Origin of the sequence: Arthrobacter sp. MYb23 (genome assembly GCF_002979775.1) — a bacterium.
GTDB lineage: Bacteria > Actinomycetota > Actinomycetes > Actinomycetales > Micrococcaceae > Arthrobacter.
Genome location: NZ_PCPR01000014.1, coordinates 56,679 through 113,258, shown reverse-complemented (window position 1 = coordinate 113,258; position 56,580 = coordinate 56,679). Strand labels below are relative to the sequence as shown.

The following is a 56,580-nucleotide window of genomic DNA, read 5'->3' as shown; positions in this document are numbered from 1 at the left end:
CGGAGAAGTTCTTCACCTCAGCTGATCCAACGAGCTCTGCACCTGCTGACGTGGCAAGCCGAAAGCAGCGCTCCAACTCCGCATCGGTGGAGGCTCCTGTGCGGTAACCCAGCAAGTGCGCACGATCCATCATGCTGCCGGTGCCGAACGGAGACCAGGCATCGCGGACTCCGTCTGAGCCGAGGGCAACCTTGACCCCATGCCGTTCCAAGAGGTCCAGATCAGGTACGGGATCGGCTCCAAGGGCGCACGTAGCCATCCAGATTCCTGCCTCGGCCATTGCGTCCAAGGTAGAGCCAAGATCGGGTTGTGAGGCGTCGCAGAGAGCAAAACCGTGCCCGACGGTGACTCTGCCTTGCATGCCTTCGGCCAGGGTGCGTGCAGCGATGACACGCAGCTGCGCCAAGCCGTCCGCACCGACGTCGTGCAGGTGGATGTCCACATCCCTGCCGTGCTTGTTGGCCAGCGCAAAGACGGCATCCAGGTGTCCATGCAGGTCGCCGTCCACCGACGCCGGATCGATGCCACCCACGAGGTCTGCCCCCTCCGCCAGGGACGCCTCCATGAGGTCAAGTGTGCCGGGGTTGCTGAGCAGGCCGAACTGGGGGAATGCGACCACTTGGACCTCCAGGTACGGAGCCAAACGCTCAGCTGCTGCACGAACACCGTGGATGTTCCTGAGGCCTATTTGCGGCGCCACGTCCACGTGCGCCCGCATGGCCATGGTCCCGTTAAGGACGGCATGGCTCATCAAGGCATAGGCCCTGTCCTCGACGCTGTCCCGAAACGCGAGCTGTGCCCGGAGATCGTTCCCTATGAGGTCCGTCAGTGTTTGCGCTGGTACACGGGATAGCCAGCCAGAGCCCCAGGTGGTTTTGTCAGGGTGGATATGCGCGTCGACAAAACCCGGTGTGATCAGGAGGTCCTTCCCATAGGGCGGCTCGGCCCTATTGCGGATCGGTGTGGGTGGTGCAGTCATCAGGGTCCTTTCGCGGTCCTCGTTTAGGTATACCAAATATCTCGCACTCAGAGAAGCATTAGCAAAGAATCCAGCAATTCACGGACCGAAGTCCGGAGGGGATCAAGCATTCAGAAGTTTTGGGATACCAAAGCTGTACAAGAATCCATTGGCGACCTACTCTAATGAACAACATTCATTTATGTGACCCGGATCGCATCGAGGAGAACCCCATGACCATCACTGGAAGAAGCGCAATGGATGGCCCGGCAGCGGCCCCTACGCTCAAACGCGTTCTGGGTTTACCGTCGCTCATCACCTTTGGCCTGACTTCCATGGGCATCCTGTCCGTGGTGGCTGTCTATGGTGCGGGGACCGAGATCAGTGACGGGCATCTACCGGCCGCTTACGTCGCTGCCCTGGTGGCGATGCTGTTCACCGCGCATAGCTATGGCCAGATGGCCAGGCACGTCCCAGTTACCGGTGGCGCCTATGCTTACGCCTCCCGGGCGTTCGGCAGCCCAGTGGGATTCCTGGTGGGTTGGGCCATGATGCTGGACTATTTGTTCCTGCCGATGGTGAACTTCCTGCTCTTCGGCCTGTATCTCAATAGCCTGGTGCCCGTCATAGCGCCGCAGCTCGCCGTCCTGCTTTGCCTCTTGGTGGTGGGGCTCTTCAGCGTGATTGGCGTTGCATGGATCAAGAAGATGAACATCGTGGTGGTGGCGGCCTCGGTTCTGGTGATTCTGGTGTTCCTGGTCCTGGCTGTGGTTAACGCCCCGGACCTGTCCTTCGGCAGTATTGCCCGGCCTCTGACCTTGGGGGAGGGCGGGATCGCGCCGGTGATGGCCGCCGCGGCAATTGTGGCCTTTGCCTTCCTGGGATTTGACGGCGTCTCCACTCTCTCCGAAGAGACACGGAACCCTCAGCGCGATGTTCCGCGGGGCATCATCTTGTCCACGCTCTTTGCCGGTTTGGGCTACACCCTGTTTTCCGTGGCCGGCAGTCTCATCGCTCCCGAGTGGAGATCAATCGCCAACCTCGATGCCGCAGGAACCGAACTCATGCAGCGCGCCGGAGGCGATGTGCTCATGGTGGTGTTCGTGATTGTGAACCTTGGCGGGTTGGTCCTTTGCGGTACTGCTGCCCAGATGAGCGTCAGCCGCGTCATCTACGCCATGGGCAGGGACGGGATCCTGCCCGGTGCCCTGGCAAGGCTGCACCCGCGGTTCCGGACCCCATATTTCGCGGCAATGCTCGTCTCCGCAGTGTCCTTGATCGCCCTTGTCATCACGCTGGAACAGGCCGTGTACATGATCAATTTCGGAGCTTTGGTGGCCTTCGCCGTGGTGAACCTGGCAACCATCAAGGTGGTGTTTTTCGACCTGCGGAAGCGGGGAACGTCCGGGACCGTACGCAACCTGGTCATGCCGGTGCTGGGCTTTGCCTTCATCGCCTGGCTATGGACTTCACTGGCCTGGTTTACGTACCTGCTGGGCGCGGCGTGGCTTGCTGTAGGAGTTGTCATTTTCCTGTTGCGCAGGCGCAAGCCGGGAGGGCGGGTAGCTCTCACGTTCGACGACGGCCTGGTCGCCGAGGAGGATGCGCTCCCGCCGGGACCTCAGCCGCAGGAACGAGAAGGCGCTAGAACGCCGGGTAACTGACCAGCAGCGCCTGAAGTTCCGTCGTCGACATGTGGTTTGCCATGTCAACGCTGATGCCCATGGCGACGGCGGCCAGGGTAACCATGGCGACGCACGCCACGGACAGGAAGCGCCAATCTTTGCGGAAGACGCTGCCGAATGTTTCGGGCATTTCAAGGCTGGGGGAGATCATGTTGGGGGCGCTGTCCCAGGAGCCGTCGTCGAGCATGGCGATGATGCGATCGTTGCCTCGGTCATAGCGCATGGTGCTGATGTGGTTGCCGTGGCGGGCAAGCAGGATGTCGTGTCCCACGCGCTGGCGCGGCTGCAAAGTAAGCAAGAAAATGATCCCCTGAAGTCAGTAAGTGGAGGTGGCACGCGCCATTGGGGGCATCTCGATTTTATAACGATGACTTCGGGGATCCTGCCCAAAAGACGCCAAATGCCGGGTGAGACTCCCCACCCGGCAGCGTGATTCAGCTCGCTCTACGGCTGGTCGGTCTTGGCGATGTAGACGTCGCATGGCGCCGTGTGCGCAACAGTGTTGGCTACGCTCCCCAGCACGCGACCCAAGCCCTGCATGCGACGATTGCCCACCACGATCAGGCGCGCGTCCTGGATTTCTGCTTCCTTGACCAGCGCTTCACCCGGCTTGCCGCGGGCGGCCGAGTAGGTCACCTCAAGGCGGTCGTCCGTCAGGCGCTCGGCTACCGCGCGGGCCACGGCTTCAGCTTCGGCGGCATCGGAGACGATCCACTTGTCGGTGCCGATCTCAACAACCTCTGTCCGGTTGCTGTCGAAGGCACTCACCACGCGAAGGTTGGCTCCAAGTCCGATCGCCAACTGCTGGGCGGCCTTCGCTGCCCTCATTGCCGTCTCGCTGCCGTCTACTCCGACGATCACAACTCCGGTCATTGCGGTGCTCCTTCAGTGGTAGCTTCAATGGCTTCCGCCAGGACAGGGGCCAAGCGGCGGACGCCTTCGGCTATCGTATCCGGCGGAACGGCGCTGAACGCGAGGCGGAGCTTGTTGGAGGGTCCGTCGGCCGGCGAGAAGGCTGCGCCGGGGATGAAGACCACTCCCGCATCGATCGCCTTCCGGAGCAGTGGATACGTGTCTACGCCTTCAGGAAGGGTGACCCATACGAAGAAGCCGCCGTCCGGGCGTGTCCATGTGAGTCCGGCAGGCATGTATTCGTCGAGCGCGGACAGCAGTGCTTGGCATCGTTCCGCGTAGAGGGTCCGGTAGGTGTCGATCTGCCCCTGCCAGTCGTACTCGCGAAGATATGCCGATACGAGCATTTGGTTCAGCGGCGGCGGGCAAAGGGTCACGGCCTCAGAGGCCAAGTAGAAGCGACGCTGCAAATGGGCGGGAACCAGGGCCCAGCCGATCCGGAGTCCGGGAGCGAAGATCTTGGAGAACGATCCCAAGTAGATAACGTCATCCGGATTTGCGGCCCGCATGGGCGCGATCGGTTGGCCGTCGAAGCGGAGGAGTCCGTAGGGATTGTCTTCAAGGACAATGATATTCGCAGCGCGGCATATATCGACGATGCGCTGCCTGCGTTCCTCGGCCAGGGTGATGCCGGACGGGTTGTTGAAGTTGGGGATGGTGTAGAGGAACTTGATGTTCTTGCCCTCGGACTGGAGTGCCGCGATCCTGGACTCAAGCAGTTCCGGCACCAGGCCGTCGTCGTCCATTTCAATCGGTTCCACCTGGACCTGGTACGCCTCGAAGGTGTTCAGGGCACCCACGTAGGTGGGGTTCTCCGCCAGGACAACATCTCCAGGGTTGCAGAAGACCTTGGTGGCAACATCCTGTGCCGATTGCGATCCCGCAGTGATGACAACGTTTTCGGGGAGAGCGTCATTGATCCCCTCGGCCGCCATGATGGTACATATTTGCTGGCGGAGTTCTTCGGTGCCTTGGCCGCCGCCGTACTGCAGGGCGGTCATTCCCTCCTCTGCGATGATGCGGGCGGCGGTCTGCCCGAGCTTTTCCAGCGGCAGCGACTGCAAGTAGGGGTTGCCGCCGGCAAGGGAGACAAGTCCGGGTTGCATGGAGATGTCGAAGACATCCCGGACCGCGGACTGTTTGATGTTGGCGGCCCGCGCGGAGAGCAATTCCTCGTGCGGGTGAGCGGCCGTGGCGGCCCGCTCAATGGCGTCGATGGCTTCAGCGGGCAGCGTTGCGCCGGCATCCAATGTTTCGTGGGTCACAGTGACAGGATACTCCTCGAGGTTGCTAAAGAGGCAACATTTGTTTTCGATTCGCTCCATTTTCGCAGGCCACGCTTTACGCCGGGAGCGGGAAGGGCTGGAATGTAGCTATGACTGCGCACCGGGGATCCGTGACCAAGGCCCAACACTTCCATAAGCTTCACGACGCCGGGCCCACCCCGTTGGTTCTGGTGAACGTCTGGGACGCAGCCTCCGCCCGGGTAGTGGAGGAGGCAGGTGCCACTGCGATTGCCACCTCAAGCTCGGCCGTCTCCTGGAGCCTGGGGTTCAGGGATGGCGACCATGTGCCATGGGGCTTGGCGATGGCTGCATTGGGTCGCATCGCAGGGGCCACCCGGTTGCCGGTTACGGCGGACATCGAGACCGGCTACGGGCGCACGGATGAGGAACTGCGTGCCACCGTCCACGCGGTCCTGGACGAAGGAGCTGTGGGAATCAACATCGAGGACTCCGGAACGGAGCCGCTCACGGACCTGATGGAACAGTCGCAGCGGATTGCCTTGATCCGCGCCGCTGCCGACGAACGCGGTATACCGCTGTTCATCAACGCGCGCACAGACACCTACTTGTCCGGTCAGTTTCCGGAGACCGCATTTGAGGAGACCCTGCGGCGTGCCGAGGCCTACCTCACGGCAGGCGCGGACGGAGTCTTTGTGCCCGGCGTTGTGGACCTGCATGTCCTGCACGAGCTGTCCAACAGGATTCCCGCGCCGCTCAACGCCTTGGCGGGAGTCGGCGCGCCGTCGCCCCTGGAACTGCACGACGCCGGCGTGCGGCGCGTCAGCATCGGTGGCAACACGGCCAAAGCGGCGTATGCAAAGGTGGCCCGCGTGGCGAAGGAAATCCTCGGCGACGGCAATTGGGCCGGGCTCGCAGGTACTCGCAGCCACGATGAGATGGATTCGCTGTTCGCGCCGGGGCCCAAATACAGCCTGTGACCTGGCGCTGTCCGCGAGCGGGTTGACGCACGACGGCGGCACCCGGCTTTAATGTCGGACCTCGCCCATAGCGTGGATCACGGAAGACGAGGGGAGAATCCATGGCACGGCGCAGTGTGCAGTTCTGGCGGATCGAGCAGTTGAATGGTGACGGCCTCAATCGTCCATTTCCAGCGCGCCGTGTGGCCGAGGTGCTGAAGAAGGCCCAGGACGCCGGGACGGACAGGCACTTCACCAGTGGTGACGGCACGGTGTTGCTCGCGCAGGCCGTGGCGTCAGCGCCGCATCCTGTGCTGCTGTTGGACCGGGTTCGGGACACCAATCTGCCAAGTGTCGGAGACGCCCTTGGCCGGCGCAAGCCCCTTCCGTTGGCTCCCGGTGACCACCTGCTGGAGACAACCTACTTTGCCTTTCTGAAGCGCAATGTCATCGCGGTTCTGACCAGTGGCAATGGCCCCCGGGCGTCCAGGATGGGCGAGTACCTCGAGGGAATGCTGGGGCTCGAGCCAGTCCTGGTGCCGGTTGTCCGCGAGGATATCGAGGAAATCCTGACACGCCTGGAGGTGAGCCGATTCGAGTTCGCGCTTCCTGCCGAACGTCTCTCCGGGAAGCTCATGGAGGGCGAATGGGCTGACGTCCTGGACAGCGCTTCGCGCCTCATGAATGAGGGTACGTTCCGGATTTCCTTGAGCGTGGGCAGATCCGGCAAAGCCGAGGACAAACAGCGGATTCGGGACCGCATCCAACAACTGATCGATCTCTTCCGCAGGGCCGGATCCGTGGAACATTTCGACTACGTGGTGGCTGAAGGCAAGGACTCCCTGACGGGCGACCGCGAAGTGGTGGACCTTCTCAAGGAGCGGTTCATCTCGCACATCGAAGTGGACCCGGACGTCTTCAACGATCCTCAAAAGTCCACTGCAGAAGCAATAGCCATCCTCAACAAGCAAGCCAGGGACAACGAGGCCTTTTTCGCCAGGACCCTGCCGGACATCAAGGGCTCGGCTGATGCGGCCCTGGTGCCGGACATGGTCGCGGGTGGAATGGCCGCTGTTCGGGCAGCTCTCGCGGCCGCGGAGAGCTCTGAAACGGCCAGACAAGTAGCTGGAAAGGCAGGAAAAGCCGCCGGAAAGGCGGATCAATCAGCCGGGGAGACCCAAGGCGGTGCAGATCATGAGCTTGTACGAGGTTGACATCCAGCGAACCGGCCGCCGCCGGACACTGTGGCGTTGGTTTCTGTTGCATCCCAGTGCTGACTTCGCTTGGGCTGCCCTTGCCGTGCTGATCTGGCTGGGAATCGCGCTGCTGGCACGTCAACCGCTGATGCTGGAGGCCGTGGACCCGGGGGCGCGGCGCACCCTGTTCCAGACGCTCGCCACCCTGGCCGGGGCCACCGCGGGGCTGACCCTCACCAGTGTGTCCATGCTGATCAACGTGCTCGGAAAGAAGGCTGCACCAGGTCAGCGGGAACTTCCCTTGGAAAAACTGTCCGCCGCACACAGGCGCCAGATCGGCGAGGTATTCCTTTTTGCCATCCCGGGGCTGGGCTTGCTGGTGGTTGCCGCCTTGGTCACGGTGGTTCTGGAAGGGGACTCCGTCGCGGGCCTGTGGATCCCTGAAGTGCTGGTCTTCGTGCTGGCCTTCGCCTCCGTCCTGGCCTTGTTGCGGGTGGCGTGGGCTCTCCGCAGGGTGCTGGCGATCGCGACGGCGTGAGGTCCCGAACCCGCCGCCAGCCTGCCATTCCGTTGCCAGCCCGCTATTCCGTTGCCGGGCGACCACGGAATAGCGGTTTCACAACGGGTTTGCGGGGCCACCGCCCGCCCTCCGCGGCCCAACACACTCCGCTGGCGCGATCGGGTGCCCAGCCGCGGACCAGCAGCCCACCGCGGACCGGCAGCCCGCCATCAACGTACGCTCAGTGCCTCCGTCAGGGTCCGGCCATTCACGTAGATCTCGGCCCGGGAGGCGCCGCTGGCCTGCACGATGGTCTGCGTCAGCTGCGCCTGGATCCGCGGGATGTCGCACACGCCCCCGGGCCGCAGTGATCCGCTGAGGTTCACCACCACTGTTGCCCCGTTCATGTAGCCGGAGAGGTAGCGCAGCGAAGAATTGGCCAGTGCGTCATAGAGGGCTGCATCGCTGTCCACCGGCATTCCGGCGCCCAGGAGCCGGCCGAGCGCCACGGACAACGGATCGCCGGGTGCAGCAACTCCCCTGACAGGTACCAGGCTGTCGTTGCAGCCGAAGCGCACGCCGCGGGCGCCGCCGTCGTCGATTGCCACGTAGTACACCGCTGGTCCTGAGTTCTCCACATCCACGGGGATGACTGTGGGGGTGGGCGTTGGTTCAGGGGCGCTGGTGCCAGGGCGGGGTGAAGGCTCGACGACGGTTGCCGGCTGGGTCCGTGGTGCCTCGGACGAAGCGCTTGAGGGAGCGGTAGTTGGTGCTGCCGGCGAGGGTGGCGCGGCGGGGACGGCCACGGAAGGAACGCCGGTGTTTGAAGGGGGAGGCGTCGAAGAGGTGGGAGCCGATGCAACAGGGCCGGAAGCAGGGGGCGCGGTAGCCGTGGGCACAGTATTCGTGGGAGCGGCGCTGGGTGATGGTGCCCCGGTGTCCACGGAAACAGTCGGTAGGGGAGGCTCGCTGTCCGGACCGGCAGATCCGGAAGGGGCGGTAGTGCAGCCCGCCACCCACAGGCCGAAAATGAGGCAGGCAGCGGCGATCGTCGTCGTACTTTTTGCTCCCCGTCCGGCATGCATGACAGCCCCGCGCTCCTGTCCGTCCACCTGTACTTCCAACGGTAGGACGGGACGGCCCAACACAACATGCCGTTCCGGTGACGGTTCGGACAAGAGTTGATCACGCCCGCTCACGCCGACCTGCAGACAGCGGGGAATGAAGACAGCGGGCACGCGAATGCCCCCGCCCCGCAGAACGCGGAACGGGGGCATCAACAGCGAAAAGCTTAGGCTGCTGCTTCTTCGTCATCCTGAACGGCCGTCAGCGGCTCGAAGATGCCCTTGATCTGCTCAACAACCTCGGCGTCGTCCTTCGGGTGCAGTTCAGCGAAGCGGATCATGGAGCCGGGGACGGCCAGCTTGACGTCTTCAAGGACCTTTGCGCCGGCAATACCGGCGGCCTTACGGGCCTCATCCTGGGCCCACACGCCACCGAACTGGCCAAAAGCGGTTCCGACGACGGCGGTCGGCTTGCCGGAGAGGGCGCCGGCGCCGAACGGGCGGGACAGCCAGTCAATGGCGTTCTTCAAGGATGCGGGCATGGTGCCGTTGTGCTCGGGGGTGACGAGCAGGATGGTGTCGGCGTCGGCTGCTGCAGCGCGGAGGGCGGCAGCTTCGGCGGGGACCTGGCCTTCGACGTCGATGTCTTCGTTGTAGAAGGGGATGGTGCCCAGTGAGCCGTGGATCTGCACGTCAACGTTCTCGGGTGCGTTCAGCTGGATGGCTTCGGCGAGCTTCCTGTTGTGGGAATCGGCGCGCAGGCTGCCGACGAGGGTAAGAACTGTGCTCTTGGACATGGTGTCTCCTTGTGTCTGGCCGGGTGCCTTGCGGATCCGACCTGCGTTGTCTGGGCTTTGGGGCCTTCATCGATACTAAACGGACTATGGTCCGTTTTCTATTCCCGGGGTCTAGAATATTTCTGTGAGCTCGATCCCCCTTCGACCGGACGTGCCCCTGGGTGCGCCCCATGAGCGCAGTGACGCAGCGAGAAATCGTGAGCGACTCCTCAATGCTGCCCGGGATTTAGTGGCCGAGTTTGGCGCGGAAGCACTGACCATGGATGCGCTCGCGTGCAAGGCCAAGGTTGGCAAGGGGACAGTGTTCCGCCGCTTCGGGAGCCGCGCCGGGCTCATGATGACGCTGCTGAGCGACTCGGAGTCCGAATTTCAGGCTGGCTTCATGTTCGGCCCCCCGCCTCTTGGACCGGGCGCCACGCCAAAGGATCGCCTGGTGGCCTTCGGGGAAGGGCGGATCTACTTCGTCCTGGAAAATGGCGAACTGTTGAAGGCTGCCGGGGCCGCTACGCGCAACAGGTTCGATGTCCCCGCGACCAAACTGTCGCATCGACATATGGAGGTCCTGCTGCGGGAGGCGGGAATCGCGGATCCTTGGGTGATGGCGATGTCCTTGACGTATGCACTGGACCCTGAGCGAATAGTCGACGACGTCCGTGTCCGAGGTATTTCTCCCACCCGGCTAACGGATTCCTGGCGCGAGCTGATCACGCGGCTCTTGGATCCGGCTTAACCCGCATCCCGGCAAGCGAAACGGCCTTGGTTGCCCGCCCGCCCGCTCCGCTGTGAGCGCGTTAGTGCCGCCGGCGTCGTAAACATGTCGCAACCTGCACATAACAATCTGGCTGCAGGCGCGAAACTGGACACCGTGAAGCAAAACGTGAAGCAGTTATTGTGGTAGTTTCCTCTTGAATGTGACGCATGCCATACAGGGCTGGTGATCACTGAAGGGGTGCCGGGGGAGCCAACAACCCGCTGCGCCAATTCGTAGCTGACGCCGGCCACAGCCGGGAACCGCGGAAGGACGAGCATTGAGTTTTGCCACGATTCGGGGCAGCCGACCGACATGCTGAAATATCTGATGAAGCGGTCAGGTATCTACCTGATCATGATCTTCCTGACCACCAGTGCAGGCTACTTCCTGGCAGTCTCGTCGCTGAAGCCGGCCGTCCTCGAGCAGGAGAAAATCCCGCGGCCAACCCCCGAACAGGTAGCTGCCTCTTTCCGGGGGCTCGGACTGGATCCGGACAAAAACGCCTGGGAGCGTTACCTGGATTGGCTCTGGGGCATCGTCACCCGGTGGGACTGGGGCCGTAGCCCGAATGGCGCCTTCGTCAACGCCGAATTTGCTGACCGCGTGCTGGTTTCCACCCGGCTGTTCATCGCCTCGATCATCCTCACCCTGATCATCGGCGTGGCTCTGGGTGTCTACTCCGCAGCCCGCCAGTACAAGGTCCAGGACCGCGTCATCACGTCCTACAGCTACCTGGTCCACATCCTGCCCGCACCCATCGCGTATTTCCTGGTGCAGCTGGGAGCCATCGGCATCAACGAGGCCGTCGGACAGCGCATCTTCTTCGTGACGGGAATTTCGACGCCGGGAATTGAACCTGGCTGGCCGGCTTTCGTTGACCTTGTGGCCCACTACGCCGTGCCCACCTTCGCGATGACCATCTTCGGTTGGGCCGGTTACCAGATCGCCCAGCGGCAGTACCTCCTGGACAACGTGAATGCTGACTTCGTCCGCACCGCCCGGGCCAAGGGGCTCACCCGAAACCAGGCCATCAGGAAGCACGCCCTGCGGGTGTCCTTCATCCCGGTGGCGCAGAGCATTGCATTCACCATCCCCGCCATCTTCACGGGTGGGTTCTTCGCGGAGGCCATCTTCGCCTGGCCAGGCATTGGCCTCTGGAGCATCCAGGCCATCAGCCTTCAGGACGTCAATGTAGCCACTGCCACGCTGGCCTATGGTTCAGTGATCTTCGCGATCGGCGCCATCCTTGCCGACTTCGCCACCACACTGGTCGATCCACGAGTGAGGGTCCAGTAATGACCAACATCATTGATCCCATTGCGGAAATTGACGAAGCCCGGGTTGGTGACCAGGACGTCGTCATTGGGAAATCCCGCATCATCTTCCGTCGCTTCATGCGTAACCGGACCGCCGTCGCCGGTTTGTTCATTTTCCTCGCCTTGTTCCTCTTTTCGATCTTTGGCGGGTTCCTGACGTCGTGGGACAAGGACACCCTTGACCCGTTGAACATCGGTATGCCGCCGTCGCCGGACCACCTGCTGGGGACCACGCAGGCCGGCATCGACCTCATGGCGCTCATTGTGGACGGTACCCGGACTTCTATCCTCATCGGCTTGATCGTGGGCGGTATATCCGTGCTGATCTCCGCCGTGTATGGCTGCACCATGGCGTTCTTCGGCGGCAAGGTGGATGCCACCATGCTGTTCATCCTCGAAGCGCTCATCATGATGCCCGCCATCCTGGTGGTCGCCGTCGCAACCAGCGGAAGTGGTGGGCTCAAGGACCTCCCCAGCTGGCTCTTGCTGGTGGTCGTGCTCCTGTTCTTCAGCTGGATGGGAACCGCCCGGCTGGTGCGCTCGCTGTCCATGTCCCTCATGCAGCGCGATTACGTCAAAGCCGCCAAGTACATGGGAGTCCCTTCCCGTCGAATCGTCTGGCGCCACCTGGTTCCGAACATCGGCTCGCTGCTGGTGCTCGACTTCACCCGTGGCATCACCGGGGCAATCCTGGCCGAGGTCGCGTTCTCCTTCATTGGGATCGGCATCAAGCTTCCTGACGTCAGCCTCGGTGTCCTCATCGGCCAGGCCACCGGTCAGGTGTCCTCGTTCCCCTGGATGTTCTGGGTGCCACTGACTGTCATGTTCCTGCTGACGGGGTCACTGGCCATGATGAATGACGGCCTCCGTGACGCCTTTGACCCCAGCTCCAGCTCCATTGGACGGGCCAAGACCAAGACCGCAAAGGCTGCCAAATGAGCACCAACACTTCCCAGACACCCGCTGAGCGCCTCCGCGATGCCGGGCTCTACGCCCCCGGCGACGCCGTCTTGAGCGTCCGCGACCTCAACGTCCGCTTCAATTCCGAGAACGGCGTAGTCCACGCGGTTCGCGGAGTGGATTTCGACCTCATGCCGGGCAAAACCCTGGGCATCGTGGGCGAATCCGGTTCCGGTAAGTCCGTCACGTCCATGGCCATCATGGGGCTCCTGCCCGAAACCGCGGACATCACCGGTTCCGTGCGCTTCAAAGGCAAAGAGCTGCTGGGCCTCAGCGACAAAGCCATGTGCAAGCACCGCGGCAGTGACATCGCCATGGTGTTCCAGGACCCGCTTTCCTCTCTGACACCCGTCTACACGGTGGGCCACCAGATCATCGAGGCGCTCACGGTTCACAACCCCACCATGAGCAAGCAGGCCAAAGAAGCCCGCGCCATCGAACTTTTGCGCATGGTGGGCATCCCGAGCCCCAAGGACCGGCTGAAAGCCTTCCCGCACGAGTTTTCCGGCGGCATGCGCCAGCGCGTCATGATCGCCATCGCCATCGCCAACGATCCCCGGGTGCTCATCGCTGATGAACCCACGACGGCGTTGGACGTCACCATCCAGGCGCAGGTGCTGGAAGTCCTGCACACCGCGCAAGAGGAGACCGGCGCCGCCGTCGTCATGATCACGCACGACCTCGGTGTTGTCGCGGGCATGGCTGACGACATCATGGTGATGTACGCAGGCAAACCCGTGGAAACCGGCACGGTGGAGGACATCTACTACAACCCCCGGATGCCCTACACGCTGGGCCTGCTCGGCGCGGTTCCGCGTGTGGACACTGCCACCAGGCAGTCGTTGGTTCCCATTGAAGGGACACCACCCAACCTGGCCCTGCCGGTGACCGGGTGCTCCTTCGCCGCCCGCTGCCCCATGGTCAGCGACGCCTGCCTGCACGGTGAACCGGAACTTTTCCCGGTGCCCGGTGTTGAAAGTCAGACGCTGGGTCACAAAGCCGCTTGCATCAAGGCCAACGAGTTGACCGGCGATGCCGACGCGCACAAGATTTTCCACGCACCGCCCAAGCCGGTGTCAAAGTTCGACGGCGTGGCCCGCGCCGAGCGCGCAAAGGTCCTGGAACTCAAGGACGTGAAGAAGCACTTCCCGCTGCTCAAGGGTGCCTTGATCAAGCGACGGATCGGCACGGTCAAGGCCGTGGACGGACTGAGCTTCGATATCCGCGAAGGCGAGTGCGTCTCGATTGTGGGCGAGTCCGGCTGCGGCAAGACCACCACACTCCTGGAAATCATGGAATTCCACCCGGATCAGGTGGGCGAAGTCATCATCGGCGGCGTCAGCAACAAAGTGGCCACGGACCACAAGACCAAGATGGCCATGCGCAAGGAAATGCAGATGGTCTTCCAGGACCCCACAGGCGCCCTGGATCCGCGCTTCACGGTGTACGAAGTCCTGGCCGAACCCCTGGAAAACCTTGGCATGCCCAAGGCCGCCATCAAGAAACGCATCATGGAACTCATGAAGCTGGTGGGCTTGCAACCTGACCATGTGAACCGCTTCCCCAACCAGTTCTCCGGTGGCCAGCGCCAACGCATCGGTATTGCCCGGGCGCTCGCGGTCAATCCGAAGCTCGTGGTGCTGGACGAACCGGTCTCCGCGCTGGATGTATCCGTGCAGGCCGGTGTCATCAACCTACTGGACAAGCTCCGTGCCGAACTGGGCCTGAGCTACCTCATGGTGGCCCACGACCTCTCCGTCGTACGGCACATCTCCGACCGTGTGGCCGTGATGTACCTCGGCAAGATCGTGGAAACCGGCGACGTGGACGACGTCTTCGACAACCCGCGCCACCCCTACACCCGGGCCCTGCTGTCCGCGATCCCGGTGCCGGACCCCACCCTGGAACGCACCCGCGAACGCATCATCCTGCAGGGGGACCTTCCAAGCCCGCTTGATGCTCCCAAGGGATGCAATTTTGCCACCCGCTGTCCCGTGTTTGCCGCACTACCTGCCGCGAAGCAGGAGAAGTGCCTTAATCTGGAGCCGCCATTGGCTTCGGAGAAGGAAGGCACACAGGATTTCGCATGCTTCTTCCCCGATGGAGAGATAGATGCCGACATGCTGGTGGTGCATGCCTGACGACATATGACGCATTTGAAAAGAATCTCTGGTCTCAACTCGCAAATGAATTTCCAGTCGTAACCATGAAGGGCAAACCATGAAAAAGTACACGACGATCGGTGGCGTAGCGCTCGCAGCAACGCTGATGCTGACCGCTTGCGGCGGGGGAACGCCGTCGGGTCCGGCCTCTCAGAAGGCCGAAGAGAGCGGCGGCGATATCAGCAAGCTGATCAGCGTCAACGCCAAGGAAGCAAAGGATCTGGAGCAGGGCGGCACGGTCACCCTGGCTGTGGGCAGCATTGGGCCGGACTTCAACGGCTTCTCCAATGTGGGCAACAGCGCTGACAACTCAGCCCTCATGACCCCGGTCAACACCGCCTCCATCAACAGCGGTGGCATAGGCGGTTGCTGGAAGCTTGACTTCGACGGCAAAGCAGAGCCGAACAAAGACTTCTGCGAAGACGTAAAGAGCGAAGTCAAAGATGGCAAGCAGACCGTCACCATCAAGGTCAACGACAAAGCGACGTGGAACGATGGGACACCCATCGACGTCAAGACGTTCGAAAACACCTGGAACATGCTCAAGGGTGAAGACAAGTCCATCGACATCGTCACCGCTGGCGCATACGCTTTTGTGGACTCCGTCAAGGCTGGCGCCAACGACAAAGAAGTCATTGTCACCACCACCCAGCCGGTCTTTCCGTTGGAAGGCCTTTTCTTCGGCCTGATCCACCCGGCCATCAATACCCCCGAGATCTTCAATACGGGGTTTGCCGGCAACATGCACCCCGAATGGATGGCAGGTCCGTTCAAGGTAGAAAACTACGACACTACGGCCAAGACCGTCACCATGGTGCCCAACGACAAGTGGTGGGGCCAGAAGCCGGTCCTGGAGAAGGTCATCTGGCGCCAGATGGAGCCGAGTGCAACCATCGCAGCGTTCAAGAACGGTGAGATCGACGCCGCCAACGGCCGCACGCTGGGCCGTTACAAGCAGCTTGAGGGAACCACCAACTCCGAGGTACGCCGCGGTCAGCGCCTGTTTGCCGGTGGCCTGAACCTGAACGCCAAGCGCCCGGCCTTGACGGACGTCGCAGTACGCAAGGCGATCTTCACCGCCGTCGACCGCAAGGCCATCCGCGATGTACGCTTCAACGGCCTGAACTGGTCCGAGGAAAGCTCGGGCTCCATGATGCTCATGCCGTTCTCCGAGTACTACCAGGACAACTACCCCGTGAAGGACACCGGCGCTGAGGCTGCCAAGAAGGTTCTTACGGACGCCGGTTACACGGCCAACGACAAGGGCATCATGGCCAAGGACGGCGTCCCAGTCTCCTTCAAGATCACCAACTTCGGTGACGACCCCACCACGGCTGCAACCTCGCAGACCCTGCAGAACCAGCTCAAGGCTGCCGGTATGGATGTCACCATCGATCAGCGCGGTGACGCTGACTTCGGCAAGGTGATCGGCGGACGCGAGTTCGATGTGACCATCTCCGGTTACACCGTGGGTCCGGATGCTACCGACGCCGTGAAGCAGTACTACGACTCCGCTACGAACGAAAACGGCTTGGGCGACGCTGAACTCGACGCGGAAATCAAGCGTTTGGCAACCATCGCCGATGACACTGAGCGCAACAAGGCTGCCATGGAGGTTGAGAAGAAGCACATGGAGAAGTACTTCTCCATGGGTACCGTGTTGAACGGCCCGGAGATCCAGTTCGTACGAACGGGCCTGGCCAACTACGGTCCGTCCCTGTTCAAGAGCCTCTCCAACGTTCCGGACTGGACTACCCTCGGCTGGGAAAAGGGCGCCAAGAAGTAGCCCTCACGCTGTAGTTTCCCAAAGTGTAGTTTCCTGAAGGCCGGGAACGCCCTAAACCAAGTCATTGGTTCGGGGCGGTTCCCGGCCTTCGCCGTCCCAACCGTCTCTCACATCCCGCGTGCTTGGGCCGGACGCTCGCTCACCTCCCTCGTGCTTGGGCCGGACGCTCGCTCATGTCCCTCGTGCTTGGGCCGGACGCTCGCTCACCCGCTGATAGAGGGATGGCGTCAAAGGGCTATTACCTGCGAGAGGATCTGTAGCCTAGGCACATGACTTCCCAGCCGATCCGTACCGCCGTCGCAGGCTTTGGCCTGTCGGGCAGCGTCTTCCACGCGCCCTACATCGCCACCAACCCTGCTTATGAGCTCTCCGTCATCTCAACCTCGGACGCCGGAAGGCAAGCGAAAGCGAAAGAGCGCTACCCGGAAACGCGGATCGTCAACACCCCACAGGACATCCTGGCCCTCGCTGACGAATTGGACCTCGTGGTCCTGGGCACGCCGCCCGCCACTCATTTCCCGCTCGCGAAAGCTGCCCTGGAAGCCGGGCTCGACGTCGTCGTTGATAAACCGTTCACGGTGCGCAGCGCCGAGGGCGAGGAACTGATCCAGCTGGCGGCAAAACTAGGCCGTGTCCTCACCGTGTACCAAAACCGCCGCTGGGATGGTGACTCGCTCACCGTGAAGAAACTGCTCGACGCCGGGACGCTGGGGACCGTGACCCGGTTTGAGGTGGGCATGGAGCGCTGGGCGCCGGAGATTGCCAAGGCCTGGAAAGCCAGCGCCACGGCCGAAGACGGCGGCGGTGTCCTGTTCGACCTCGGTACCCACGTCCTTGATCTCACTCTTCAGTTCTTTGGGCCGGCCACTGTCACCTTCGCGGAGATCACGGCTCGTCGTCCTCAGGAAAGCGCCGACGACGACGTCTTTCTTGCGCTCCGGCACGAGTCGGGGGTGGTCAGCCATGTCACCATCAACCTCAACAGCCACCTCCCTGGCCCACGCTTCCGCGTCCTCGGCACAGCGGGTGGCTTCGTGAAGTTCGGCACCGACCCGCAGGAGCCCTATGTGCTGGGTGGCGGGCTTCCAACGGACTCGGAGTACGGCGTCGAAACTCCCCAAAACCATGGCGCGCTTGAGGCAAACGGGCAGCGCACCACCATCCCCACAGAGCGCGGTGCGTATCCCGAGTTCTACAGGATTCTCGCCGAAAAGCTCGACGACGGCGGCGTGGCCTCCGCGCTTCCGGCGCCAGTGGATCCGGCTGATTCCGTTGCGGTGCTGAAGCTGATTGAGCAGGCTAGGGCGCTGGCGTGACGTCCGCGCTGGCAACCAGCGAATAGATGGCCTTGAGGTCTTTATTGTCTTCAATTGGTTGGCAGCTTCCGGTCAGCTGGACCACATCAGCAGCGGCGTCCTGATGGACCACTGTGACGGCGGTGAACTGGGTCAGTGATCCCGCCTGCGGGTGGGTGTAACGTGCCTCGCGCACGTGCCAATCCCGGCCATTAATCGCCACTGGCTCTGTGGCGAGCAGGACTGCATCCGGCAAGGCGTCCAGGAACGAGTCCACGGATGCGGCGATATCCTGGAGTTGGTATCCCGGCAAGCGACGCGAAACCGAGATGATCACGTTGGCGGTGTACTTGCCCTCGGACGCGGGGGCCATCAAGGCGCCCACGGCATCGGGGACCACCTGCTGGGTCCAACCGGCTGGCGCATTGACGCGGATGACCGGGTAGGCGGGGAAAGCTTCGGACGGGAAAACCTGCTGCGATGTCATGGGAGCCTTTCCGGCGGTGGACTGTAGTGACGAAAGTCAGTTGTTCAGGAAGTCGACGAACCCGGTGACGGAATCCACCAGACCTTTGGGGCTGAGGGTGATCTGGCCACCCGCACCCAGGCCAAGTTCGGCGGTGAGCTTGGCGCCCGCGCCGAGGGTGAGCCCGTCTTCGTCCATGGAAGCCGTGAAGAAGTGACCCTCGCCGGCTCCGGCGGCTACCGTTGCGTTGAGCGTCACTGTCTGGCCCAGTACTTCGACATACCGGCTCCCGGTCAGTTCTGCTCCGGCACCTGCGCTGAATGCTGTACCGGTGGTCTCGCGGCCCTTGACGCTGACCTCGCCTTCGCCGGCGCTTGCCCAAGCACCGGCGCGCAACTCCCCGCCCTGTCCCAAGGAGAACAAGCCACCAGCGAAGTCGGTCTTGTTATCCATAGTGACCTTCTGGCCCGCGAAGCCCTCGCCGCCGGCCGAAAACAGGAACGGGCTGCTGGCGTTGGCGTGGGCGCTGGCCTCCACTCCTGTCATCATTCGCGTGGTGGAGGTGTTGGTGACCCAGCCGTCGAAGAAGTCGGATCGTGTGGTGGTCACGTTCTCTGCACCGGCAAACGCTTCGCCGTTGGCGTGGGCGTTGGGAAGTCCCAGCCCGAACGGCACGCTGGCCCCGTACTCGCCGCTGGCTCGGGCACCGACAAACGTTTCGTTGGTGACGGTCGTCTTGACGGGACCGAACTCCGACCCCGCCTTCCAGGTCATGTCGCCTCCGGTGGAAGCCTCGCCGGAGCCACCAACGTCGATGCCGGCAGGGCCTATGGTTCCGTGCGATTCGCCCGACGCTTTGCTGTCTATGGAGCCGTTGCCTTCAACCGTGAAGGGACCATAGGTGGTGGGATCAAAAGTGAACTCCGGCGACCCCGGGGTTGTCCTGCCGACCCCGCCTGAAGGTCCTCCCTTGGATCCTCCGGCCGAACCACCCAGGGAGGCTTGTTCCTGCTGGTCTGCGTTGAGTTTCAGGGCGCGGGCATTGGTCCGCAGGCAAACAGCTGCTGCTCCCAACCGTCCATGCAGATCGCTTTGCCACCTGCTACGGAACTGGTCAGCGTCATTTCCCCGCCAGTACGAACCTGCCTGGATCATTGCCGTGAGTTGCTGTTGAAGACTGGTGATCTTCTCAGCCTCAGCGTCCATGACAGCGGACAATCGCCGGAGATCCCCGACGTCCGCGCCTACCAGTCCCTGCCCCATCAGATGCTCAGCCCCATCACGTATCCCCTGAACGTAGTGACATGTCGATCGCCGGGCGACCAAAAAGTCCCGGACGGTTTCCTGAGCATAGTTGGCCGCAGACCACCCTGCCATGGGGACATCTAGCCAGTGTGGACAAGGGGCGGTATGTGGATAACGGCAGTACGGATGAGTAGCCGGACTCAAGCTCAAAAAAAGAATTTTGAACAACGCGTAACCTCACCGGCGCCACGAACGATGTAAGGGGTGTGCGGGCCACGTCCGCACACTGATCATCCGGTCGCGACCCAACCGCGGCCGGGGCAATCCCAAAATCGTTTGTCGGAGGGTTTCATGTCCTTGTTCACTGTCCTTGCCACCAGCAAAGTCGCCGCGGGCGTCCTGGCTGCCGGAGCCGTAGCTGCCGGTGGCACCGGCGTCGCTGCCTTCAACGGCGCACTTCCCACCGAAATCCAGCAGAGCGCCCACGACCTCGTTGGTGCGCCGGCGCCGGTAGCTGAGAAGGCCGCTGAAGCCGCCGATGCCGCAGCAGCCGACGCCGCCGAATCCGCCACGACAAAGGCCACTGACGCCGTCGAGACCGCGAAGGCCACGGCAACCGAGGCCTCCGAGGCTGGCCAGGCAAAGGCTGCTGACGCAGTATCCGATGCCAAGGCCGCGGTAGAAGACGCCACCTCCCCGGAGGCCTTCGGCCTTTGCACCGCTTTCCTCAATGGCGGCCTGAAGTCTGACACGAAGGTCCCGGGCTTCGAGTCCTTGACCATCGCTGCCGGTGGCGAAGCCAAGGTGGAGGCTCACTGCGAGTCCGTGGTGGAAGCCGGCAAGGCTGCTGGCCTGAAGGCTGACGGTTCGGTAAAGGCTGACGCCGACGTCGACGCCGCCGTAACGTCTGAACTGCCTGCAACCCCTGCAGTACCGGCAGTTCCCGCAGTGCCGGGCGTTCCCGCTGTTCCCGCCACGCCGGCGGTCCCCGCAGTGCCCGCCGTTCCGGGAGCTCCTGAGCTGCCCACCCAGGTTCCCTCCGAGGTCCCGGCTGTTCCGGGCGCACCCCTCGATTCTGTCCGCTAAGCAAGCAGCGGTTACGGTTTAAGGGCGGGGCTCCTTGGCTTAGGACAAGGAGCCCCGCTACGTAATGTGGTGTGGGACGGAGGCATCCACGGGTGCTTGACCCTTTGGCTGATGAATACGTGCAGGCGGAACAGGACGATCCCGGCCTGCTCTTCACGGCTGCCTACAATAAGTTCTCCGGACCGGTGTTTGGCTACCTCCGGGCACGTGGCGTGGACGACCCCGAAGCCGTGACGCAGGACGTCTTCCTGGCACTTTATCCACAGCTGGAAACGCTCCACGGCGGCCTTCAAGGGGCCAAGACTTTGTTGTTCTCCATAGCGCATGCGCGGATGGTGGATCACTATCGCAAACGCGAACGAACGCCCGACTCGACGCCGTATGAAGCGGACCTGGATGCTCGGCGGTCACCATCCGCCGAGGACCAGGCCTTCGGACGTGGCGCCGGTCTGGGCGTCACCGAAATATTGGACGACCTCCCCGACGATTATCGGGAAGTCCTGGCGCTCCGGGTTGTCGCGGATGTTTCGGTGGAAGACACGGCCGTGATCATGGGCAAGTCCCAGGGAGCCGTCAAACAACTACAGCGCAGGGCATTGGGTGCACTGAAGAAGCGTGCACTACTAAGGAACGGCACATCATGAGCGAACAATTTGCGCCTCGCGGACGCCGCGATCAGCAGGCCATCGACCACCTGCTGGCCGACTCCGGCCTCTCCGGGGACGACGCCCTCCGCACCGAACTTCTCGAGCTGCGATCACTGGCCAGCACTGCCCCTTTGCCGTCCGACGCAGTCCGCGCGCTCATGGTCAGCAGCCCGGTAGCCGTCACCCAGCCGATCACTGCTACCCAGCAGATCACGACGACGGAGGGGCCGTCCGCGTCGTCGGGTGCACCGACGGCGGTACTCGCCACTGCTGCCCCCGAGCCGGCTCCTGTAGACGAACTTGCCGCCCGGCGTCGTCAGAAGCGCCGTACGGCCATCGCAGGCCTTGCCGTTGCCGTGTCCTTGGCTGGCGGAGCTACCGCTGCCGCCGCATCAGAGGGCGGATTGCCCGGTGCTTTCCAGCACCTTGGAGCAGCAATCGGTTCGGTGGTCTCGCAACTGAACCCCGGTTCCGGCAGTGCTCCCCAACCCGATGCCCCCGCTGGAACAACCCCCGAGCCGGTGCCAGTCCCGGAAGCGCCGCAGCAAGCTCCTGCCACCGTCCAACCCCAGCCCGCACCGGCCGTCCCCGGGAGCCCTGCCGTTGCCGATCCTCAGCCGCAGCCCGGCGTCGAACCGTCACAGCGCACACCCAAGACGCCCACACCAAAGGAGCCCGGCAAGGGCGTCATCCCCACGCCTCCGGCGCTGCCCGTGACCCCGCCGGAGATCGACCCTTCCAAGATCGATCCCTCCAAGCTTGACCCCTCGGGCATACCTGTACCGGTCCCGTCGGAGCTGATCCCGTCGCTTCCGTCGAGGCCCTAACCGCTTGCCCCTAAACCTCACCGCGGGTTAAACAACGACGGCGGGGTGCGGCTTCTCGTGGAAGCCGCACCCCGCCGTCGTGCGTGTTTGTCTCTTGAAGTTACGCGGAAACCAGCGTGTGCCAGTCGGTCACGAGGGGCAGGTTGTGCGCCTCGGAAACGGAGTGGTGTGCCACGTGGCCTGCTGCGATGTTGAGGCCGGAAGCGAGTGCGGGGTCGCGGTCGAACGCGGCCTTGACGCCCAGGTTGGCCAGGGCCACGGCATAGCGCAGGGTGACGTTGGTCAGTGCGTACGTGGAGGTGTTCGGAACAGCGCCGGGCATGTTGGCAACGCAGTAGAAAATCGAGTTGTGGACCTTGTACGTCGGTTCCTGGTGAGTGGTGGGGTGCGTGTCCTCGAAGCAGCCGCCCTGGTCCACTGCGATGTCCACCAGGACCGAGCCCGGCTTCATGCGGGACACGAGGTCGTTGGTGACCAGCTTGGGAGCCTTAGCGCCCGGGATCAGGACGGAGCCGATCACGAGATCTGCGTCGATAACTGACTTCTCGATCTCGTAGGCGTTGGAGGCAACGGTCTTCAGGCGGCCCTGGTAGAGGGCATCGAGTTCGCGCAGCCGGTTGATGTTGATGTCCATGATGGTGACATCAGCACCGAGGCCCAGCGCCATGGCAGCGGCGTTGGTTCCCGCAACGCCGGCGCCGAGGACAACAACCTTGGCCGGGCGGACGCCCGGTACACCGCCCAGGAGGACACCCTTGCCACCGGCAGGAGCCATCAGGGAGGAAGCGCCGACTACGACGGAGAGGCGGCCCGCGACCTCGGACATCGGGGCGAGCAGGGGAAGGGTGCGGCCTTCCTGTACGGTCTCGTAGGCGATGGCCGTGACGCCTGAGTTGATGAGCTCTGCGGTGAGCTCGGGCTCGGCGGCTAGGTGCAAATAGGTGAAGAGGATCAGGCCCTTGCGGAAGCGGTGGTACTCGGCCGCGATGGGTTCCTTGACCTTCATGACCATGTCCGCACGGCCCCACACGTCGTCAGCTTCGTTGACGATTTCGGCGCCGGCGATCGAGTATTCCTCGTCGTTGATGCCCGAGCCGAGGCCTGCGCCGCGCTCAACCAGAACGGTGTGTCCGTGGGTGCGGAACTCGTGGACACCGGCGGCCGTGATGGCTACGCGGAACTCGTTGTTCTTGATTTCTTTGGGGACACCGATGATCATCTGTGGGCTCCATCGTTAGCGGCCTCTTCGGCCGAAAAATGTGTTGCGGGCTGTGATTCCAGAATAGATCCGGCTGTGAGGCACGTGACATGGACTCAGAACCGCCCACAGAGGAAAACCCTGTGAATACAAGGATCCTGGTCGAGTCAGCTCGACATTTGTCGAGCACTGAAGCGTCAAGTGTCGCCTGCTGTTGGTACGCTTTGAAGGATGCAGCAGGACGTGGAACAGATCGTTGAACGGGTGGCCCTGAAGCTGGGCCGCGGGCTGTCCCTGGAAGACCTCGACGGCGTTCTTCTCGCCTACAGTTCCAACCAATCCCACGCTGACCGGGTCCGCGTGAACTTCCTCCTCAGCAAGCGGGTTCCCAGCGACGTCAGTGCTTGGCAGCTCGCTCACGGCATCTCCACGGCCGTGCGTCCCGTGGTGGTTCCGGCCAACGACGAGCTCGGCATGTTGGGCCGCGTCTGCGTGCCACTCCTGGTCCGCGGTTTCCGGGTGGGGTACTTGTGGGTGCAGCTGGACCTTGAAGAACAGAGTGCGACGGCGATACTCGCCGAGCTGCCCGGCGTTCGGGATGAGCTGGACCTGTTGGCGGGCTTGCTCCTGGATTCGAACACGGCCGAATCGGAGTTTCGTAGAAGGCGTGAACAGGACTTCCTGTCAGCCTGCGGCGGCGAATCGAACGCAGTGGCTGCCGTCGCCGGGTGGAAGGAAATCCAAGGCCGCGGTCCGTGGCAGCTGGTGACCATCCTCGATCCCGAGGGCGCGAGGTCCGACGTCGACCCCATTGCCGCTACCCTGACGCATCGATCTGCGGCGCTGCAGTCCACCATCGGCGTCAACGCGGCCCTGTTCAGCGCGGGGACGGAGACGCACTCGGTGGTCCTGTTCCGCGAGTCGGGCGGCAGGGCGGACCACGCCCAGGTGCTGGTGCACTATCAACTGGAGCTGACAAAACGCGCGGGCCGCAAGGTGGACAGGGTGATCCTGGGAATCAGTGAACCCTTCCACGTTATCCGGCAGCTGTCGGGCGCCTACCGGCAATCCAAGGTTGCTGCCCAAGCTGCCGCGGTGGACCAGCCCTTGGGGGAGCTCGTGGAGAGCCGGGCTGTTGGTGTGTATCAACTTTTCGATCGTCTGGTGGCACCCGGCGGATGGGATGACACAGGATCGGTGCATTATCGGGCACTTGAGGACCACGACAAGAACGGCGAGCTCCTGCCTGTCCTGGAACTGCTCTACGACAACGACGGCTCAGTTCAGGATGTCGCCGCCAAACTTCACCTCCACAGGAGCAGCATCTACAACCGGCTCGGGCGGATCCGGCAGCTCATCGGTGCTGATCCGTTAAGTGGTGCGATCCGGCTCGAATTGCATGCGGCCCTGAAGGCGCGGCGCTGGGCAGGGCGGCCGCGGATCTAAGGCGCCAAGCTCTACGCGCCAAGTTCAACGCGACCAACGCGGTGACATAAACAGCGACTTAAGCAACCAATAAACAACAGGAGGCAGGCACCCGGCTGGGTGCCTGCCTCCTCTTGTACGTGCTTTTACGGACTGTGCAGTGGGGCTTTAAGTGGGGCTTTAGGAGCGCCGCAAACGCTGGCAGCTCCAGCGTCCCATCCGCAGTCGGAACGCGGCAGTCCGGCTGCTGCTGCAGTACCGGCTATGCCACCCCACGTGGGTGGAGGTGCGGGGCAGGCGCGTGCTCAACCGAGGACGTCCTGTGCCGCATCCAGGATGTCCTGAAGCGCCGATTCACTGGTTTGCGGGGCCGAGGCAGCGGTCGGCTTGTCCGGCTTCGGTTTGGACGTCGGCGTTGCAGTTCCCGTGGGCGTGGGCGTGGGCGTCGGTGTGGGAGTGCCGGTGGGGGTCGGCGTGGGAGTGACAGTTGGCGTCGGGGCAGGCGGCGTTGTGATGGTGTCCGAGGGCACCTCGCTCGGTGCGGGCGCCGGCTGCGTGGGGGCGGGGCTACTCGCGCCGGGAGCGGCAGGGACTGCGGCAGCTGACGGAACCCACACCGGCTTGGCGAGCGAAACCTGCGGTGTCGGAGCCGACGACGGCGACACCGCCCCGGGTGCCGGTGCGATGGTTGCGGGCTGGCCGGCTTCCGAGGACGCCGTTGCCCCGGATGAGGCTGTTGGAGAGGACGCTGTTGGAGACGACGCCGTGGTGTAGGACGCCTTGGGCCCGGGCGACGCCGAACCTGAGCTACGACCATCGCCCCCGCTGGCTTCCTGCGCAGGGGTTTCCTGGCCGAAGAACGGAAGATCAAGGGCCGGACCCAAAGCGCCGGCTGTCAGCACCAGGCCAAGGGCGCCTGCAACCACGGCCATGCGCTGGCTCATGTGTTTGACCGATGCTGCTTTTCGCAGGACGGTTTGTGGTTCACGGCTAAAGGAGGTGGAGCCAAAGCCGGACCTGCTGGGCGCAGCTGCCTGCGTCCGGGCATCCTTGCGGCTCGCCAGCGATGCCGCGGCTGTTGCGGCAGCGGCAACCTGCGCCGGGGACTTGCCGCGCGGGGACTCAGCGTCCGTGCGCGGGGATGCTTCTTCGCGCGAGGACCGCGCGGATTCAGCCGGTTCCGGCGTGCTCGCGGATTCATCGCCGGCAGAGACCACGGAGATGGCCGCAGTTGCGGGTTCCTGCGATGCGGGCTGCACCACTGGAATAGCTGCCGTTGCGGGTTCCCCGGCGCTGGACTCCCTCGCATTGGATTCCATGGCTGCCGGCGGAACAATGCCCTGCGGAACCATGGCCGGCGGCACGATGGGAATGGCAGCGGTAGGGGGTCCCGGCGTGGTGGACTTCGGGGCTGACGATGACTCAGGCGCAATCACAGCCTGAGCGGCACGCTCACGCTCGGCCGCGCGAATTTCCGCACGGGTGGCTGGGGCTGCGATGGTGGGCGTGACCGCAGTGGTGGGTTCCGGCGTCGTGCTTGTACCTGCCGGATTTCCGGTGCTTGCCGGAGTGCCTGGGCTTGCCGGGTTCTGCGGCGAATCCGTGGAATCTGCCGGTGTGTTGGCAAGGAATCCGCTGGGTTGGGCCCGACGGCGTCCGGTTGGCTTGGTGCGCTCGCGTTCGCTTTGGTCGCGGCGCGGCTGATCCATGGTTGGGGACATGGTGTTGCCTCTCAACGCCTTCGAGGTTAGCTGTCGGGTTCGGACGAGGCCGTCCGGCCGCACAAGGCGGCTTCACCCCAAGGGCTTGTGGGTAACAAGCCCGGGAACTCTGGGTCCCCCGTCTCTGCCGCGGGTCTGGCGGATCCCGGATTGCGGCAGAGCTCGGCGTCAATCCGGAAGCGGCCCAGCGGAGATTCGGGTCGCCCTAAGACCGTACATGAGCTGGAAAGTAAAGTCACATTAATGTAACGGGCGGTAGGCCTGCCCGAACGAGGGGCGTCTATCGCTTAGGCTTCGGGGCCGGTGCTGGAGCCGGGAGCTCGTATTGGATCTTCTGGATCTGATGCGCTTGGTGGGTTTCCGGCCGGAAAATCTCGTCGGCGATTCCGAGCATCCCGCCCGCTGCTGCGCGACGTACCCCGCGGCTGTTTTGCCGTGAGGACCAGTACCAAAGCCCTGCCACCAGGGCCGGGACGCCAAGCACTGCCGCCAACACGAGCAAGATATCCATGGCCTAACACTAGCTTCGCGGTGCACCGGCGGGTAGACATTGTCTATGGACCTGCCTGTGATGCCACCCGTCTCGCCCATGCTCGCCAAATCCGTTCCAGCCATCCCTGATGTTGGGCACTACGAGCCCAAGTGGGACGGATTCCGGACCATTGTCTTCAAGGACGGCGACGAGATCATCCTGGGGAGCCGCAACGAGAAGCCGATGACCCGCTATTTCCCGGAAGTTGTTGAGGCGCTGCGAAAGAGCCTCCCGGACAAGTGCGTGATCGACGGCGAGATCATCCTGATCGAGGGCAACCGGCTCGAATTCGAGGTGCTCCAGCAGCGGATTCACCCCGCCGACAGCCGGGTGAGGATGCTGGCCGAGAAGACTCCCGCGTCCATGGTTGCGTTCGATATCCTCGCGCTCGGCGATGAAAACCTGATGGACAAGCCGTTCTCAGAGCGCCGCGCCATCCTGGAAAGTGCGCTCGCCAAGGCGGAGCCGCCGATCTATGTAACTCCCGCCGTGACCGACCTGGAACGGGCGCAGGAGTGGTTCGTGCAGTTGGAAGGTGCGGGACTGGACGGGGTGCTGTCCAAGCCACTCGATGGTGCCTACCAACCCAACAAGCGCGTGATGTTCAAGACCAAGCACGAGCGCACGGCGGATTGCGTGGTGGCGGGATTCCGTTGGCACAAGACCGCGAAGGTTGTGGGCTCCATGCTGCTCGGGCTCCACGATGACACCGGCAGGCTGCATCATGTGGGAGTGGTGGCATCGTTCCCCATGGCCAAGCGGGAGGCCCTGGTGGCTGAGCTGGAGCCATACCAAATCGAACTTAGCGAGCACCCATGGGGTGAGTGGGCCAAGCAGGACGAAGCTGCCGGAGGTTCACGCATGCCCGGTGCTCAAAGCCGGTGGAGCGGAGGTAAGGATTTCTCCTTCGTGCCCCTGCGGCCCGAGCTCGTGATCGAAGTGAAGTACGACTATATGGAGGGGGAGAGGTTTCGGCACACCACGCAGTTCCGCAGGTGGCGGCCGGACAGGACCCCGGAGAGCTGCACGTATTCGCAGCTGGAGGAGCCAGCTGCCTACGATCTCGGGGAGATTCTGAAGCTGCGCTAGCCGGGAGCCCGTAAGTACGTTGCGAACCCGCTGTTACGTCGCTGGCCAGCAACGTAGCAGCGGGTTGGCAACGTGTTTACTCCTCGTGGCCTTGGTCGCTGCTCATGCTGCCCTCCGCGGGCGGGGTTTCGCCCGGGGGAACTCCACCGCCGGGTTCCAGCCCCGTGACGTTGCCGTCCAGCGGGTCCGGGTTGGCGGAGGCTGCGGGGTCCTCGTCTTCGTCCTGGCGCATATCGGGATCGTCGTGGATGCTGTCGGCATCGGAAGTCGTGTCGTAAGGTCCTGTGGCGCCAGTGGCGCCGAAGCCTTGGGTCTCTTCATTCGAGTCTTTGTCAGTCACGATCAGCCCTTTCGTAAGCAAACTTACTAATGCGAGTGCTCCGTCAGCCTAGCCGGGAATCAGTCCACCCGACAAGCGGCACCCAAGCCAAGCGCCGGCGTCGTTCTTCAAGTGCTTAGCGGTGGGGAGTCGTGGCGGTGACAAAGCTCCGGATGGCATCCGCCACAGCCCTGGGTCTCATGTGTTGCGCTACGTGCCCGACGCCCGGAATTTCCACCAGGCGCCCCTGCGCCACTGTCCTGGACAACCGCAGTGACCAATCCGGGCCCGCTACCTGGTCGCGGCTACCGCGCAGAATCAGCACCGGCACGCCGATGCCCGCCAGCCGCTCTTCGGTCCGGTAAGCCATCATGGCGCGAAGCTCGGCGAGGTACCAGCGCGGCCCACAGCGAAAGTAGTCCGAGGTAACGATCCAGTTGGATGACGGGCTCTCACGGAGCAGCCCGTCCAGGAACAGCGCCAAGGACTGCCGGCCAACGTTCTTATGCCGGGAGTCCACCACCGGCCCCATCAGGACCAACTGCCTGACCTGATCCGGAGCATGCAAAGCCGCCTCAATGGCGAACTGCGCTCCCATGGAATGACCCACCAACACATAGGAATCGATGCCACAGGACGTGAGGGCTTCGGCAATGAAGGCGCCGTAATCCTCCACAGATAGCTGATGGGCGGGCTTAGGCGTCCCGGCGAAACCGGGCAGGTCCAGCGAATACACCGGCGCGCTCGCGGCGAGGACTGCATGCAGCCGCTCCAAGTAGCGGTGGGATACGCCAATCCCATGAATCAAGATGTACGCGGGCTCGTTCCGGGTTTCTGCGCCCGGTTCAGGCGGGGGCGTGCCCTCTGCCCAGAGGATCCGCCCGGTCAGTCCCGCGCCGTGGACGTCGGCAGAGCGCAGACCTTTGCTCTTGCCTGGAGCGTTCACGGGTTATCCAAGCGTTGCCGGAACACCGGAGCCCCGGGGCCGCTCAGTTCGTCCTGATCGATGGGCCGCCCGGAAACCGCCAGCAGCAGGGCAAGGGCGGTCCCCTCAACTGCCGGGCCAGTACCGTGCTGGAAGGAGGTGTCAGTGGCCACCAAACGCCAACCCTCCGCGATCTCCTTGCCGCCACCCATTTTGGTGGTGGTCCTGACCTGGTAGCTGAGTGCGGCGGCTACATGCTCGGCGGGATAGTCGCGGCGGATGCCCAGCGGGCGCCTGATGTCCTCGCCATGAACGAACGCCTCAACGAGGCGGGTGGCCAAGCTCGCGGGCGGGCCGGAGGTCCGCGAAAGCACGGCGCGCAGCCCGTTCAACGTCTGCGCAGGGTCCGCGGTTTTTTCGAGCTCGACCCCTACGGCGTTATCCCGGTCAAAGTCCATTCGGGAGGCAATCATCCGGCGAATGAAGTTCAGGCGCGTGGTCTTGGCGCTATCGATCACATGGGCCAGGACGTCATGAATATCCCACCCGGCACACAGCGACGGCGTCTGCCACTGCGCTGTTGGAAGGCGCTCCAGGTCCTGCAACAGGGCACGGCGTTCGTGGTGGACCACGGGCCAGACAATCGACGGGGAACGTGAAGGCATACCGCTATTCAACAGCATGCCGGGATGAGGGGTTGGGCTACGGTGTCGCTTTGTTCTCATCCGAGGCGTTGTCAGCTTCCGCGGCCTGCTTCTTCTTCTGGGTTTCCAGCCAGGCCATGATGGCAGCCTGACGGATCCTCCGATGCGTTCCGCGGTACTCCACCGGGATTTCGCCGCGATCGGTCATGTTGCGCAGATATGTGTGGGAGATGCCCGCAAGCTCCGCGGCCTGCGAGGTGGTGAGCATTTCCTCCACGCTGCTGACTGTCACCGTTTCGCCACGGCTCAGCCTGGCCAGGAGATCGACGACGGCGTCCCTCGCCTCGTTCGGCAAGCGGTGGACCGTGCCATCCACGAACACGGTGATGTCGTTGCTGTCCTGGAGGGCGCGAGCCAGATTCCGGGCCTCGTCGGCGGGCAGGCCGGCTGTTGCGCGGGGAGCTATCAATGCCATGGCAGAAGCCTAGCCTGATGCTCGCCCGTGGCTGGCCTGCCCCGCGAGCCGCAGCCCCGCATGACGTCCCTCACCCGATTCAGGGGTTCCCTGCGGATCGTGCCGTGCGCACGGCATTGTTCGCAGGGAACCATCGAAACGGGGAGCGCGTCGGGTGACGGGGCTGCTACAACGCACCCCTGAGCTCGGCCGCGGTGGCCAGTTCCTCGGCCGAGGCCTCACGTTCAGCGGGATTTAGTATGAGTGCGTCGACTGTATCCAGCGCCGATCCAGCGAGCTCGGGATTCCCGCTGCGGTGGTGGAGTTCGGCGAGGTAGACCAACAGAGGGAGTTTCTCAGCGTCCGTTGCATCCCCGTGACGCAAAAGCCCCGCCTCAATCACCGAGATAGCCCGGACTTCGTCCCCGCGGGCATCGCCTTGCCGCGCGGCGTTCATCAGCACTCGGTCCAGCCGTCCGGCCCCGTCGGAAGCAGACCCGTCGTCCTCCGTGTCACCCAGCGCACTGATCCTGAGCCAGTTCCCGCCCGGATCCACCACGGTGAACCCGGCAGTGGTTCCCTGCTTGCGGCGCGGCCTGGTGATTCGCGGAATCCCGGCAAGAGGCAGCTTTCCAAACGCTGCGCGGAGACCGGCCGCGAACTCCTGGTACAGCACACCCGTATCCTCCACCAGCACAATAGCGGTGCCCATGGAGTTTTCCGGCTCGAAGGCTTCCAACCCGAAGAAGTGAAGATCGATCCCGCCCCGGTTGAAGCACACATAGGGGTTGGGCCGGGTCTGCCGGAAGGTCACTGTGAAGCCCAAGGCCTCGTAGAACGGCACAACGTCGTCCACGTATTTGCACGGAAGGATGGGGATGGCGCGCTCGTTCATAGCCCGAACCTACTCCCGGTCGAGCGACCCTGTCACCCGATTCGGGGGTTCCCTGCCGATCATGCCGTGCGCACGGCATGATCGGCAGGGAACCATCGAAACGGGGAGCGCGTCGGGGATCACGCGTGCCGAGCGGTTACTCCGCGTCCAGGTCCGTCTCCAGCAGCTTCACCAGTGCGTCCAGCGCAGCGTCGGCACCATCGCCCTCGGCCCGCAGCACCACGACGTCGCCCTTAGCGGCGCCGAGTGTCATGAGCGAAAGGATGCTGGCGGCGTCGAGCGCGTCATCGGCAGGTTCGCCTTGCATGGCAATGGTGACTTCCACGGGCTGCTCGCCGGCTGCCTCGGCGAACAAGGCGGCGGGGCGGGCGTGCAGGCCGGAGCGGCTGGCGATGGTGGCTGTGCGTTCGGGCATGGGTTTCTCCTAAGGATCGGAAGTGAAGGCTAGAGGCCGAGTTCTTCGAGGACGGGGAGTTTGGCGCGGACCCAGTCGCGGGCTTCAAGGGCACTCGGCGCGGACAAAGCGAGTTGCGCGAGTTCCTGCGCCTGCTCCAGGGCGACGGTCTTTAATACAGTCCCGACGGCGGCCAAGGATCGCGCGGTCATGGACAGTGTGGTGACGCCCAGCCCGGTGAGTACGACGGCGAGGGCCGGGTCGGCGGCTGCCTCACCACAGACGCCCACCGGCTTGGGATCGCCTTCGCGGCCGGAGCCTTCCTGCGTGGCGCCCTCCACGGTGAGCTGGACGAGCCGGAGCACGGCCGGCTGCCACGGGGTGTTGAGTTCGGCAAGGGGTCCGAGTTGGCGGTCGGCGGCCATGGCGTACTGGGTGAGGTCGTTGGTGCCAAGGGAAGCGAACCCGACTTCGCGCAGGACGGTGGCTGCAGTCAGGGCAGCAGAGGGAACTTCCACCATCACGCCGGGCGTCTGAATTCCGGCTGCAGCGCACAGGGATGCGAAGCGGCCGGCTTCGGCGGCCGTGGAGATCATGGGAGCCATGACCCACACATCGGCCTCGGATTCTGAGGCTGCCCGCGCAATGGCCTCGAGCTGGCGCTCCAGGACCCCCGGTGTGGTGAAGTCGGTGCGGTAGCCGCGGACGCCCAGTGCAGGATTGGGCTCGGAGGCATCCGTGAGGAAGGGGAGGGGTTTGTCGGCGCCGGCGTCAAGGGTGCGCAGGACGACCTTCTTGCCCGGGAAGGCGTCGAAAACTGCCTTGTAAGCGGCGGCTTGCTCGTCCACGGAGGGCTCGGTGTCGCGTTCCAGGAAGCAGAACTCGGTGCGGAAAAGGCCAACACCCTGGGCGCCCAAAGCGGCAGCTGCCACAGCGTCCTTGGCTCCGCCGACGTTGGCGAGCAACGGCACCAAGTGGCCATCCGCCGTCGTGCCATTTCCGTCGAATTCGGCGAGCGTGGCGGAGGTTTCCGCCCACGCCGTCGCTGCGGCGCGCTGCTCCTCAGAGGGGGAAACGGCGACGAAACCAGCCGCGCCGTCCACGTAAACCTCGGAATCGTCGGCCACGGAGTCAACGCCGTGCGCGGCAACAACAGCGGGCAGGCCGAGTGAGCGGGCAATGATTGCCGTGTGGGACTGCGGTCCACCGCCGGAAGTCACCAGTGCCAGGACCACCGCGGGATTCAGGGTTGCGGTGTCGGCTGGTGCGAGGTCCTCGGCCACCAGAATGAACGGCGTGTCCGAGGCAGGAATTCCGGGGGCAGGGACGCCGCGGAGTTCGGCCACGATGCGGGCGCGGACATCCAGGACGTCGGTGGCGCGCTCGGCCATGTAGCCGCCCAGGTTGTGCAGCATTTCAGAGACAGACGCGCCGGCTTCCCAAATGGCCCGCTCCGCTGAAGATCCGGCGTTGATGAGCTTGGCTGCCGATTTCAGGAGCATGGTGTCCTTGGCCATGAGCGCAGTGGCTTCAAGGACGGCCTTGCCGTCGCCTGAAGCGCTGTCCGCGCGTCCCTTGAGCTCGTCATGGACCGACTGCGCGGCCGCTTTCAAACCAGCCACTGCCTCCTCTGGCGAAAGATCCGAAGCCAGACGCTCTCCCGACGGCGGCTCACTCACCGGCTTGGGCATCTGGCGGACGGAACCAATGATGCGGCCAGGGCTTACCCCTACTCCTTGGAAATTCTGCACTGAATCCTCTGTTCCTGCTTGTTGGTTCAGGCCCGCCGGCGACGGCACCGGGAGCCTCGAAAACTAGCCTACAAAATTCCTTTGTGAGCCACTTCATATAGCAACGCTATAGGTGCTAGGGTAGCGGTTATGAGTTTCGATGACCAGCTTCCGCCCAAAATTCGGTTGCTTCGCGCAGCTGCCGAATTGCTGGCGAATTCGGAGGGGTCAGCGGTCTCAACGCGCCAGATCACCAAGCTTGCCGGGGTCACGGCGCCTACGCTCTACCACCACTTTGGCGACAAAGAAGGTCTGTTCGACGCCGTCGTATCAGCCGGATTTGAAGAGTACGTGGCAGGGGAGCGGGATTTTGCACCGTCCGGGGAGCCCTTGGAAGACGTCCGGCGGATGTGGGATAACCACGTCCAGTTCGGGCTGAGCCAACCCCATCTGTATCTGGTGATGTTCGGCAACATCAGACCGGAAAGCCGCCCGGCAATCGTGGCCGATGCTGAAGTGCTTCTGGAAGAGATGCTGAACAAGGCCGCTATCTCCGGTCAGATCAATGTGCCGCCCCGCGAAGCGGCACGCAGCATTCTGGCGGCCAACGTGGGTGTCACGCTCATGCTGATCGCTGAACCGGTGGAAGAAAGGAACCTCGAGCTCTCAACGATGACCCGGGATTCCATGATTTTTGCTGTCTCCACGGACACCGCCCGTGGCGCCGCAGCGGACGACTCCGGTAAGTCGTCTGTAGTTGTTGCGGCAATCGCCCTGAATGCGGCACTGCAGGCCTCACATTCGGACCAACTTTCCAGCTCTGAATTGAAGCTGTTCCTTGAGTGGCTTCACCGCATTTCCAGCAGCTCCTAAGGCTGTTCTCTCTCGATCTATATCGACTGACCCCGCGCCGCAGCGGGACACACGTTAGGAATTCACATGGCAACAGAGACAGTTGCGAAGCCCCGCACCAGCGCCCGCGTTGGTGTCCAAAAGTTCGGAACATTCCTGTCCGGCATGATCATGCCCAACATTGGCGCCTTCATCGCCTGGGGCCTCATCACTGCCCTGTTCATCGAGAAGGGCTGGATCCCCGTAGCCGAGTTGGGTGGCTTCGGCACCAACGCCGACGGCGGTCCCAACGTTGGCATTGTTGGCCCCATGGTCACGTACCTCCTTCCGATCCTGATTGCCTACACGGGCGGCCGGATGGTTTATGACGTCAGGGGCGGCGTTGTGGGCGCTATTGCCACCATGGGCGTGATTGCGGGTACAGACTCTCCCATGTTTATCGGCGCCATGATCATGGGCCCGCTGGGTGCCTGGACCATGAAGCAGATCGACCGCCTCTGGGACGGCAAGATCCGTCCGGGCTTTGAGATGCTGGTCAACAACTTCTCCGCCGGTATTTGGGGCGCAGTGTTGGCGTTGGGCGGCTTCTACGGTCTTTCCTACCTGGTTAAGTGGTTCACGGACCGTGCCGGGGAGGTAGTGGAGTTCCTGGTCAACAACGGCCTGTTGCCGCTGACCAGCATTTTCATTGAGCCTGCCAAGGTCCTCTTCCTCAACAACGCCATCAATCACGGCGTGCTCACCCCGCTGGGTATTCAGCAGTCGCTGGAACAAGGCAAGTCCATCCTGTTCCTGCTCGAAGCCAACCCTGGCCCCGGCTTGGGCATCCTCTTGGCGTACATGTTCTTCGGCCGTGGAGCCGCCAAGGCTTCAGCGCCGGGCGCAGCCATCATCCACTTCCTCGGCGGCATTCACGAGATCTACTTCCCGTACGTCCTGATGAAGCCCATCCTCATCCTCGCTGCGATCGGCGGCGGCATGGCAGGCATCGCCACCATGGCCATCACCAATTCCGGGTTGGTTGCTCCGGCGGCGCCGGGTTCAATCATCGCCGTGCTGGCGCAGACATCACGCGACAGTTACGTTGGCGTGATTCTTGCGGTCATTCTGGCCACGGCTGTGTCCTTCCTCATCGCTGCGGTCATCCTGCGTACCTCCAAGGACAAGGGCGACGACGACCTCTCCGCGGCAACGTCCCGCATGGAAGCCATGAAGGGTAAGAAGAGCTCCGTCTCCTCTGCCTTGACCGGCGAACAGGCGGGCAACAGCGGCGCCCAGCCTGGCACCGTCCTGACCCGCCCGGTCCAGAACATCGTGTTCGCTTGCGACGCCGGCATGGGTTCCAGCGCCATGGGTGCCTCGGTCCTGCGCAACAAGATCAAGGCGGCCGGCTTCCCGGACGTCAAGGTCACCAACTCGGCCATCGCCAACCTCAGCGACAGCTATGACGTTGTGGTCACGCACCAGGACCTGACCGAACGCGCCCAGCCGAGGACGGCCAGCGCCGTTCACTACTCGGTGGACAACTTCATGAACAGCCCGCGGTACGAGGAAATCGTCGAGCTGGTCCGGAGCAGCAACACTGAAGGCGCGGCTACCGGTACAGGCACGACGGCGGCCCTCGCCGACGACGTCCAGCCCGCCGCAGCTGCCACAACAGCAGCCCCCGCCCACGGTGCGCATACCGCTGAACCGGCCGCCGCCGTCGAAGGTAAAGGCGTCCTGCTCCGCGAAAGCGTGATCCTGAACGGCACATCCCATGACCGTGACGCAGCGATCGACGAAGCCGGAAAGCTCCTGCTGGACCGCGGTGCCGTTGACGTCAGTTACGTTCATGCCATGCACGAGCGCGAGGAATCCGTGTCCACCTACATGGGCAGCTTCCTGGCGATCCCGCACGGCACCAACGACGCCAAGGAACACATCAACCACTCGGCAGTGTCCATCATCCGCTACCCCGAAGGCATCGACTGGGGCGGCAAGCAAGTGAAGTTTGTGGTGGGCGTGGCCGGGATCAACAACGAGCACCTCCACATCCTGTCCTCGATTGCCAAGATCTTCACCAACAAGGCGCAGGTTGCCCAGTTGGAGGAAGCATCCACGGTTGATGAAGTGTTGGAGCTGTTCGGAAAGGTCAACTCATAGTGAAGGCAGTCCATTTTGGGGCAGGCAACATCGGACGTGGCTTCGTGGGGCTGCTGCTCCACGAGGCCGGCTATGAGGTGGTGTTCGCGGATGTAGCGGACGCGCTGATCAGCCAGCTCGCCTCGGCAAGCAGTTACGACGTCCACGAGGTAGGCGAGAACCCCGCGGTCAAGACCGTCACCGGTTTCCGCGCCTTTAACTCGGCGTCGCAGGAAGCCGCTGTTGTTGAGGAAATTTCGACGGCGGACGTGGTCACCACGGCTGTTGGGCCGCACATCCTGAAGTTCGTGGCCCCCGTGATCGCACGTGGGTTGGCGGCGCGTCCCACGGACTTGCCGCCCCTCCAGGTGATGGCCTGCGAGAACGCCATCAACGCCACGGACATCCTGCACACGGAGATCCGGGCGGCCTGGGACGACTCCGCCGGCGACCTGGACGCCGTCGCTGTTTTTGCCAACACTGCGGTGGACCGCATTGTCCCCAACCAGGCGCCGGGCCAAGGCTTGGACGTCACGGTGGAGACGTTCTTCGAGTGGGTTATTGATCGGACGCCTTTTGGCGAGAATGCGCCGAACATCCCCGGCGCTACCTTCGTGGATGAGCTGGGCCCGTACATCGAGCGCAAGCTGTTTACGGTGAACACCGGCCACGCTTCGGCGGCGTACTTTGGGTATGCGGCTGGCCTGGAGAAGATCTCCGATGCGATGGCCGATCCGTCCGTTGCTGCGAAGGTCCGGGCTGTGCTGGAGGAGACCAAGGAGCTGTTGGTGGCCAAGCACGGATTCGTGGAGGCCGAGCAGGAAGCGTACGTGCAGAAGATCCTGTCCCGCTTCACCAACCCGCACCTGCCGGACACCGTGAACCGCGTGGGCCGCGCGCCCTTGCGGAAACTCGGCCGGCACGAGCGTTTTGTTGGTCCTGCCGCGGAGTTGGCCGAGCGCGGGGTTACTCCGGTGGCTCTCTTGGAAGCTATGTCGGCCGCCCTTCGCTTCGACGATGGTGCCGACGACGAAGCTGTAGAGCTCGCAAGGATGGTGTCGGAGATGGACGCGGCTGCCGCCGTCGAACGCATCACGGAACTGACGCCGTCGCACCCGCTGTTTCCTGCTCTGCAGAAACTTGTGGAGGACCGGCAGGCCGAGGCATAAGTTCCACCACCGATCGTCATAAAGGCTCTCCAGCGGGAGAAAAACAAGTGAGTTAGCTCACTTTCACCCGCTGGAGGGCCTCTTGGTTTTGAAGTTAGCCTCACCTTACTAATAGAGTCAAAGGCAATTAGGCAACACATCTATGACTTATTAATGAGTGGAGTACCGGCGTGAAAAAGAGGCTGTCGAGCTACATTGGGGCACTGGCTGCAGGGGCTGCCTTGCTGACCGTTACGGCGTGTGGAGGCGGCGCGACTGCGTCCTCGCAGCCGGAAGAGGCAAGCACCATCACCATCGAGCACGCACAGGGCTCCACCTCCAACGTTCCCGTCAACCCGGCCAAGGTTGTCACGTTCGACCTCGGCGTCCTGGACACCATGAACGCGCTCGGCGTCGAGCCCACCGGTGTTCCCGAAGCCAGCTACCCAGAGGCGTTGAAGAAGTTCTCCGAAGCCAAATACGCCAAGGTTGGCTCGCTCAAGGAACCCGACTTCGAAGCTGTCAGCTCCGCCGCTCCTGACCTCATCATCATCTCCGGCCGCACCGCGGGGGCCTATGAAGAGCTGAGCAAGATCGCTCCCACCATTGACCTTTCCGTGGACGCCGCAAAGCCCATGGAAAGCTTCAAAGCCCAGACTGAGAAGCTCGGCAAGATCTTCAAGAAGGAAGACGAAGTCGCCTCCAAGCTCGCAGAGGTGGACAAGACTGTGGCCGATACCAAGGCCAAGGCAGCTACCGCCGGCAAGGGCTTGATCGTCCTCACCTCCGGCGGCGAAGTCACCGCTTACGGTGCGGGCTCCCGCTTTGGCATCATCCACGACGTCCTGGGCGTCCCGACGGCTGCCGACGTCAAGTCTGAGGGTTCCCACGGCGAGGCCGTTTCCTTCGAATACATCAAGGAAACCAACCCGGACATCCTCTACGTCATCAACCGCGACACCGCAATCGGCACCGCCGGTTCCACGGCCAACCCGATCCTGGACAACGAGCTCGTGAAGTCCACCAACGCCGCCAAGAATAACAAGATCGTCAACCTCGATCCTGCCGGCTGGTACATCGTGGGCTACGGACTGAACAACGTCCAGGGCATGGTCACCGCAGTGGCCGACTCCGTCGCCTGACAGCCCGCATCATCTGAAATCCTGACGTGACAACTACAGCCGTGCGTCCCACGGCCGCAGCAAGCCGCAACCGGACTGGCGAAACCGCCCGTCTGGTTGCGGCTGCCGCTGTTGTGCTGGTAATCGCCGTGGCCAGCATTTTCGTAGGCGTCAGCGATGTTTCGCTGCCCGCTTTGTTGGCGAACGACGCCGGGGCCTGGGAAATCTTCTGGGTTTCGCGGGTGCCGCGCACCTTGGCTGTGGTTCTGGCCGGGATGGCCGTCGCCGTCGCCGGTTTGATCATGCAACTCATGGCCCGCAACCGGTTCGTGGAGCCCTCCACCGTGGGAACAGTGGAATCAGCGACGCTCGGAATCCTGGTAGTGACCGTGCTCGCCCCGGAGTCTCCGATCCTCACCAAGATGCTGGTGGCTTCTGTGTTCGCCGTGCTGGGAACCGCGCTCTTCCTGGCGATCCTGCGCCGCCTCCCTGCCCGCAACACCCTGCTCATCCCGCTGGTTGGCATCATGCTGGGCGGCGTGATTGCTGCCGTCACCACGTTCTTTGCCTACCGCTTCGACCTCCTCCAGACGCTCAGTAACTGGATGATCGGCGACTTCTCCGGAGTGCTGCGCGGCCGGTACGAGCTCCTGTGGATCGTGGCCGTCCTGGTCCTGGTGGGCCTCTTTGCCGCCGACCGCTTCACCGTGGCCGGCATGGGGCAGGACTTCACCACCAACCTGGGCCTCAACTACGCACGCACCATGCGGCTTGGCCTGATGATCGTCTCCCTGATCTCAGCCGTTGTTGTTACCACCGTGGGTGCTGTGCCCTTCCTTGGCCTGGTGGTTCCCAACATGGTGTCCCTGCTGTTCGGGGACAACCTCCGCCGGGCTGTGCCGTGGACCGCGCTTTTTGGGGCGGCGTTCGTGCTGGTCTGCGACATCATTGGCCGGACCATCCGATTCCCCTACGAAGTGCCCGTCGGCATGGTCATGTCGGTGGTGGGCGCCGTCCTGTTCCTCTTCCTGCTCTTGAGGAAACGCAATGCCTGAAACTTCAGCTCCTCTAAAGTCCGCCGCTCCCGTTTCCCCCCGTACCCGTTGGTCCACGCCAGGCAGGTGGCGCGATGCCGTCCGGAACACCCCACCGGGACTGGTGATCGGCATCCTGGCAATTGCCGCCGTCGTGCTTGTTGCTGTATTCCTGACGATCGACCTCAAGGGAAGCATCGCCTACATCCTGCCGCGCCGGGCCATCAAGGTGTCCGCCATGCTGTTGGTGGCCGTGGCGGTGGGTGTATCCACGCTGCTGTTCCAGACCGTGACGGCCAACCGGATCCTGACGCCATCCATCATGGGCTTCGACTCGCTGTACATTCTGGTGCAGACCGCGCTGGCGTTCGTGGCCGGTGCCGCCACGCTGGCCACGGCGCCGTCAACACTGAAGTTCGGGCTGGAAATCCTGCTGATGGTGGGCTTCAGTGCATTCCTGTACCGCTGGATGTTCACCGGAGCCACGCGATCGCTGCACCTGCTGTTGCTCGTGGGGATCGTCCTGGGAACCCTGTTCCGCGGCTTTTCCTCGCTCCTGCAGCGGCTGATGGAGCCCAGCGAATTCATCATTCTGCAGGACTTGTTCTTCGCCAGCTTCAACAATGTGGATCCAGGCCTGCTGGGTGTTTCTGCCGTGCTGGTGGCCCTGGTATGCGTCGGCGTGTGGCGCACGAGGCACACGCTGGACGTCCTGGCGCTTGGCCGTGAAGTGGCCATCAACGTAGGCGTCGACCACAAGCGCGTGGTGATGCGTGTGTTGCTTGCGTGCTCGCTGCTGGTGGCGATTTCCACGGCGTTGGTGGGGCCGGTGACGTTCTTCGGGCTCCTGGTTGTGAGCCTCGGATATCAGCTCTGCCGCGGTTTCCGGCACGCGTGGCTGTTGCCGATGGTGGTCCTGATCGGTGCGATCGCGCTGGTGGGTGGCCAGTTGGTGCTGGAGCGCGTGTTCGGTTTCGCCACTGCCCTGAGCGTGATTATCGAATTTACCGGCGGCATCCTCTTCCTTTACCTGTTGCTGAAAGGCTCACTGAAATGATTACCGTCCGCAACGTGACGAAGCGCTACGGTGGCACCACCGTGCTGGATGACGTCAGCTGCGAGATCCCCCGAGGCGGCATCACGTCCATCATCGGCCCCAACGGCGCCGGCAAGTCCACACTGCTCTCCCTGATCAGCCGCCTGCAGCCCATGGACGCAGGGGGAGTATCCGTGGCCGGCCTGGATGTCACAGCGACGCCCAGCAGGGAATTGGCCAAAACCATGGCCATCCTTCGGCAGGAAAACCACCTGACCATGCGGTTGACCGTTCGCGATCTTGTGGCGTTTGGGCGCTTCCCGCACAGCGGTGGCCGGCCAACAGTTCAGGATCTTGAGCACGTCGACGAAGCCATCCGGCAGCTGGACCTCACGTCCATGGCGGACAAATTCGTGGATGAGCTCTCCGGTGGTCAGCGTCAGCGTGCATACATTGCCATGGTCCTGGCGCAGGACACGGAGTACCTGTTACTTGACGAACCCCTGAACAACCTGGATATGAAGCACTCCGTGGAAATGATGCGACTGTTGCGGCGCCTGGCTGACGATCTCGGGAAGACCATTGTCCTGGTGGTCCATGACATCAACTTCGCATCCTGCTATTCGGACACCATCCTGGCCATGAAAAACGGCCGCCTCATCCATCAGGGCGCGCCCTCGGACATCATGCGTGCGGGAATGCTGTACGACGTCTACGACATCGATATCCGCATTGAGGAAATCGACGGCAATCGCATTGGTGTTTACTTCGCCTGAGGCCCTTTGGGTTGCCCCCATTTCGGAGTTATCCACATACGGGCGTGAACAGGAAACTCTCCGTCACGTTTGCCGAACCTCCCACACTAGTTAGAAAAGAGAGTAAACGCTCACTTTTCAAACATCCTGAGTTGCTTGTCCCTGCGCACTGAGTGCACCGGGGAGGTGTGGCCGGGACTAGCTAGGGAGCTTTGAATGTCCGCATTACAGTCATGGGGCCGTTTCGGCCGGCGGGAAAAGACGCCGGGTTCGCCGAAGGATTCCAGTGCCAGGCCCCGGATACCACCGTCTCGGAGGCGTTCCATCCTGCAGGTTCCGGCAGCAGCCCTCGCCGTAGTGGTCACTGCAGGTTCACTGATGCTGGGTGTTTCCCCGGCCATGGCAGCCGCCGGGGATTTCACCATCTCGCTCTCCGCCCCGGAAACGGTCCCGCTGAGCCAGAACTACAATTACACGGCAACCGCTGATTTCAGCGGCGTCGATTCTTCCCATCCGGCAACCGGTGTGGAAATGACCACAACGCTTCCGGAAGGTACTACCTTCGCGGGGCTGCCTACCGGTGGCTCCTCACCAGTCCTGAGCCACAGTTACGACCCCGCTACCCGTGTGCTGAGCATGGTCCTCGGCGAAACCACTGAGGACCTTGTCAGCGTGGTGTACACGGTGTCGCAGGTGGACAACGAGCGCAAATATGAGGGCTTTCCGCTGAATACGGAGATGACCGGCACGGGTGGACCTGGCGGCCAGGTAACTTCCGGGCCTGTCACGTCAAAGGTCACTGGACCCCATGACTACCGGGCGCAGAAGACGGCCACCACCATCACCGGCTCCACCCATCGCGAGGTGACTTACCGGTTCAACGTATGCTCCGAGGAAAGCTACCTGAGTTTCTCCGCCTACGCGCAGAAACTCGCTGATGTCTTCCCGGCAGGCACAGAGTTCGCGTCCGCCTCTTCCGGTCTGGGTGCATGGGACACCAGCGCCTGGCCCGCAGCCACCTGGACCAATGACGAACGATACGACCATACGGGATATTGCCTGGACCGAAGTAACACCGGCATTTGGCTGACCGTCCGGTACCCGGAGGACGTTGCTGGTTGGGAAGATGGCCAGCGGCCTCCGGTCAACACTGTGACCCTGGAGACCACAGACGCCAACGGCGTGGTCCGGGCAGGTGAACCCGCCGCTGCACAGGGCCCCGCTTTCAGTCCTGCAGGTGGCGTGACAATGGCCATCGAGAAATCTTCAGGAGGTCAGACTTCCGCCGGCATGATTGCCAGGAGCACCTACGTCAATGCCTCCTACCTCGGGCCGCGCAACAGCCCAAGGGCCGGGGACCTCGTTGTCACCGACAGTGGCACAGCCGGTGGCCCGTCGGAGGAGTGGTTTCACCACAACGATGTCACTGCCATCAACGTGGTCTTCAGTCCGGTGCTGGCAACGGAGGATCTGCCCTACAGCTTTGAGTACCAGACTGACTACTCCGATGCGTGGCAGACGTTCACCCCCGCCGAACCCTCCACCAGTACCAACTTGGCGCTGACCGTCCAGAACACCGGTTCAAGTGGCTGGGAGACCTTCAACGGGAACAATACGCTCGACCTGCCGCCGGGTTCCGTTCTGACAGGGTGGCGCGTCTCCGTTGCACCTGGCAATGAAACAGTGCCCGTTAGCTCGGAAATGCGGGTCACAGTGGGGAGCGTGCCGGTCTTCCGCGATATCATCGAGGGTGTGCTCGCTTCGAACAGCCCAGCGGGTATTGCACCAGGACCCGTGAACAACACGGCCACACTCAAGGCAGGTGACCTCACGGGCGAGGCATCTGACGTCTTTACCCCTGTGGATTCTGTGTACCTGACCACCAACGTCACCGTTCCGTCGGTCCTGAGCGTGGGTGACACTGGAACCATCCGGGCAGGTATCGTCAACCAAAACCCGTCAGAAACCTACGCAGACGCCACGATGTCCGTGGTTCTTCCCTGCGGTGTTCAGTACGATCCCACGAAGACCATCACGCCCATCACGGACCTATCAGTGGGCGTGGAGCCAATCCCAACCATCGGCAACGGTGTGACGGTGGATTCCACCTCGCGGGTCACAGATGCAGATGGTTGTGAACTGCAGGTCATCACCTTCACGTACGATCACATCAGCCCCATGCGGGATCCGAAAGAACCTTCTGACCGCCGGGTTGAGAACACCGGATGGCAGTACGACATTCCTGTTACTGTCCTGGCCAAGGCCTATGACCCCGGTACCTCGTCCATTCAGGTCGAATCCTATGCTTCCACGGGAGACCCGCGGTTCATCGGAGTTGCAGACGGCGGCAACGCCGAGCAGACAGTGCCGATGATTGGCTATGCCCCCTTCTTCAGCGACGACACCTACAATTTCGACGCTGCACGGGAAAGTGTGGCCAAGGATATTGGCCGCGTGTCCATCAACATCGCCGGTGGTTTGCTGCTGGATAAACTGTCCAGCGCCTCGGCAACAGGTCCGTGGTCCTTGGCCACCACCGTTGACGAGGCCGCGTTCTGGCAGATCTACGTCAGCAACGTCCTTCCGAACCCGGTTACCGGCGCCACCCTCTTTGATCGTTTGCCGGCTGTGGCAACAGGCGACGATTTCGACGTCATCCTTTCGGGGGCAGTGACCGGCGCGCCCGTGGGGGCAAAGATCGAATACTCCACAGACGCCACGGATGCCACCTCGGGCAGCTGGACCGCTGATCCGGTCAACGCCACTGCCTTCCGGATGTTCGTTGACGTTCTGGCAACCGGAGATGATTTCACGTTGGTGGTTCCCACCAAGGTCGCGGGACATCCCGGGTTCGGAGACAAGGCAACCAATGTACTTGTCGCTACGGGAACGTATAACGGGGAAACGGTACAGTTCGCCACCAACGAGGCGGCTGTGAATGTTGCAGGTACTCCTGCCTTGGGAATCGTGAAGAAGACCAACGGAACCGCCTACTCGTCAGCTCCTGGTGCCATAGTGGCCAACGGCTCGGACGTGACCTGGGCCTACGAGGTAACCAACACGGGCAATACCCCACTCTCAAACGTGGCAGTTTCAGATGCCTTCTCGGCAGGGGATGGCAGCACGGGCACTCTGGTTCCCACTTCGAGTGACACCGGCGCGCTGGCTCCCGGCGACACCCGTGTCTTCACTGCTCATGGTGCCGCCGTGCCAGGCCAGTACCACAACACGGCCACGGCTTCGGCGTCGGCTACTGACGCAGATGGAACCCCTCTGGCTCAGCAGCCTGTACCGGTCACCGCTGAGTCCTGGTATCTCAGCGGCAACGCCGGCTTGTCTGTTGTGAAGACAACAAATGGTGAGGATGTTAAGGCTGCTCCGGGGCCGCAGGTGGTTCCTGGCAGTGATGTGGAGTGGACGTACACCGTGAAGAACACCGGCGACCTCGCTCTGAAGGACGTCCTGGTTGTTGATACGGACAGTGCTGGCAAGGAGGTGTTCTCCGGGACGATTCCTTCCTTGGCGCCTGGGGCCTCTGTTGAGCTGTCGGCTCGCGGCAAGGCTATTGAAGGTCAGTACAAGAACACGGTGACGGCGTCGGCTGCGAGCCCCAACGGTGGTCCTGAGCTAAGTGCCACCGATGATTCGTACTACTTCGGGGCCATCCCCGGGCTGAAGGTGGACAAGCTCGTCTCCACCCACCAGGAGGGGCCTTGGAGCGAATCTGTCACCATCGATCCGGCCGAGACTGTCTATTGGCAACTCAGCGTGACCAACACGGGCAATACCGTACTCACGGATGTCCGATTCGATGACCCCGCCCTGGGGTCCATCGAGCCGGTTGCCACTCTTGCTCCGGGCCAGACGGCCAGCCGGGTCGTAGCCCAAACCAATGTCACGCAGTCCTACATCAACATAGTGTCTGCGTCTGCAACGGCGCCCGGTGGAGACGAGGTTACGGGGACTGACTCAAGTGAGGTCATAGTAAAGCCGGTGGTTGTTGTTCCTCCCGTTGCAAGGGTCACTGATCCTCCCGCTACGACGAGTCCCACGGCTCCCGCCCCTTCCGCTGCTCCCGTTGCGCCGGGCCCCACGGCCCCCGCTGCAGCCACCGGGAACCTGCCTGACACCGGTGCCTCCGGCGTCGTGGTCGGGTTGTCCGCGGCGGTAGTCCTTCTGATTGCTGGAGGCTTGGCACTGGTTGCCAGCCGTCGGCGCAGGTCCGCTTAGCCGCAGGGAATGAAGTGAGGTAGAAAACCGCGACGTCGGCACCCAAGCCAGGGTGCCGACGTCGTGGTTTCCGGGGCTACGACTTACGAGGTTAAGACTTAGCGCGCTGCGGCGGTTTCAGCCTCCGACATCGCCTTCCACTCAGCCACGCGGGCCTGGTGCAGGGGTGATCTCCGGACAACGGCGTAGGCCACGCCAAGGATGGCGAACCAGATGGGCGTGACCAGCAGGGCCGTGAGCGTATCCGGCTGAGTGGTGAGTGCCCAGACCAGGAACGCGAAGAACGCGAACACCACCCACACCATGGGGATGCCGCCGGGCATCTTGAACGGTGAGGCCGCGTGCTGTTCGGGCCGGCGCTTGCGGTACACAAGGTAGCTGGCCAGGATGATGGACCACACGAACATAAAGCAGACGGCGGACACGGTGGTCACCATGTCGAACGCCACGCCCACGTCCTTGCCTGCGTAGAGAAGTGCGACGCCGGCCAGCAGCAGGACGCAGGACAGGAACAGTGCGTTTTGGGGTACTTTGCGGCTGGAAAGGCTGCCGAAGAGTTTGGGTGCGTCGCCGTCGTTGGCCAGGCCGTAGACCATGCGCGACGTCGAGTAGATGCCCGAATTGGCGGAGGACATGGCCGAGGTGAGGACCACAAGGTTGACCACGGTGGCTGCCATTCCCAGGCCCGCCAGGGAGAACATGGCAATGAACGGGCTCTGGCCGGCTTTGAATTCTGTCCACGGGGTGACGGACATGAGGATGATCAGGGCGCCTACGTAGAAGAGCATGACGCGCAGGGGGATGGCGTTGATGGCGCGGGGGAGGTTGTGCTCAGGGTTCTTGGTTTCCGCGGCGGCCGTACCCACCAGCTCAATTCCCACGAAGGCGAAGACGGCGATTTGGAAGCCGGCTACGAAGCCCATGAATTCTTTGGGGAAGAAGCCGCCGTGGCTCCAGAGGTTGGTGAAGCTCGCGGTTCCTGCGTTGGACTGGAAACCGGTGAAGATCATCACCAGGCCCACAACAATCAGTGCCACGATGGCGATGATCTTGATGAGCGCGAACCAGAACTCAGTCTCACCGAAAGCCTTCACGGTGGGCAGGTTCAGGAGGAGCAGGATGATGATGGTGGCCAGGCCCGGGATCCAGAGCTGGATTCCCGGCCAGAGCTCGTCGGCGTAGCCCGCAATGGCGATGACGTCTGCCACGCCGGTGACTACCCAACAGAACCAGTAAGTCCAGCCAGTGAAGAATCCTGCCCAGGGACCCAGGAGGTCGCCCGCGAAGTCGCTGAAGGACTTGTAGTTCAGGTTGGAAAGGAGCAACTGGCCCATGGCGCGCATGACGAAGAACAGCATGAAGCCGATGATCATGTACACGAAGATCACGGAGGGACCGGCGACGGAGATGGTCTTGCCGGAGCCCATGAAGAGGCCGGTTCCAATGGCACCGCCGATGGCCAGGAGCTGGATGTGGCGGTTGCTGAGCGAGCGTGACAGGTGCGGTTCGCTGTCCCTGCTAGAGGCGCGGAGCAACTCCGGTGTTGTCTGGTCGGACATTAGTTCAAGAACCCTTCGAAGGACCCGCCACAATGGTGACGGCCGTTACAAATCTGTTCGATAAAGCTATAGCTAATGTCTGACCAATGGCGAATCGGTCTGCATGGCGAAAGCTCCCCCTATGGAAAAGAGGAGCTTTAGCCGTTGTTGTGGCCGGGTGGGACCTAGGCGATCTGGCGCTTGTAGGCAGCGGTAGCGAAGGCGTAGGAGACGATGAGGATCCCCAAGCACCACGCCAGGGCTACCCAGATGTCGCCACCCACAGGACGCTGGGCGAGCAGATCCTGGATGGTGTTCACAATGGAGGTCACTGGCTGGTTTTCGGCGAACCACCGGACCGGGCCTGGCATGGTTTCCGTCGGGACGAAGGCCGAGCTGATGAACGGAAGGAAGATCAGCGGATAGGAGAACCCGCCCGCGCCGTCAACGGACTTCGCCGAAAGACCCGCGATGATCGCGATCCAGGTCAGTGCCAACGTGAAGAGTGCCAGGATGCCAGCCACGGCCAGCCAGTCCAGGACATTGGCGGAACTGCGGAAACCCATGAGCAGGGCCACCAACACGATGATCACCAGCGAAAGTCCGTTGGCCACCAACGAGGTCAAGACATGCGCCCAGAGAATCGACGAGCGTGCGATCGGCATGGAGTGGAACCGCTCAAAGATGCCGCTCTGCATGTCGGTGAACAGCCGGACTGCGGTGTAGGCAATGCCGGAGGCAATGGCGATCAGCATGATCCCCGGAAGCAGGTAGTTGACGTAGTTCTCGGTGTCGGTCCTGATGGCCCCTCCGAAGACGTAGACGAACAGCAACATCAGGGCGATCGGGGTGATCGCAGTGGTGATGATGGTGTCAACGCTCCGGAAGATGTGCCGCATGGAACGGCCCAGCAGGACCGAGGTGTCTGCGAAGAAATGGGTGTTCATGACCTGTCCTTTACTGACTCGTTGCCGGCGGCAGCGGTGCCGGCAGCATTGGTGCCGGCCGCAGTGTTGCCACTGCCCACCAGCGCCAGGAAGATGTCCTCCAGGCTCGGCTGCTTTTCGACGTATTCGATCTTGGCCGGCGGGAGCAATTGCTTGAGTTCGGCAAGGGTGCCGTTGGCGATGATCCGTCCCTCGTGGAGGATGGCAATACGGTCTGCCAGTTGTTCAGCTTCGTCGAGGTACTGAGTGGTGAGCAGGACTGTGGTCCCTTGCTTGGCAAGGTTCTTGACGATCTGCCACACCTCCAGGCGGGCTTCGGGATCGAGGCCGGTGGTGGGCTCGTCCAGGAAAATCACCTGGGGGTTGCCGATCAGACTCATCGCTATGTCCAGGCGGCGACGCATGCCGCCTGAATAGCTCGCTACCTTTCGGGACCCGGCTTCGGTGAGGCTGAATTGCGCCAGCAATTCATCGGCGATTTCACCGGGATTCTTCAAGTGACGCAGCTTCGCCACCAGCACCAGGTTCTCTTTGCCGGAGAGGACCTCGTCCACTGCTGCGAACTGCCCGGTGAGACTGATGGACTGCCTCACCTTGAGCGGCTCGGTGGCCACATCAAAGCCTTCGACGGCGGCCGAGCCCGCATCCGCTTTCAGCAGGGTGGACAGGATCTTCACGATGGTGGTCTTGCCCGCTCCGTTGGAGCCCAGCAGCGCAAAGATACTGCCGGGCGCCACCTCAAAGTCCACGCCCCGGAGTACGTGGAGGGCCTTGAACGACTTCTCAATGCCCTCTACCCGGATTGCTGCAGCGGTCATGATTCCGCCTCCTTCGCTTTATCGATCGCCTTGTTGAGACGGTCGCGTTCTTTGTCGATCCAGCGCTTTCCGCCGTAGGCCTGGGCGAAGCTCTCGGCGAACTCCACCGGATCTTCGCCCACGATCTCGCTGACGGGTGTGCCGTCCACTGCGGCGCGTTCCCAGAGGTCTGCGAAGTCCGTGAACATTTGGACCATGGTGTCGCCTTCAGTGACGCCGCCGTAGTACATCAGGTAGCGGTTGAAGGCGGTGGCTACTGCGAGGTAGGGCTCAGGCAGGGCATCGAGCCTGGCCTTGGCCTGCTTGTACTGTTTCTTCTGCTCGAGTGATCCGGTGACCAGTTCGATCCATTTTGCGGCCATGTTATTTTCCTTCCTTGCGGAGCTCTTCAATCCGTCCGGACAAGAAGCTCCAGGTGTTCCAGAATTCGTTCAGTTCTTTTTCGCCCTGCGTGTTGAGCGTGTAGACCTTGCGGGGCGGCCCCTTTTCGGACGGGCGCTTTTCAACGTCCACCAGCCCCTTTTGCTCGATCCTGACCAGCAGCGCGTATACGGTGCCTTCAGCGATCTCTGTAAATCCCTGCTCCCGGAGCTGCGTGGTGATCTCGTATCCGTACGCTGCTTTCCCGGTCAGGAGGGCCAGAACAATGCCCTCCAATGTGCCTTTGAGCATCTCCGTCATTTGCTTGCCCATCGGACACCTCCCTCGCTACTCAGTATTACTAGCTACCACTACATAGTAGAACTAGGTACCGGTACTTAGCAATACTGAGTTCCGAAGTATTTTGGCCGGAGTGGCATGCTGGGGTGGTGACTACCCAATCCCGCGCCGAACCCGCCCTGCTGACCGCCGCCGTCGAGAGTGGAACCTTTACCCTCCGGCATGCCCGCAAGGGCGACGTGCCGCGCATCCTCGAGCTGCTCGTGGATGATCAGCTGGGCGCCACGCGTGAGGCCACCGATGATTTAGCCCCGTACGAGCGGGCTTTTGACGCGATCGACGCCGACCCGGCGCACCTTTTGGTAGTGGGCGAGCTGGGCGGCGAGGTGGTTGCCACGTTCCAGGTCAGCTACATTCCGGGCCTATCCCGCAAGGGGTCCTGGCGTGCGCAGATCGAAGCCGTTCGGGTCTCTGACGCGCTGCGGGGCCAGGGTGTTGGCGCGTTGATGATTCAGTGGGCCATCGACCAGGCCCGGGAGCGTGGATGTTCGCTGATGCAGCTCACCACGGACAAGTCGCGGGTTGCGGCCCATCGCTTTTATGAACGCCTGGGATTTGTCGCGAGCCATGAGGGCATGAAGCTCACGTTCTGACCCAACTGAGTAGCAGTTCAGGTCGTTCCCAGCGCTGAGAACGACCTGATCTGCGACCTACTTGGGTGCATTTGACGTTGACATTTAGGTACCCTAACTATTAGGCTACCTAAATATGAACACCTTTGATCCCCGGCTGCTGGACCTCGCCCAGGAATTCCGCGAATCGCTTCGGCTCGGCGTGTACATGTTCCGTCGCCTCGACCCGGAGGGTGAGCTCACTGCCGCGCAGCTCAGCCTGCTGTCCATGATTTCCGACGGCGGCCTCCGCGTAGGCGATATCGCCAAGAACCTGGGCATCAAAGTCCCCAGCGCTACGGAACAAATCATCAAACTCGAGCGGGCGGGCTTGGTCACCCGACAGCCTGACCCCGACGACTCACGGGCCGTCCAAGTAGCCATCACGCAAGCAGGGACGGCCGCCGTCGAATCCGCCAACCAGCGGCGAAACGCCATGGTGGCCGAACTGCTCCAAGGCCTCAGCAGTGACGAAATCGAGCATCTCGCGTCCGCGTTGCCCGTGATCGCCAAGCTCAACAGCTCGTTCCAGAACTAAACAGAAATAGCACCGACAAGGAGCAATTGAATGTCACGCCAGTTGGCTGACGCTTCAGCAAGCGCCGAAACAACCATCGAAACCACCCTGGAGGCCGAGAAAGCTTCCCTCCTCAAGCAGCCCAAAGCTGTGTGGGCGACTGCGCTCGCGGCCGTCTTCGCGTTCATGGGCATAGGGCTCGTAGACCCGATCCTCCCCGCGATTGCCAAGAATCTTGAGGCATCCACCAGTGAAGTCTCGTTGCTGTTCACCAGCTATTTCCTGGTCACCGCAATCGCCATGTTGATCAGCGGATTCGTGTCCTCAAGGATTGGTGGAAAGAAGACGCTGCTGATCGGTTTGGCCATCATCGTGGTGTTCGCATCACTTTCTGGTCTCTCCGGAAGTGTCGAGCAACTGGTGGGATTCCGGGCGGGTTGGGGTCTAGGTAACGCGTTGTTCGTAGCAACAGCTTTGGCAGTGATCGTAGGCGTCGCCAGTGGTGGAACCGGGACTGCCATCATCCTTTACGAAGCAGCGCTCGGCCTGGGTATTTCCCTCGGCCCGTTGCTGGGTGCCCTGCTGGGCGGCTGGCAGTGGCGGGCTCCGTTCTTCGGCACCGCAGTTCTCATGGCCGCCGCCTTCATCGCGTTGCTGGCATTGCTTCCCAAAACACCGGCCCCGGCTGAAAAGTCCCGCCTCCGGGATCCCTTGCTGGCACTGGGACACAAGGGCCTCCGGACAACCGCCGCCAGCGCGCTGTTCTACAACTACGGCTTCTTCACCATCCTCGCCTTCACTCCGTTCATCCTGGGCATGGACGCCTATGGCATTGGGGGAGTGTTCTTCGGTTGGGGTGTTGCCGTGGCCGTCTTCTCGGTGTTCGTTGCACCCGTGCTCCAGAAGCGGTTCGGCGCCGTCAAAGTCCTCACCGGCACACTGGCTGCGCTCATGCTCGACCTGATCGGCCTGGGACTGGCAGCCGGGCACTCGGTGACGGCCGTCGTCGTGCTTGTCATCGTGGCCGGCGCCTTACTCGGCATCAACAACACGGTCTATACGGAACTGGCCATGGGCGTCTCTGATTCACCCCGTCCCGTTGCTTCGGCCGGTTATAACTTTGTGCGCTGGATGGGCGGCGCGCTGGCACCGTTCGCGGCGGCCCAGCTCGGCGAGCACTTCGGCCCTCAGGTGCCGTTCTTCGCCGGCGCGGTGGCCATGGTCATCGCCATCCTTGTTGCTGTCGGAGGGCGTGGCTACCTGAAATCCCACGAGCCGCACCTGGTGTAACTCTCCCGTAAACACGAAAAGCCCGGCGGAATTGAACTGGTCAAATCCGCCGGGCTTTCTTGTGCGCTACTTCGATTCGTCCTTGCTGACTGGCAAGGGTGCCACCGGTGCTCCCTTGGGAACGAACAGGGTTTCGGCCTGTTCCAAGGACATGCCGTTGGTCTCCGGGACCTTGAACATGACGAAGAAGAACGACGCCGCAGCGAACGCCGCGTACATGGCGTACGTCAGCGGCAGCGAACCTGCCGCCATGATGGGGAAGCTGAGCGTGATGGCAAAATTCGCGATCCACTGCGCCGCTGCGGCCAGGCCGAGGGCACGTGCACGGATGCGGGACGGGAAGATTTCGCCCAACAGCACCCATACGAGCGGACCCCACGAGGCACCGAAGCTGATCACGAAGACGTTGGCTGCGACCAAGGCTACCGGCCCCCACGCGCCGGGGAGGCTGATCTCGGAGCCCGAACCAACTGCGGAAGAGAAGGCCAACGCCATGACGCCGAGGGACGCTGCCATGCCGATGGAACCGGTGAGCAGGATGGGCCGGCGGCCAATACGGTCCACCAGGGCGATGGCAACAAGGGTCACCAGGATGTTCGTGACGGAGGTGGCCACGGAGATGGTCAGCGAGTCCTTTTCCTGGAACCCGACGGCCTTCCACAGTGTAGTGGAGTAGTAGAAGATCACGTTGATGCCGACGAACTGCTGCAGGACGGAGAGGATGATGCCGATCCAAACCACTGGAAGAAGCCCGAACCTGTTGCCGCGGAGGGAGCCCTTCTTGGTGGAGAGCTTTTCTTCCTGGATGGATTCGCGGATCTCGCGGATGTGCCGCTCGATGTCGTCGCCCGGGATGATCTTGTTGAAGATGCTGCGGGCCTGGTCTTCCTTGCCGTTGAGTACCAGGAAGTGCGGGGACTCCGGGAGGCGGAAAGCGATCCAGCCATACACTGTGGCGGGCACGGCGCAGGCGATGAACATCCAGCGCCAGGCTTCAATGCCCAGCCACAACGTGCCACCGGCGCCGCCGGCCGAGTTGGCCAACACCGCGTCGGAGAGGAGTGCTGCGAAGATGCCCGTGGTGATGGCGAGCTGCTGGAGCGAAGCCAAGCGGCCACGTACGTGCCTGGGCGAGATTTCGGAGATGTAGGCCGGGGCAATAACGGAGGCAAGACCGATGCCCAAGCCACCTACCAAGCGCCAGAAGATGAGGTCCCACACGCCAAAGGCGAGGCCCGTCCCCACGGCGCTCACCAGGAAGAGCAGCGCACCGATCTTCATAGCGGGGATGCGTCCGTATCGGTCGGCTATCTTGCCGGCGAAGTAGGCGCCGGCGGCACAGCCCAGCAAGGCAACGGCGACGGCAAATCCTGTGACTGCCTCGCTCATGACGAACTCGTCAGCCATCGCATCCACGGCGCCATTGACCACGGACGAATCGAAGCCGAAGAGGAATCCTCCCACCGCGCCGGCAACGGCCAGGCCGATCACCTTCCGTGAAACTGGGGGCGCGCCTTCGGTGCTGGAACTGGACATGGGTCTCCCTTAGGGAATGGGGGGTGGAAGCGATGTGCGGGACGTCGTCGGCGGTCCGACGGGGACGCCGGTGCACTCGCGCTAAACAGTGTGGCACGTCATATCGCTACAGTTCCAGTCAAGTGACCGACGTGACATTGCCTTCACGTTGTTAACGTATTCGCAGCTGTTTGGCAGCTGTGAGATCGCTGGGTGGTGCCTCCGCGTAGCCTCGAGTGCCGGAAGTGGCACCCGTTGGCGGAACTAATTGAACGCAAAGCACAAGAACGGCAGGCAGTCCGGAGACTTCCTGCCGTTCTTCGTGTTGCGTGAACTCAGTGGCTAGCGTGTGAGCTTAGTGCGCTGGGACGGATTCCTTGGCTGCGGCCTTGGGGTCCGTGAGTTTCTTGTTAGGAAGCGCGAAGCTGATCAGGAAGGCAATGATCATGAGCCCGGCGGCCGTGAGCATGACGATGTCGATTGCTTGGGCGAAGCCTTCAGTGATGGGCCTCGTGAGCGTGCTGTTGGCCGTGTGAAGCCAGCTGGTGTCGTTCAGGGATTCGTTGTTGGCGCCGTTCTTGAAGAAGTCGAAGAGCTTGGCGTTGGCCGGATCGGAAGCCACAGCCGGGTCCTTCATAACCGCCTGGTAGTCCGGGTTGGCGGCGGCAGTCTTCATGCCGTCGGCGATTTTGTCAGCCGCCGTGCTGAAGAGCATGGAGATGAAGACGGCTGTGCCTACTGCTCCACCCATGGACCGGAAGAACGCGGCCGTTGAGGTGCCTACGCCCATATCCTTGGGCGGAACGGAAACCTGCATGGCCAGTGTGAGCGGCTGCATGCAGAAGCCCAATCCGACGCCGAAGAACACGGCAATCAGGCCGGGGACCCACAGCCCGGTATCGACTCCCAGGACCAGGCCCATCACGGTGGCGGCGGCGGCCAGCACTGCCGTACCCATGATGGGGAAGATCCGGTACACCCCTGATGAGGAGATGGTCCGGCCGGCAGAGATGGAGCCGAAGAGGATGCCCACCGTGAAGGTGATCATCATTAGTCCGGCCTCGGTAGGAGTAAGACCCTTCACGAGCTGCAAATACATGGGCAGCATGGCAATGGCGCCGAACATGCCGATGCCGATGATGAAGTTCAGCAGTGAGGACAATCCGAAAGTCGTGTTCTTGAAAAGGCGCAGGGGAATTAGCGCGTAGTCGCCCGCACGCTTCTCGGCCAGGAGGAAGGCCACGATGCCGATGACGCCAAGCCCATAGCAGAGCCAGGATGCGCCGGAAGCCCAACCCCAGGTGCGGCCCTGTTCTGCAACCAGCAGCAGCGGAACAATCGCAAGGGTGATCGCAGCGGCGCCCCAGTAATCGATCTTTTGCTTCACATGCCGTGCCGGAAGGTGCAGGTACATGAAGACCACCACAAGGGCGGCAAGCCCAATGGGGAGGTTGATGAAGAAGACCCAGCGCCAGCCGTCGAAGCCCAGGATGTTTGCCGAGCCAGCGAACGCACCGCCAATCACCGGGCCGAGCACGGAAGAAATGCCGAAGACTGACATGAAGTAGCCCTGGTATTTTGCCCTGTCCTTGAGCGCCACGATGTCGCCGATGATGGTCAACGCCAAGGCCAACAGGCCGCCGGCGCCGAGGCCCTGGATGCCGCGGGCAATGGCCAGCTCAGTCATGGAATGGACAGATCCCGCGTACAAGGAACCTGCCAGGAAGATCACGATTGCCACGAGGTATAGCGGGCGGCGGCCGAAAATGTCGCTGAGCTTGCCGTAGAGCGGCGTGCTGACCGTCGAGGTGATGAGGTACGCCGTGGTGGCCCACGCCTGGAGGGACAGGCCGTCGAGGTCGTTGGCGATGGTGTAAATGGAGGTGGACACGATGGTTTGGTCCAGCGAGGACAGGAACATGCCGAGCATGAGCCCCACCATGACCGTGAGTGTCTGACGATGCGTCAGGACCTCTCCAGCAGCCCTTACAGGCGCAGTTTTGGACATATCTTCTCCAGAGGTGGCAGAAAAGTGGATTAAGCAGGATAGTTGCTTTCAGTAACTATCTTACTCCCCGGTTGATTCCCGACGGGAGAATATTTCTTCGGCTTTCCCTCTAAGTCGGCATCTCCGGGAGGGTCAGCGCTCGATCAAGATGCCATCCGGGTCGCAGAAGATCATCACGCCGGGCTGAATGCGGACGCGATCGATGACCAGCTGAACATCCACTTCACCCACACCTGTCTTGGCACTCTTCTTTGGATTGCTACCCAGCGCCTTGACGCCCAGGGGCAAGCGGGCGATTGCCTCGCGGTCGCGAACGGCGCCGTTAATGATGACTCCGGCCCAGCCGTTTGCCACGGCGCTTTCCGCGATCATGTCTCCCATGAGCGCAGTCCTCAACGAACCCTGGCCATCGATGACAAGAACGGCGCCTTCGCCGGGCGTATTGAGGATGGTCTTCACCAAAGCGTTGTCCTCAAAGCACCGAATAGTGCGGACAGGCCCACTGAAATGCGTGTGTCCGCCCAGGTTCTGAAACTGTACGGCGATGGACTCCAGTTCCTCGCCGCGCTCGTCGTAGAGATCGGCGGTATTTACTTGCTCACTCACAGTGCTGCTCCTCTATCCGGTTGAGGCCACACTAACGCCTGGTTCAGCGCTGCGGCAGGACTTGTTTCGGCCTATGTGGATAAAAAACCCGACGGCGGTTCAGCGTCGCTCCGTCGCGCTAGGCTGAATCCAAACATTCAAAGAGGGGGAACCTGCCATGAGCTTGTCCGATCTACCGGGCCCGGTGCCGGATCCAGCCGTAGTCAGTGGTGGAACCACCACGGCCCTGGCCGAGCCTGTTACCCGTGTCCGGCCGATCTGGGTCACTGGCGTGGTGCTGGTCAACCTGGGCATCAACGCAGCATTCTTTGGTCCCCTCCAAGTGCTCTTGGGCCTGCAAGCAGCTCACTTTGACGAAGGCCAGAAAGAAGCGATCCTTGCTCTGGTCACGGGCTGCGGTGCGGCCGTCTCCATGGTGGCAAACCCGCTCTTCGGGGCATTCAGCGATCGCACTACATCCCGGTTTGGTCGCCGTGTTCCCTGGGTTCTGATGGGCGCCATACTGGGAGCTGTTGCGCTCGTTGCTTTG

At 62.6% G+C, this 56,580-nt stretch carries 53 protein-coding genes and 1 riboswitch (2 of these 54 running past the window's edge); of the genes, 27 read left to right on the top strand and 26 right to left on the bottom strand.

Features of this window, described 5'->3' with window-relative positions:
- Positions 1 to 979 carry the 5' portion of an amidohydrolase gene (locus tag CQ020_RS15035; protein WP_105692582.1) on the bottom strand. 119 nt of this gene lie to the left of the window's left edge, so the window shows 979 of its 1,098 coding nt (coding positions 1–979); the start codon lies at positions 977 to 979; the stop codon falls past the left edge of the window.
- Positions 980 to 1,191: 212 nt separating this feature from the next.
- Here CQ020_RS15035 and CQ020_RS15030 point away from each other — a divergent pair, with 212 nt between their 5' ends.
- A complete protein-coding gene (locus CQ020_RS15030) occupies positions 1,192 to 2,622 on the top strand; it encodes an APC family permease (RefSeq protein ID WP_105692581.1) in 1,431 nt (476 codons plus the stop codon).
- Here CQ020_RS15030 and CQ020_RS15025 read toward each other — a convergent pair.
- From CQ020_RS15025 to CQ020_RS15015, 3 genes are all read right to left on the bottom strand, one after another.
- Positions 2,603 to 2,914 carry a hypothetical protein gene (locus CQ020_RS15025; RefSeq protein WP_105692604.1) on the bottom strand — a complete coding sequence of 104 codons (312 nt, stop codon included), beginning with the start codon at positions 2,912 to 2,914 and terminating at the stop codon, positions 2,603 to 2,605. The two genes, CQ020_RS15030 and CQ020_RS15025, sit on opposite strands and share 20 nt — an antisense overlap.
- 173 nt (positions 2,915 to 3,087) lie before the next feature.
- Positions 3,088 to 3,516, bottom strand: a complete 429-nt coding sequence (locus tag CQ020_RS15020; protein WP_024818561.1) for a universal stress protein — start codon at positions 3,514 to 3,516, stop codon at positions 3,088 to 3,090.
- Positions 3,513 to 4,820, bottom strand: a complete 1,308-nt coding sequence (locus CQ020_RS15015; RefSeq protein ID WP_105692580.1) for a PLP-dependent aminotransferase family protein — start codon at positions 4,818 to 4,820, stop codon at positions 3,513 to 3,515. The genes CQ020_RS15020 and CQ020_RS15015 overlap by 4 nt, the downstream gene beginning before the upstream one ends.
- A 110-nt stretch (positions 4,821 to 4,930) precedes the next feature.
- Between CQ020_RS15015 and CQ020_RS15010 the strand changes: the two genes are divergently transcribed.
- From CQ020_RS15010 to CQ020_RS15000, 3 genes are all read left to right on the top strand, one after another.
- Positions 4,931 to 5,779 (top strand): isocitrate lyase/phosphoenolpyruvate mutase family protein, encoded by an 849-nt coding sequence (locus CQ020_RS15010; RefSeq protein WP_105692579.1) that lies wholly within the window; start codon positions 4,931 to 4,933, stop codon positions 5,777 to 5,779.
- A 101-nt stretch (positions 5,780 to 5,880) separates the two neighbouring features.
- On the top strand, positions 5,881 to 6,972 hold the full coding sequence (locus CQ020_RS15005; protein ID WP_105692578.1) for a hypothetical protein: 1,092 nt from the start codon (positions 5,881 to 5,883) through the stop codon (positions 6,970 to 6,972).
- A complete protein-coding gene (locus CQ020_RS15000) occupies positions 6,953 to 7,492 on the top strand; it encodes a hypothetical protein (protein ID WP_105692577.1) in 540 nt (179 codons plus the stop codon). Before CQ020_RS15005 ends, CQ020_RS15000 begins: the two co-directional genes overlap by 20 nt.
- Before the next feature lie 191 nt (positions 7,493 to 7,683).
- Here the strand turns inward: CQ020_RS15000 and CQ020_RS14995 are convergent, their stop codons facing one another.
- Complete coding sequence (locus CQ020_RS14995) at positions 7,684 to 8,565, bottom strand: GerMN domain-containing protein (RefSeq protein WP_258141902.1); 882 nt, start codon at positions 8,563 to 8,565, stop codon at positions 7,684 to 7,686.
- Positions 8,566 to 8,744: 179 nt separating this feature from the next.
- Positions 8,745 to 9,314 (bottom strand): NAD(P)H-dependent oxidoreductase, encoded by a 570-nt coding sequence (locus CQ020_RS14990; RefSeq protein ID WP_062072614.1) that lies wholly within the window; start codon positions 9,312 to 9,314, stop codon positions 8,745 to 8,747.
- 124 nt (positions 9,315 to 9,438) lie between these two features.
- Here CQ020_RS14990 and CQ020_RS14985 point away from each other — a divergent pair, with 124 nt between their 5' ends.
- The 6 genes from CQ020_RS14985 to CQ020_RS14960 all read left to right on the top strand — a co-directional run bounded on the left by CQ020_RS14985 (position 9,439) and on the right by CQ020_RS14960 (position 17,605).
- On the top strand, positions 9,439 to 10,044 hold the full coding sequence (locus tag CQ020_RS14985; protein WP_024818554.1) for a TetR/AcrR family transcriptional regulator: 606 nt from the start codon (positions 9,439 to 9,441) through the stop codon (positions 10,042 to 10,044).
- A gap of 333 nt (positions 10,045 to 10,377) precedes the next feature.
- Positions 10,378 to 11,361 carry an ABC transporter permease gene (locus CQ020_RS14980; RefSeq protein ID WP_024818553.1) on the top strand — a complete coding sequence of 328 codons (984 nt, stop codon included), beginning with the start codon at positions 10,378 to 10,380 and terminating at the stop codon, positions 11,359 to 11,361.
- A complete protein-coding gene (locus tag CQ020_RS14975; RefSeq protein WP_105692576.1) occupies positions 11,361 to 12,320 on the top strand; it encodes an ABC transporter permease in 960 nt (319 codons plus the stop codon). Before CQ020_RS14980 ends, CQ020_RS14975 begins: the two co-directional genes overlap by 1 nt.
- Positions 12,317 to 14,482 (top strand): ABC transporter ATP-binding protein, encoded by a 2,166-nt coding sequence (locus CQ020_RS14970; RefSeq protein ID WP_105692575.1) that lies wholly within the window; start codon positions 12,317 to 12,319, stop codon positions 14,480 to 14,482. Before CQ020_RS14975 ends, CQ020_RS14970 begins: the two co-directional genes overlap by 4 nt.
- Positions 14,483 to 14,561: 79 nt before the next feature.
- Positions 14,562 to 16,289 carry an ABC transporter family substrate-binding protein gene (locus tag CQ020_RS14965; RefSeq protein ID WP_105692574.1) on the top strand — a complete coding sequence of 576 codons (1,728 nt, stop codon included), beginning with the start codon at positions 14,562 to 14,564 and terminating at the stop codon, positions 16,287 to 16,289.
- A gap of 269 nt (positions 16,290 to 16,558) precedes the next feature.
- Positions 16,559 to 17,605: a Gfo/Idh/MocA family oxidoreductase gene (locus CQ020_RS14960; protein ID WP_105692573.1), complete on the top strand. Its 1,047-nt coding sequence runs from the start codon at positions 16,559 to 16,561 to the stop codon at positions 17,603 to 17,605.
- Here the strand turns inward: CQ020_RS14960 and CQ020_RS14955 are convergent.
- Together CQ020_RS14955 and CQ020_RS14950 are read right to left on the bottom strand one after the other, a co-directional pair.
- Positions 17,589 to 18,071 (bottom strand): hypothetical protein, encoded by a 483-nt coding sequence (locus tag CQ020_RS14955; RefSeq protein ID WP_105692572.1) that lies wholly within the window; start codon positions 18,069 to 18,071, stop codon positions 17,589 to 17,591. The genes CQ020_RS14960 and CQ020_RS14955 overlap by 17 nt on opposite strands.
- Before the next feature lie 36 nt (positions 18,072 to 18,107).
- On the bottom strand, positions 18,108 to 19,313 hold the full coding sequence (locus tag CQ020_RS14950; protein WP_105692571.1) for a WXG100 family type VII secretion target: 1,206 nt from the start codon (positions 19,311 to 19,313) through the stop codon (positions 18,108 to 18,110).
- A gap of 333 nt (positions 19,314 to 19,646) precedes the next feature.
- Between CQ020_RS14950 and CQ020_RS14945 the strand changes: the two genes are divergently transcribed.
- The 3 genes from CQ020_RS14945 to CQ020_RS14935 all read left to right on the top strand — a co-directional run bounded on the left by CQ020_RS14945 (position 19,647) and on the right by CQ020_RS14935 (position 21,855).
- The gene (locus CQ020_RS14945; protein ID WP_105692570.1) at positions 19,647 to 20,381 is read left to right on the top strand and encodes a hypothetical protein; all 735 of its coding nucleotides are present in this window, start codon (positions 19,647 to 19,649) and stop codon (positions 20,379 to 20,381) included.
- Positions 20,382 to 20,473: 92 nt separating this feature from the next.
- A complete protein-coding gene (locus CQ020_RS14940) occupies positions 20,474 to 21,025 on the top strand; it encodes an RNA polymerase sigma factor (protein ID WP_105692569.1) in 552 nt (183 codons plus the stop codon).
- Positions 21,022 to 21,855 (top strand): hypothetical protein, encoded by an 834-nt coding sequence (locus tag CQ020_RS14935; RefSeq protein ID WP_105692568.1) that lies wholly within the window; start codon positions 21,022 to 21,024, stop codon positions 21,853 to 21,855. Before CQ020_RS14940 ends, CQ020_RS14935 begins: the two co-directional genes overlap by 4 nt.
- Positions 21,856 to 21,955: 100 nt before the next feature.
- On the opposite strand, the gene ald is transcribed toward CQ020_RS14935, so the two are convergent.
- The gene (gene ald, locus CQ020_RS14930; protein WP_105692567.1) at positions 21,956 to 23,074 is read right to left on the bottom strand and encodes an alanine dehydrogenase; all 1,119 of its coding nucleotides are present in this window, start codon (positions 23,072 to 23,074) and stop codon (positions 21,956 to 21,958) included.
- Positions 23,075 to 23,284: 210 nt separating this feature from the next.
- On the opposite strand from ald, the gene CQ020_RS14925 reads away from it, so the two are divergent.
- A complete protein-coding gene (locus CQ020_RS14925) occupies positions 23,285 to 24,499 on the top strand; it encodes a CdaR family transcriptional regulator (protein ID WP_105692566.1) in 1,215 nt (404 codons plus the stop codon).
- A gap of 284 nt (positions 24,500 to 24,783) precedes the next feature.
- Here the strand turns inward: CQ020_RS14925 and CQ020_RS24030 are convergent, their stop codons facing one another.
- Both CQ020_RS24030 and CQ020_RS14905 read right to left on the bottom strand, forming a co-directional pair.
- Positions 24,784 to 26,199, bottom strand: a complete 1,416-nt coding sequence (locus tag CQ020_RS24030) for a hypothetical protein (RefSeq protein ID WP_146116662.1) — start codon at positions 26,197 to 26,199, stop codon at positions 24,784 to 24,786.
- 3 nt (positions 26,200 to 26,202) lie between these two features.
- Positions 26,203 to 26,350: riboswitch (cyclic di-AMP (ydaO/yuaA leader) on the bottom strand.
- Between the two features lie 129 nt (positions 26,351 to 26,479).
- Positions 26,480 to 26,710, bottom strand: a complete 231-nt coding sequence (locus CQ020_RS14905; protein WP_146116661.1) for a hypothetical protein — start codon at positions 26,708 to 26,710, stop codon at positions 26,480 to 26,482.
- A gap of 45 nt (positions 26,711 to 26,755) precedes the next feature.
- Between CQ020_RS14905 and CQ020_RS14900 the strand changes: the two genes are divergently transcribed.
- Positions 26,756 to 27,820 (top strand): ATP-dependent DNA ligase, encoded by a 1,065-nt coding sequence (locus CQ020_RS14900; protein WP_105692561.1) that lies wholly within the window; start codon positions 26,756 to 26,758, stop codon positions 27,818 to 27,820.
- 76 nt (positions 27,821 to 27,896) lie between these two features.
- Here the strand turns inward: CQ020_RS14900 and CQ020_RS14895 are convergent, their stop codons facing one another.
- The 7 genes from CQ020_RS14895 to ptsP form a co-directional block, all read right to left on the bottom strand.
- Complete coding sequence (locus CQ020_RS14895) at positions 27,897 to 28,160, bottom strand: DUF6480 family protein (RefSeq protein ID WP_024818537.1); 264 nt, start codon at positions 28,158 to 28,160, stop codon at positions 27,897 to 27,899.
- 115 nt (positions 28,161 to 28,275) lie between these two features.
- Positions 28,276 to 29,085 carry an alpha/beta fold hydrolase gene (locus CQ020_RS14890; protein ID WP_105692559.1) on the bottom strand — a complete coding sequence of 270 codons (810 nt, stop codon included), beginning with the start codon at positions 29,083 to 29,085 and terminating at the stop codon, positions 28,276 to 28,278.
- The gene (locus tag CQ020_RS14885) at positions 29,082 to 29,747 is read right to left on the bottom strand and encodes a maleylpyruvate isomerase family mycothiol-dependent enzyme (protein WP_219844521.1); all 666 of its coding nucleotides are present in this window, start codon (positions 29,745 to 29,747) and stop codon (positions 29,082 to 29,084) included. The genes CQ020_RS14890 and CQ020_RS14885 overlap by 4 nt, the downstream gene beginning before the upstream one ends.
- 19 nt (positions 29,748 to 29,766) lie before the next feature.
- On the bottom strand, positions 29,767 to 30,183 hold the full coding sequence (locus CQ020_RS14880; protein WP_105692557.1) for a helix-turn-helix domain-containing protein: 417 nt from the start codon (positions 30,181 to 30,183) through the stop codon (positions 29,767 to 29,769).
- 166 nt (positions 30,184 to 30,349) lie between these two features.
- The gene (locus tag CQ020_RS14875) at positions 30,350 to 31,057 is read right to left on the bottom strand and encodes a hypothetical protein (RefSeq protein ID WP_105692556.1); all 708 of its coding nucleotides are present in this window, start codon (positions 31,055 to 31,057) and stop codon (positions 30,350 to 30,352) included.
- A 136-nt stretch (positions 31,058 to 31,193) separates the two neighbouring features.
- On the bottom strand, positions 31,194 to 31,472 hold the full coding sequence (locus tag CQ020_RS14870; protein WP_089596564.1) for an HPr family phosphocarrier protein: 279 nt from the start codon (positions 31,470 to 31,472) through the stop codon (positions 31,194 to 31,196).
- Between the two features lie 29 nt (positions 31,473 to 31,501).
- Positions 31,502 to 33,202 (bottom strand): phosphoenolpyruvate--protein phosphotransferase, encoded by a 1,701-nt coding sequence (gene ptsP / locus CQ020_RS14865; RefSeq protein WP_105692602.1) that lies wholly within the window; start codon positions 33,200 to 33,202, stop codon positions 31,502 to 31,504.
- Between the two features lie 129 nt (positions 33,203 to 33,331).
- Between ptsP and CQ020_RS14860 the strand changes: the two genes are divergently transcribed.
- The 8 genes from CQ020_RS14860 to CQ020_RS14825 all read left to right on the top strand — a co-directional run bounded on the left by CQ020_RS14860 (position 33,332) and on the right by CQ020_RS14825 (position 45,481).
- Positions 33,332 to 34,054, top strand: coding sequence for a TetR/AcrR family transcriptional regulator (locus CQ020_RS14860; RefSeq protein WP_024818530.1), 723 nt, complete (start codon positions 33,332 to 33,334; stop codon positions 34,052 to 34,054).
- Between the two features lie 66 nt (positions 34,055 to 34,120).
- A complete protein-coding gene (locus tag CQ020_RS14855) occupies positions 34,121 to 36,178 on the top strand; it encodes a PTS mannitol transporter subunit IICBA (protein WP_105692555.1) in 2,058 nt (685 codons plus the stop codon).
- Complete coding sequence (locus CQ020_RS14850; protein WP_105692554.1) at positions 36,178 to 37,326, top strand: mannitol-1-phosphate 5-dehydrogenase; 1,149 nt, start codon at positions 36,178 to 36,180, stop codon at positions 37,324 to 37,326. The genes CQ020_RS14855 and CQ020_RS14850 overlap by 1 nt, the downstream gene beginning before the upstream one ends.
- Positions 37,327 to 37,496: 170 nt before the next feature.
- A complete protein-coding gene (locus CQ020_RS14845) occupies positions 37,497 to 38,447 on the top strand; it encodes a siderophore ABC transporter substrate-binding protein (RefSeq protein ID WP_105692553.1) in 951 nt (316 codons plus the stop codon).
- 26 nt (positions 38,448 to 38,473) lie between these two features.
- Positions 38,474 to 39,481 (top strand): ABC transporter permease, encoded by a 1,008-nt coding sequence (locus tag CQ020_RS14840; RefSeq protein ID WP_105692552.1) that lies wholly within the window; start codon positions 38,474 to 38,476, stop codon positions 39,479 to 39,481.
- Complete coding sequence (locus CQ020_RS14835; protein ID WP_219844520.1) at positions 39,474 to 40,517, top strand: iron chelate uptake ABC transporter family permease subunit; 1,044 nt, start codon at positions 39,474 to 39,476, stop codon at positions 40,515 to 40,517. Before CQ020_RS14840 ends, CQ020_RS14835 begins: the two co-directional genes overlap by 8 nt.
- Positions 40,514 to 41,272: an ABC transporter ATP-binding protein gene (locus tag CQ020_RS14830; RefSeq protein WP_105692551.1), complete on the top strand. Its 759-nt coding sequence runs from the start codon at positions 40,514 to 40,516 to the stop codon at positions 41,270 to 41,272. Before CQ020_RS14835 ends, CQ020_RS14830 begins: the two co-directional genes overlap by 4 nt.
- A 195-nt stretch (positions 41,273 to 41,467) precedes the next feature.
- On the top strand, positions 41,468 to 45,481 hold the full coding sequence (locus CQ020_RS14825; RefSeq protein WP_105692550.1) for an LPXTG cell wall anchor domain-containing protein: 4,014 nt from the start codon (positions 41,468 to 41,470) through the stop codon (positions 45,479 to 45,481).
- 98 nt (positions 45,482 to 45,579) lie between these two features.
- Here CQ020_RS14825 and cycA read toward each other — a convergent pair whose 3' ends face one another.
- From cycA to CQ020_RS14800, 5 genes are all read right to left on the bottom strand, one after another.
- The gene (cycA, locus tag CQ020_RS14820) at positions 45,580 to 47,040 is read right to left on the bottom strand and encodes a D-serine/D-alanine/glycine transporter (protein WP_181151895.1); all 1,461 of its coding nucleotides are present in this window, start codon (positions 47,038 to 47,040) and stop codon (positions 45,580 to 45,582) included.
- A 164-nt stretch (positions 47,041 to 47,204) separates the two neighbouring features.
- On the bottom strand, positions 47,205 to 47,966 hold the full coding sequence (locus CQ020_RS14815; RefSeq protein ID WP_105692548.1) for an ABC transporter permease: 762 nt from the start codon (positions 47,964 to 47,966) through the stop codon (positions 47,205 to 47,207).
- On the bottom strand, positions 47,963 to 48,784 hold the full coding sequence (locus CQ020_RS14810; protein ID WP_219844519.1) for an ABC transporter ATP-binding protein: 822 nt from the start codon (positions 48,782 to 48,784) through the stop codon (positions 47,963 to 47,965). Before CQ020_RS14810 ends, CQ020_RS14815 begins: the two co-directional genes overlap by 4 nt.
- Positions 48,781 to 49,146, bottom strand: a complete 366-nt coding sequence (locus CQ020_RS14805) for a DUF1048 domain-containing protein (protein ID WP_105692546.1) — start codon at positions 49,144 to 49,146, stop codon at positions 48,781 to 48,783. The genes CQ020_RS14810 and CQ020_RS14805 overlap by 4 nt, the downstream gene beginning before the upstream one ends.
- 1 nt (position 49,147) lies before the next feature.
- Complete coding sequence (locus tag CQ020_RS14800; RefSeq protein WP_062072679.1) at positions 49,148 to 49,477, bottom strand: PadR family transcriptional regulator; 330 nt, start codon at positions 49,475 to 49,477, stop codon at positions 49,148 to 49,150.
- A 113-nt stretch (positions 49,478 to 49,590) separates the two neighbouring features.
- On the opposite strand from CQ020_RS14800, the gene CQ020_RS14795 reads away from it, so the two are divergent.
- The 3 genes from CQ020_RS14795 to CQ020_RS14785 all read left to right on the top strand — a co-directional run bounded on the left by CQ020_RS14795 (position 49,591) and on the right by CQ020_RS14785 (position 51,922).
- Positions 49,591 to 50,097 carry a GNAT family N-acetyltransferase gene (locus tag CQ020_RS14795; protein WP_105692545.1) on the top strand — a complete coding sequence of 169 codons (507 nt, stop codon included), beginning with the start codon at positions 49,591 to 49,593 and terminating at the stop codon, positions 50,095 to 50,097.
- Between the two features lie 115 nt (positions 50,098 to 50,212).
- Positions 50,213 to 50,653: a MarR family winged helix-turn-helix transcriptional regulator gene (locus tag CQ020_RS14790; RefSeq protein WP_105692544.1), complete on the top strand. Its 441-nt coding sequence runs from the start codon at positions 50,213 to 50,215 to the stop codon at positions 50,651 to 50,653.
- Between the two features lie 30 nt (positions 50,654 to 50,683).
- The gene (locus CQ020_RS14785; RefSeq protein ID WP_105692543.1) at positions 50,684 to 51,922 is read left to right on the top strand and encodes an MFS transporter; all 1,239 of its coding nucleotides are present in this window, start codon (positions 50,684 to 50,686) and stop codon (positions 51,920 to 51,922) included.
- A 66-nt stretch (positions 51,923 to 51,988) separates the two neighbouring features.
- Here CQ020_RS14785 and CQ020_RS14780 read toward each other — a convergent pair whose 3' ends face one another.
- The 3 genes from CQ020_RS14780 to rraA all read right to left on the bottom strand — a co-directional run bounded on the left by CQ020_RS14780 (position 51,989) and on the right by rraA (position 56,051).
- A complete protein-coding gene (locus CQ020_RS14780; RefSeq protein ID WP_105692542.1) occupies positions 51,989 to 53,458 on the bottom strand; it encodes a sugar porter family MFS transporter in 1,470 nt (489 codons plus the stop codon).
- Between the two features lie 334 nt (positions 53,459 to 53,792).
- The gene (locus CQ020_RS14775) at positions 53,793 to 55,445 is read right to left on the bottom strand and encodes an MDR family MFS transporter (protein ID WP_105692541.1); all 1,653 of its coding nucleotides are present in this window, start codon (positions 55,443 to 55,445) and stop codon (positions 53,793 to 53,795) included.
- A 132-nt stretch (positions 55,446 to 55,577) separates the two neighbouring features.
- On the bottom strand, positions 55,578 to 56,051 hold the full coding sequence (rraA, locus tag CQ020_RS14770; protein WP_105692540.1) for a ribonuclease E activity regulator RraA: 474 nt from the start codon (positions 56,049 to 56,051) through the stop codon (positions 55,578 to 55,580).
- Between the two features lie 157 nt (positions 56,052 to 56,208).
- Here rraA and CQ020_RS14765 point away from each other — a divergent pair, with 157 nt between their 5' ends.
- Positions 56,209 to 56,580: the 5' portion of an MFS transporter gene (locus CQ020_RS14765; RefSeq protein WP_105692539.1), read on the top strand. It continues 933 nt past the right edge of the window; 372 of the gene's 1,305 nt are visible here — the first part of the coding sequence; it begins with the start codon at positions 56,209 to 56,211; its stop codon lies off the right edge, out of view.

Coding starts and splice junctions, on each gene's coding strand:
- CQ020_RS14785 (WP_105692543.1), top strand. CDS start 50,684: ATGTCACGCCAGTTGGCTGACGCTTCAGCAAGCGCCGAAACAACCATC.
- CQ020_RS14950 (WP_105692571.1), bottom strand. CDS start 19,313: ATGGGGCAGGGACTGGTAGGCGCGGACGTCGGGGATCTCCGGCGATTG.
- CQ020_RS15005 (WP_105692578.1), top strand. CDS start 5,881: ATGGCACGGCGCAGTGTGCAGTTCTGGCGGATCGAGCAGTTGAATGGT.
- CQ020_RS14835 (WP_219844520.1), top strand. CDS start 39,474: ATGCCTGAAACTTCAGCTCCTCTAAAGTCCGCCGCTCCCGTTTCCCCC.
- CQ020_RS14945 (WP_105692570.1), top strand. CDS start 19,647: ATGTCCTTGTTCACTGTCCTTGCCACCAGCAAAGTCGCCGCGGGCGTC.
- CQ020_RS14855 (WP_105692555.1), top strand. CDS start 34,121: ATGGCAACAGAGACAGTTGCGAAGCCCCGCACCAGCGCCCGCGTTGGT.
- CQ020_RS14815 (WP_105692548.1), bottom strand. CDS start 47,966: ATGAACACCCATTTCTTCGCAGACACCTCGGTCCTGCTGGGCCGTTCC.
- CQ020_RS14810 (WP_219844519.1), bottom strand. CDS start 48,784: ATGACCGCTGCAGCAATCCGGGTAGAGGGCATTGAGAAGTCGTTCAAG.
- CQ020_RS14965 (WP_105692574.1), top strand. CDS start 14,562: ATGAAAAAGTACACGACGATCGGTGGCGTAGCGCTCGCAGCAACGCTG.
- CQ020_RS14860 (WP_024818530.1), top strand. CDS start 33,332: ATGAGTTTCGATGACCAGCTTCCGCCCAAAATTCGGTTGCTTCGCGCA.
- CQ020_RS14775 (WP_105692541.1), bottom strand. CDS start 55,445: ATGTCCAAAACTGCGCCTGTAAGGGCTGCTGGAGAGGTCCTGACGCAT.
- CQ020_RS14980 (WP_024818553.1), top strand. CDS start 10,378: ATGCTGAAATATCTGATGAAGCGGTCAGGTATCTACCTGATCATGATC.
- CQ020_RS14780 (WP_105692542.1), bottom strand. CDS start 53,458: ATGTCCAGTTCCAGCACCGAAGGCGCGCCCCCAGTTTCACGGAAGGTG.
- CQ020_RS14805 (WP_105692546.1), bottom strand. CDS start 49,146: ATGGCCGCAAAATGGATCGAACTGGTCACCGGATCACTCGAGCAGAAG.
- CQ020_RS14905 (WP_146116661.1), bottom strand. CDS start 26,710: ATGGATATCTTGCTCGTGTTGGCGGCAGTGCTTGGCGTCCCGGCCCTG.
- CQ020_RS14825 (WP_105692550.1), top strand. CDS start 41,468: ATGTCCGCATTACAGTCATGGGGCCGTTTCGGCCGGCGGGAAAAGACG.
- CQ020_RS24030 (WP_146116662.1), bottom strand. CDS start 26,199: ATGTCCCCAACCATGGATCAGCCGCGCCGCGACCAAAGCGAACGCGAG.
- CQ020_RS14955 (WP_105692572.1), bottom strand. CDS start 18,071: ATGACATCGCAGCAGGTTTTCCCGTCCGAAGCTTTCCCCGCCTACCCG.
- cycA (WP_181151895.1), bottom strand. CDS start 47,040: ATGTCCGACCAGACAACACCGGAGTTGCTCCGCGCCTCTAGCAGGGAC.
- CQ020_RS14870 (WP_089596564.1), bottom strand. CDS start 31,472: ATGCCCGAACGCACAGCCACCATCGCCAGCCGCTCCGGCCTGCACGCC.
- CQ020_RS14935 (WP_105692568.1), top strand. CDS start 21,022: ATGAGCGAACAATTTGCGCCTCGCGGACGCCGCGATCAGCAGGCCATC.
- CQ020_RS15010 (WP_105692579.1), top strand. CDS start 4,931: ATGACTGCGCACCGGGGATCCGTGACCAAGGCCCAACACTTCCATAAG.
- CQ020_RS14960 (WP_105692573.1), top strand. CDS start 16,559: ATGACTTCCCAGCCGATCCGTACCGCCGTCGCAGGCTTTGGCCTGTCG.
- CQ020_RS14925 (WP_105692566.1), top strand. CDS start 23,285: ATGCAGCAGGACGTGGAACAGATCGTTGAACGGGTGGCCCTGAAGCTG.
- CQ020_RS14880 (WP_105692557.1), bottom strand. CDS start 30,183: ATGGCATTGATAGCTCCCCGCGCAACAGCCGGCCTGCCCGCCGACGAG.
- CQ020_RS15030 (WP_105692581.1), top strand. CDS start 1,192: ATGACCATCACTGGAAGAAGCGCAATGGATGGCCCGGCAGCGGCCCCT.
- CQ020_RS14830 (WP_105692551.1), top strand. CDS start 40,514: ATGATTACCGTCCGCAACGTGACGAAGCGCTACGGTGGCACCACCGTG.
- CQ020_RS15000 (WP_105692577.1), top strand. CDS start 6,953: ATGAGCTTGTACGAGGTTGACATCCAGCGAACCGGCCGCCGCCGGACA.
- CQ020_RS14800 (WP_062072679.1), bottom strand. CDS start 49,477: ATGGGCAAGCAAATGACGGAGATGCTCAAAGGCACATTGGAGGGCATT.
- CQ020_RS14875 (WP_105692556.1), bottom strand. CDS start 31,057: ATGAACGAGCGCGCCATCCCCATCCTTCCGTGCAAATACGTGGACGAC.
- CQ020_RS14900 (WP_105692561.1), top strand. CDS start 26,756: ATGGACCTGCCTGTGATGCCACCCGTCTCGCCCATGCTCGCCAAATCC.
- ald (WP_105692567.1), bottom strand. CDS start 23,074: ATGATCATCGGTGTCCCCAAAGAAATCAAGAACAACGAGTTCCGCGTA.
- CQ020_RS14990 (WP_062072614.1), bottom strand. CDS start 9,314: ATGTCCAAGAGCACAGTTCTTACCCTCGTCGGCAGCCTGCGCGCCGAT.
- CQ020_RS14885 (WP_219844521.1), bottom strand. CDS start 29,747: ATGCTGTTGAATAGCGGTATGCCTTCACGTTCCCCGTCGATTGTCTGG.
- CQ020_RS14790 (WP_105692544.1), top strand. CDS start 50,213: ATGAACACCTTTGATCCCCGGCTGCTGGACCTCGCCCAGGAATTCCGC.
- CQ020_RS15020 (WP_024818561.1), bottom strand. CDS start 3,516: ATGACCGGAGTTGTGATCGTCGGAGTAGACGGCAGCGAGACGGCAATG.
- CQ020_RS14970 (WP_105692575.1), top strand. CDS start 12,317: ATGAGCACCAACACTTCCCAGACACCCGCTGAGCGCCTCCGCGATGCC.
- CQ020_RS14975 (WP_105692576.1), top strand. CDS start 11,361: ATGACCAACATCATTGATCCCATTGCGGAAATTGACGAAGCCCGGGTT.